Raw genomic sequence first — 54866 nt, forward strand, 5'->3', positions numbered from 1 at the left:
TCACCGCTGCCAGCGGCACGAACCAGCTGGGCGGAACTCCCACCGTGGTCAGGCTGGCCACCACCGTTTCATCCTTGACCAGCACGCCGCGTCCCGAGAACACCAGCAGAGCCGCGAACAGGACTACGGCGACCGCGTAACCAATGAACATTGATTCCTCCAGATCGTGGTTCAACTTGGATAGTTGAACCCCATCAACGATCTTTGTCAAACCACCATGGAGTCTTTGCTACGGTCTGGTGCATGACAGTGGACAGGACTGATGGACCGATGAGCCGGCTGACATTCCTGCTGGCCTGGCACGGCGGGATCACGGACGCCTGGATGCGCAGAACTCTCAGTGCCACCGGGCTGAGCCCCCGGCACGCGATGACGCTCATGTACCTGGGCTCCGGCCCGGTAAGCCAGCAGGCGCTGATCGACAAGCTCGAAGTCGACCCGAGCGTGCTGGTCGCGATCCTGAACGACCTCGAAAGCGAGGACCTGGTCCGCCGCCGCCGCGACCCCGCTGACCGGCGTCGCCACATCGTGGAAATGACGCCTGACGGCACCACCACCCTGGGCCGACTGGAGATCGCGCTGACTGAGGTCGAGAACGAGCTGTTCGCCGACCTGTCGGAACAAGAGCGCACAGTGCTGCGGGATCTACTGAACAGGATCAAGACGTCCCCCGACGGCTACACCTGCGCTGAAGGGCCGTGACGGGGCTGTAAGCGCACACCGATCTGCGCCATACGGGGCAGCCCAAGCCCTGCCCCGACAGATCACAGCACTCCGCGGCCGGGGTCTCGTAGGCCGTGTGTCGAAAGTGGATCTTGCTGTGAATGATCACGGTTCATGGGTCGGGGAGATCTCACGGACGAGCAGTGGGCGATGCTGGAACCGCTGTTGCCGAAGGGGGCCAGGGCGGGGCGGCCACCCGTCTGGCCTCGGCGGCAGCTGATAGACGGCATACGGTTCCGGGTCCGGACCGGAGTTCCATGGCGGGACATCCCCGCCGAGTACGGGCCGTGGAACCGGGTCTACGACCTGTTCCGCCGCTGGCAGCGCAACGGCGCCTGGCAGAGGATCCTCACCCGGCTCCAGTCCCTGGCCGACGCGAAAGGCGCGATCGTCTGGGACCTTAAGCGTCGACTCCACGGTCTGCCGCGCCCATCAGCACGCGGCCGGGGCCCGAAGGCAGGGTGACCTGCAGAAGAAACCACCGGGCGGCATCTTCACGGAGCCCCATGATCATGGGCTGGGACGGTCGCGCGGCGGGTTCATCACCATGCTCCACCTGGCCGTCGAGCAAGGCCAGAAGCCCATGTCGATCGTGGTCACGGCAGGACAGCGCGGGGACTCGCCGCAGTTCGAACCTGTACTGGCGAAGGTCCGCGTGCCCCGCATCGGGCCGGGCCGGCCGCGCGTCCGCCCCGACCGCGTGCGGGCCGACAAGGCGTACGCCTCCCGCAGAAACCGCGCCTACCTGCGCCGACGCGGGATCCGCTGCACCATCCCGGACAAGGCCGATCAAGCGCGCAACCGCCGGAAGCTCGGTTCCCGCGGCGGCCGGCCGCCGTACTTCGACCCGGCCGACTACCGCGAACGCCATGCGGTCGAGTGCGGGATCAACCGACTCAAGAGACATCGCGCCGTCGCAACCCGGTACGACAAGCTCGCCGTCCGCTACGAGGCGACCGTGCTCGTCGCGGCCATCAACGAGTGGCTTTGAACGGAGGTAGCCCTCCCGTCCTGGTTCACCAGTCCCGGCCGGCGCTCAGCTCCTCTGCGTCCGCTTCCGTGAACCCGTATGCCGACGCGACGAAGCAGAACTCGTCACAGATCCACTCCCGCGCCACCGTCTCGATCTCGCTCCCGGCCGCCACGAACTCCCTGTCCAGCAGATTGAACTCCTCCGTCGCAGCCTGGGTGAGTGCATACAAGCTCTCCAGGTCCGACGGCCGCTCCGCCTCGATGCGCTCGCACAGCCGCAGCAGGATCGTCTTCCCCCGGTCGACCACGTGATCAGGGAAGTACGAGTCGTCGTACATCTGCCGCAGGAACGCGTGTCCCGCTACCTGCTGGTTTGTGATCGGCATGGCACTTCCCTACCTCCGCGAAAAGCTGACGCGCCGATCATGCACAGCACCACTGACAACGACGCCCCTCATGGACGCCAAACCTCACGCGACCAGGACTTTCACAACAGGCCCTAGCCGCTGGTTGAGCCGGCGCTGCTGCTGGCTTCGGTGCGGCGACGGTCCCTGCGCAGGTCGAGGGTGGCGCAGTGGAAGGAGCCTCCCAGCGCCTGGACGTTACGGAAGGGCATCGGCATTGGAGTCATGCCGTAGGAGACGAGCAGCTCCTGGAGCTTTTCGTCCCGGGCCTCGGTGAAGACGTGCTGGTGGTCGACCACGAGCAGGTTCATGCTGACCCAGGGGCTGGTCATGTAGAGCGGGGGGCTGTCGCACGGCTCAGGGAGAGGGGCAGGGACCAGCTCCCAACCCTCCATCGGAGAGCCGGCAAGCTGGGCGGGATCCAGCCGCTCCGGGTTGTACAGGGCCAGCCCCTCCCGCAGTGGGCACAGGGTCGCGTCGAGGTGCATGGCGTGCGGGTCATGCGGTTGGACCAGGTGGACGCGGGTGTCGGGGCCGAGCTGGGTGCGCAGGTGCGCGATGCCCGAGCGGTTGGTGACGTGGCTGAGCTGGCCCACGAGGGTACGGGGCCCCAGTCGCAGGAAATCGGCGGCGTCCCAGGCTGGTCGGCCTTCCCCGATCACCCATTGGCCCGAGCGGGACGGGCCACTGGTGAGGGGGTCGACGGACAGGTCCACCGCCGACGGCAGCCAGTGCGCACCCGATTGGCGGAATTGTTGAAGGAGCGGCCAGTAGGCGAGCAGTTCGTGGCGGCGGCTACGCCACGCCATCGGTGCCTCGACGACACGGTTGCCCATGACGAGCAGCAAGTCGCGCGGCATGGCGGCGCAGTAGCCGCCCAGGCCCGACCAGGGGACGCGACGCGGCCGGTGCACCACACTGCCCAGGCTCTCCAGCGTTTCTGCCAGGGCCTGGAGCTCCTGCTCCGCGGCCTCCACGATCCAGGAGGGAAAGGAGTGGCCGGGCCGGAACTCCGCCCAGTGCTCGCGGGGCATGGTCGCCTCGATCATGCGGGGGTCCTCGGCGGGGAACATCGCCCCGTACGCCGTGCCGACCACCACCTCGCGCAACGGACTCCACTCGTCGCACGCGTCAACCACGATCATGTCGGCTCTCCCGGGCGGCCAGGGCACCGCTGCCCCACAGTGGCGCGGTCCGGGCACCCCACCGATCAGCCCGTGAGGCGCCCTGGCCATCATTAGCCGCCAGCAGCGGGCAAGACGATGCCTTCGCGGGGAGTCCACTCGAATCGGGGATGCTGTGTTCGCCCGACACCTCCCAACGCGGTCCCTTGCACACGGAAACGGGCACACGGATACAGCTCTCTGCCCGCTTGACCCGGTGGGCGTTCGGCCAGGCACTGAGGTAACTGAGCGTGGCCATGGGGTGGAGGTGCTGGGCGCGGATGGTGCACGGATCCGCCGCGCGGGGCCGGTGCGAGAAGGGCATGGTCGTCATCGTGCGATCCGGGTGAACCACACGGCGATCTCTCTGTCCGGCGAACGGTAGGGAATCACTCGAACGCAGGGGATCCCGGTGGCTGGGTCGATTTGATCTCTACGCTCACCATCGACGGGCACGCTCCGTGCCCATCTGATGACTGTTGGTGCGCAAGAAGGAGTTGGGAATGTCAGACGGCGTGTACGTCAAAGACCTGCCTTCCGGGGTTCGGATGATCGTGGGGGCCGGGACCTCGACGGCGGCGTTCATCGCCCCGGTCACGGAGGGATCCGGCAAGCCGGTGCCCTTCCACGGCTGGAGTGAGTTCACCGAGGCGTACGGCGTGGGCTCGGGGCGTGAGCTCGCCGGGGCGAATCTGGTGGAGGCGGTGTACGGGTTCTTCGCCAACGGTGGGACCAAGTGCTACGTGGTCGGCATGAGCGGTGAGGAACCCGCGGCGTACACCGCTGCCCTCGCCGTGCTGGAGCAGGTGGCGGACGTGCACAGCGTGGTCGTCCCGGACCTGTGGAGCAGCGAGGCCGACGCGCCGGCGATCGCCAAGGCCGTCGCGGGGCACTGCGCGGGGGCGGGCAACCGGGTGGCGATCCTGCACACGAGGCAGGAAGCCTCGGTCGAGGACGCGCTCAAGACCCCGGGGCTGTTCGGGCTGGACGAGACCGAGGAAACGTTCACCACGGTGTATTACCCGTGGCTGAAGGTTCCCGGCACCGGTGGCACGGCCCGGGTGGTTCCGCCGTCGGGCCACGTCGCCGGAATCTGGGCACGCACCGACATCGAACGGGGCGTGTTCAAGGCCCCCGCGAACCAGAGCATCCGAGGTGCCGACGGCCTCCGGACACTGGTGAACGACGCCGAGCACGGGAAGGCGAACGAGGCCGGCGTGAACTGCCTACGGCTCTTCCCCGGCCGCGGCCTTCTGGTGTGGGGCGCCCGGACCCTCTCCACCAGCCGTGACTGGAAGTACCTCAACGTCCGCCGCCTGGTCAGCTTCCTTTCCGACTCCATCCAGGCCAGCAGCAGCTGGAGTGCCTTCGAACCCAGCGACGAGCGGCTGTGGGCCGCCCTACGGCTTTCCGTCGCCTCGTTCCTGACGGACCAGTGGCGCCAGGGCGCGCTCCTCGGCGGCAAGGAGGACGAGGCGTTCTCCGTGATCTGCGACGGCACCAACAACACACCCGACATGATCAAGGAAGGCCAGGTCGTCATCGACATCGGCATCGCACCTATCCGCCCCGCCGAGTTCATCCACTTCCGCACCGTCCATCGCGCCACGGCGAAGTAGGTCCCGCCCCTGGTACCCCGGGACAGCCGCCGGCAGCGACGGCGATGCCTACTGGCGCGACGGCCTGGGCGGCAGTGGCCGTCCGGGCCCCGCCAATCCTCCGAGCCGGGCACAGGCAGGCTCCGGGCGAGTTATGGCGTCGCCGGGGCGGCGTTAGCGGGCACCTGCTCCTACTGCCCCACGCGGGCGTTGATCAGGTACTCGGCTTCCTCGGAGAGCCGTTGACGCCGCTCGTCTTCGTCCACCTGCCGCAGTTCGCCGCGCAGTGCGAGCTCGGTGCGCAGGATCGTGATGCTGGGAACCGGGACCCTCTGGCCCGGCTTCTCCGTGAACGGCTGAAGTTCCACCGCCAGGGTGTGTGCGTCGTCGGACGTGCCGCGCCGCAGTGAGAGGAACACGCGGGCGAGCCAGTCAGCCGGAATCTGCACCATGAAGTCAGTCATGCCGGGGCAACGATCCATGCCCTCGCTCGTGACGGCCGACGACCCGCACGGCCCACGATGGCCGCCACCCGGCCGCGCCGGCGGCAGGGCCAGCCAGATTCCTCACGTGTGAAGGCGGCTGTTGGTGCCCTCGCGGTCCCCGGCGCTGTCGTCGTTGAACCAGTAGTCTCCGGCGGCCAGATAGCGGAAGGAGTGCGTGCCGCTGCTGGGCAGCGCGACGGTGACAGCCCGCTTGCCGTCCTTTCGGGGCACCAGGGCGTGGATGCCGGGCTGCCAGTCGTTGAAGTCGCCCACCACGCTGACCGGCCCGGGCGGAGTATCGGCGGGAAGAACGAACGTGACCTCGGTCCGGCCATTGAGCAGCTTGCGTTCCAGCACGTATCGGCTCCCGCCGGTCGTAGAAGACGGCCCCGCGCCGGCAGGGACATCTCCTCGCTCCTGGGCGACGTGACAGCTGCAAGGGCGAGGAGACGGCCTGCCGCGGCCGTCGTTCGGGACGGCCGCGACCCTGGGCAGTCCCATCCCACCCCGGCCCGTACGCCGACACCATCTACAACACGGCCCAGCCGTCCTGCACCACCCGACCGGGCCAAGTCCCCCGGCGGATCGGCGCACCAATCCGCCGGGCAATGGACCGGAGGACCTCACTACCCCAGGTCGAACTCGCCGTCCCTGGCGCCAAGGACGAACGCAGTCCACTCCCCCTTGGTGTAGCGAAGCACCGACGAGGGCTCATTCGCCTTGCGCATCGCGACCGCCCCGCCCTTCAGGTAGGCGACCTCCATACCCTCACCCTCCAGGACGCTCGTGTCGGAGCCCCACTTCGCGTCCGACAGATCGAGTGCGTCCAGTTCTTCCCTGGTCAGGGGCTCACTCATCGGGGTTCCTTCGGTCACGACAGTCTGCGGGCTTTCCGGGACTGCGGTGCTGCCTACCCGTGCCAGACCAGCGTCCATGCATGGGTCACCCATACGGGTGTCTGGCCCCGTCAGCCCGCTCTCGCCAGCGCCGCCCCTACTGGCCGTCCTGCTCGTCGCTGAGGGCCTGGCAGGCGCCTTCGATGGCACACGCCCAAGATCCGCCGGCACAGGCAATCCCTCGTCGGCGGCGGGCGGGACACCGGACAAGACGTGCTCGATGAGTACGAGTGGGCGAGGCGGCCGTGCCGGTAGCCTGCCGGGGTGAGTCGGCATGTGTGGGCCGAGCGCTCGATGGGATGGGGGACGACCATGGCCCTTCGTTACGACTGTTCCACAAGGTCGGGCCGGGCCGACGGGCTGCGCGCGGCTGCTCTGGTGGTGCGCCGGGGTGAGCTGGTGGTGCTGCCGACGGACACCGTCTACGGCATCGGCGCGGACGCCTTCGACGGTGACGCAGTGGAACGGCTGCTGGAGGCCAAGGGCCGCGACCGGGCCATGCCCTCACCGGTCCTGGTCGCCTCTCCGGACGCCCTTCACGAGCTGGTCGTCGACTTCCCCGACCAGGGCTGGGCCCTGGTGGAGGCGTTCTGGCCGGGCGGGCTGACCCTTGTTTCCCGCCACCTGCCGTCGCTGACCTGGGACCTCGGGGAGACCCACGGTACGGTCGCGGTCCGGATGCCGTCGCATCCCGTGGCGCTCGAGCTGCTCGCCGAGACCGGGCCGATGGCCGTCTCCAGCGCCAACCTGACCGGGCACCCGTCCCCACAGGACTGTGACGCCGCCCAGGGCATGCTCGGCGACTCGGTCGCCGTCTACCTCGACGGCGGGCCCACCGAGGCTGCCGTCGCCTCTTCGATCGTGGATGTCACCGGCCCGGTACCGGTCCTCAAGCGCGCCGGTGCGATCTCCGCCGAGACCCTGCGCAAGGTCGTACCCGACCTGCAGGTGCCCTGACCCCTGCCCTGACCGGTGCACCCGCGCCCGTTTGACGGACCCCGAGCTGTGGCGGTCCGGGCCAGGCCATAGCCTGCGGCCATGAGCGATACCCCCTCCCTGACTCCGTCCGAAGCCTTCGAGCTGCTGCTGGCCGGCAACCAGCGGTTCACCTCCGGCACGCCTGAGCACCCGAACCAGGACGCGGCGCGCCGCACCGAGACCGCGCCTGCTCAGAGTCCATTCGCTGTGCTCTTCGGCTGCTCCGACTCCCGTCTGGCCGCCGAGATCATCTTCGACCGTGGTCTTGGCGATCTGTTCGTAGTCCGGACCGCGGGTCACGTGGCGGGGCCGGAGGTGCTGGGCAGCATCGAGTACGGGGTCAGCGTGCTGGACTGCCCCCTGGTGGTGGTGCTGGGCCACGACACGTGCGGTGCGGTCGCGGCCACCCGTGCCGCCCTGACCGAGGGTGTCGTCGCCGCTGGGTACGTACGCGATGTCATCGAACGCGTCACGCCCAGCGTCCTGGCCGCCCGTGCCGCCGGGCTCACCCAGGACGACGACATCATCGCCGAGCACATACGGCACACCGTCGACCTCCTCCTGGACCGCTCCCGAGTACTCGCCGATCAGGTCACCACCGGACGGACAGCCGTGGTCGGCCTCTCCTACCGGCTGGTCGACGGCAGTGCCCGAGTCGTCACCACCCGAGGCCTGCTGAAGGAAGCGGCCGCCTGAACCGGACGGGCGAAAATATGACCCCCACACCGCGTGGTGAACGGTGTGACAGCGAGGAGGGTGTCCGATGTAAGTGCCCGCCAGGGCGCGGCATCCCGGAACGGCGGGAGCACCCAGCCGTCTCCTTGTCCCTCGAAGCCTCAGTCACGTCGCCCGAGGGCAAGGAGACGGTGCGGGAGAGCACCGGCCGAGCGCTTGCCTACGGCTACGGCGCCCTTGAGCCGGTCGGGCGGCCATCCGCTCAACCCGTCGCACGGACCGAGCGGGTTCCAGGTCGAGGTCTGCGAAGGCGCGGGTGGCGGTGCGCAAGCGCCCCATGGTGGCGGCGCCGATGCCGTTGTCCATGACGCCGCCGACCATCAGAGCGGTGTCGTCGGCGAGCGGGACGACGTCGTACCAGTCGCCTCCGACCTCGTGGGATGCCAGGGCGGGCTGGTAGAGGGAGGCAACGTCCAGGCCGGCGACCCCGAGCTGCGTACGGCCGTCGGATGCGGCCCGGCGCAGCTGCTGGAGCGGCTTTGTGGCGGCCTCGACCACATGGCGCGCCACCCTCGTTCACAGGGCCGGGTCGGATGGGGGAGGGGCAGACGCTGTGCGGCGGATTGCGACGACGGCCGCGTCGTCGTCGAGGTGTGCGTGGACGTGGGCCAGTAGGTCGGCCTGGAGATGACGCAGGAGTTCGTCGGGGTCGTCCGTGGTCCACTGTGGGACGCGCTCGGTGAAGGGGTAGAAGCGTCCGTCGGTGTTGCGTGCCTCGATGACGCCATCGGTGTACAGGAGCATCAGGTCGCCGGCCTCGAACGGGAATGTCTGGACGTCGTAGTCGGCGGTGCCGAACGCTCCGCCGAGTCCGATCGGAAGGTGGTTCGCCTCGGCGACGAGCGGGATGAGCCGATTTCCGCGGAGGATGAGCGGCGGTGGGTGACCGCAGTTGATGAGGTGGACGACCGGATCGTGGTCGGGGATGTCGAGCAGCATGGCGGTGGCGAAGTCTTCGACGGTGTCCTGCTCTGTCTGTGGCCGCCACTGGCTGGTGTCCCAACGGAACGCGGCGTCCAGGTGGACGGCGAGGCGGGGAAGGGTGGCTTGCCGATGGGCGGCTGCTCGGAAGGCACCGAGCAGCAGGGCGCTGTTGCTGATGGCGCCCAGACCGCTGCCGCGCACATCGCCGATGAGGAGCCGGGTGCTGTGGTGGGCGGTGCGTGCGGCCGCGTACAGGTCTCCGCCCAGCTCGGCTTCCTTCTCGGCGGGGATGTACAAGCCGGCGATGTGCAGCGGGCCGGCGCGTGCGGGCAGCGGCTGCAACAGCACTCTTTGGGCTGCCTCGGCCACCGAACGCACCTGGTGCAGCTGCTGCTCGTGTCGGCCTCGCACCACACAGACGGTGACACAGAGGGCCGAGACGACGATCAGGGCGGCGATCTGGGCCTGGATATTGGCGGTGCCCAAGACCCCTCTGAGCACGCCGATCAGCACCTGGGCTGCCACCGCAAGAGCCCCCATTACCGCCGTCGTAAGGGCGCCGGCGAACGCCACCGTGATCGCGGGCGCTGCCACGAGCAGTGGACCGAGGTGGACGTGCGGCGGGGCCAGTACATCCACCACGCACACGGTGACGATCAGCCCGAGCGGGATCACCAGCAGCGCGGGCGCGTGCCCCGGCTGCCAGGAACGCCAGACGTCCAGCCATGCTCGAAGGGCCATGCCCCAAGCCTTCCATCCGCGTCCGCAAGGTGAGACGCGGCGCTCCGGGGATCGCTGTCCGTGGCTGTGCGAGACGGGACATGAACGCGAAGAGTGCCCGACTGCCGACCCCCGCGACCACGTGGTCGCGGGGGTCGGCGTGCGCGCGGGCGATCTGGTCAGGGTGTACCTGGCTGCTGCATGCGGACCTGTTCGGTGATCCACGATTGCGCGAGCTTCGTCCACGCCGCGGCTTGGCCGGCATCCCGGGCCAGACCGAGACTGTGCGGGCCGTGGGCGAAGACGTGCACGGTGTGCGGTACCTCGTGCGCGGCCAATGCCGAGGCGAGCCGGTAGGTGTGTTCCGGCGGGACGTAGATGTCTTCGGCGGTGTGCCAGAGGAAGAAGGGCGGCGATGCCTCGGTCACCAGCGCGTCGAGGCTTGTCTGGCGGCGCAGTTGCCGTGAGGCGTTCTCGCCGAGCAGGATCAGCCGCGCGGGTCGGTAGGTCTCGGTCTCCATCGATGTGATCGCGTAGCCGAGGAGGGCGAACTGGACAGACTCGAGTGGATCGCCGCCGGGGGCGAGTGCGGCCAGGCCCGCGAGATGCCCGCCGGCCGAGAAGCCGATCAGTCCGATGCGGACCGCTCCCTGTTCGCGTCTGCGGCGGATCTCGGCTTGCAGGGCGACCAGAGGTTCGGGATGGCGCACGTGGAGCGGGTAGCGGAAGACGCTCGCCGACAGGCCCAGCGTGGAGAGCCACGCGACGATCGGCTCCGCCTCGTGCGGGGCATGCGTCGTGTAGCCCCCGCCCGGCAGCACGATCAGATGTGTCGTCGCGGGGTGCACCCGTTCGGTCTGTCCGCGAGACGCCGGCGCTGTCTCCGGTGGAATGGTCATGCCCACCTCCGTGCTTGCTCTCGGGCGTCGCGAGCGGCCCTGGTCACAAGCTGTACCAAGGTCGGCGCCGCACCGGGTCTTTCGGTGTCACGCGACCGGGTGAGTCGTGCGGCCTCCGTGCCCGGCGCCCGGGGTGGAGCCATCCGACCGGCCGCGTGGTGCGTGAGGGGCGCTGCTAGAACCAGGCTCCCACCGAGGCGGCGACGGGGTCGGCACCCGGCTCGCGCAGGGCGTAGAGCGCCTTCGCGCCGACCCACAGGAGGGTCTTGCCGTAGGGGAGGTCGGGGTGGCGGTCGAGCATCGTGTGGAAGAACTCGGTCGCGGAGGAGCACGCCTTCAGCGCCGCCTCGGCGTTGTCGAGGTACCGGCGGGTCTCGGCGATGACGCGGGTGGCGTCGTCGTCGAGGTCCTTGTTCTTGTGGCCGGCGACGATGTGGCGGGGTGCGAGGGCCTCGACGGTGCTGATGGCGTCGCGCCAGGCGTCCAGGCCGCCCCCGGCCGACTCGCCGACGTACATGTGGGCGCCGTTGTAGAGCGCGTCGCCGGCGACGACGAGGCCGAGCTCGGGGACGTGCAGGACGCTGGTCTGCTCGGTGTCGGTGTGGCCGACCTCGACGAGGTGCAGGTCGTGCCCTTCGAGGGTGAGGGTGTTGCCGGGGACGGTGACGGCGGTGACCGGGGTGTCGGGGATCTGGCCGGGCCAGAGTTTGTCCCAGGCGAAGGGGCGGGCTTCGACGTTGCCGTGCATGACGGCGATGGTGCCGGCGGTGGCCACGACGGGCGCGTCGAACCGCTGGGCGAACTCGTTGTCGCCGAACCAGTGATCGCCGTGGCCGTGGGTGGCGATGACGGCGGTGATGTTCTTCCCGCTGGCGGCCACCCATGCGGCGACCTCCTCGATCTGGCCCACGGTGAACGGCGGGTCGACGAGGACGGCATCCCGCTCGCCGTGGACGAGGGTGGTCGAGATCGGCTGGCACGTGCGCCCCTCGCCGTTGGGCAGGGGTTCGGTGACGCTGATCGGCATCGGGTCGGAGACGTGTACGGCGTAGCCGAGAGATTGCGCATTCATGAGTGCTGACCCTTCTGAAGGGTTGGAGCAGTGCGGTCCGGGTGGCGGGGCTCGGGCACCCGCCGGGGTGTCGGGGGTGATCAGGCGAAGGTGATGTCGCTGAGGTCGATGGAGACGAGCACCGGTTCGGCCAGCGCCTGGCCTTCGGGTGTGCGCGGGAGGATACGGTGCTCGGTCGGGAGGGTGATCCCGGAGACCTGAGTGAAGCCCGCGAAGCAGTGGGCGCCGGGGCTGCCGGCCGTGATGCGGACGTCGTCGAGCACGCCCTGCTGGCCCTTCGGCCCCCACACGGCGCCGCCCTGGATCAGGTGCGCGGAGACCGCCGTGGGCCTCCACGATTTCATGGAGTAGATCCGTCATCACTTCTCGTCCTTCCGGCTACTGCGGATCGGTGAGGAACGCTTCGACGTCGGCGGCGAACTCGGCGTGGTGCTGGAACAGGAACCCGTGGGCCGCGTCGGGGTAGATCTTCAGTCGTGCCTGCGGGATCAGACCGGCGAGCAGGTGGGAGCAGCGGGGGAGGATCATGGGGTCGCTGTCGCCGTTGGCGACGAACACTGGTGTCTGGATGGCCGTCACCCGTCCGAGGAGCGAGATGTTGGGGATGCCCCAGGCGGTGATCGCGTCGTACTGTGCCTGGCGTGTCTGCCTGGGTGTGTCCAGCTCTTCCCGATGACCCACCATGTTGAATGCGTCGCCATCCTTGAACCGATGGCAAAGGGCGCCTGACCTGCGCTTTAGTCGAGTGTGCGTTATGTGCGCTACGCGCGTTACGGGCGATATCTTGACGCAGATCTGACGCACGTGACGCACGTCTGACGCACGCACGACGCACGATCGACTCCCGTCCTGACGGGGTGTCATGCATGAAAAGCCGCCTTCCCTGCCGGGCGCAGAGCCTGGTGGGTAAGGCGGCTTTTCGTCTGCAGGGAGGTGCGGCAGCCGTCCCTAGCCCCCGTTCACGCTCCGTAGTCGGTCAAGGGGGTCGGCCGCCTTTGGAAATAGACCCGAAGCCGTTCGTGTTGGGGGAGGTCGACGATGGGGGGTGTCGAAGCTGAGGTTGTTCAGCACGAAGGGTGGCGTGACGGAGGTCGTGCCGCGATTGGCCGATGAAGAGGCAGAGGTGCAGGCTCTCGTCGAAGGTGCGATGGAGGTCATGCTCGGGGTGCGGTTCCTGGCCAGCGAGTACAGCACTGGCCCTGTCCACGGCGGGCGCATTGATTCGCTCGGGCTGGACGAGAACGGCTCGCCCGTGATCATCGAGTACAAGAGGGCTACCGACCCTGGTGTCTTGTCGCAGGGCCTGTTCTATATGGCCTGGTTGGTCGACCACCGGCAGGAGTTCCATGCCCTGGTGCGCGAGCGCCTGGGCTCTGCGGCTGGCGCGCAGGTGATGTGGAAGGCGCCCAGGCTGATCTGTGTCGCGGGGGACTACACCCGTTACGACCTTCACGCGGTCCGGGAGCACCGCCGGTCGATCGACCTCGTGCGTTACCGCCTTTACGGGAAGGGCCTCATCGCGCTGGAGACGGTCGCTTCCGTCGCGGCGCAGCCCAAAGCGGCCCTCCGTATTCGCCGCAGGAATGCCGACGGGGCGGTTTCGCGGCCGAATTCGGCGGGGGCGATGGTGGAGCTGGCTGCAGCGGTTGACGAAGTGCTGCTGGGTCTGGGGGCCGACGTTACGAAGGTCGAGCGCAAGCAGTACGACGCGTACCAGCGCCTGCGGAACTTCGCCTGTGTGACGTCGCGGCAGGACAAGCTGCTCGTCTACCTCAAGGCAACCCCGGAGGCCATCGACCTCGTACCCGGCTTCACCAGGGACGTAAGGGGACTTGGGCATCACGGTACGGGCGATCTTGAGATGCAACTGCGCTCGGAGAGAGACGTGGAGCGGGCGGTGGAGCTGTTCCGGCTGTCCTACGCTGCAGCATAGGCCGTTGTAGTCGGGACGGCGCCGCCCCTGGGCCGTCAAGGCTGGTGGCGTCGGGGCGAGGTGCGGGGTGTCGGCGGGCTCCTTTCTGTGGGCGGGTAGGGCGTGGCGGTGGTGTAGTCCATCTTCGGCAGGATCCCCGGTTTCGGAAACCGGGGATCGTGCGCTATGTATCGCCCAGCCATCCGTTAGGACACCTGCTCGGCCAGAGCCCCTGATCGGGCTCGTTCGCATCTTCCGTGCAGACGTTCGGGCGGACGGGGGATCACGTCGCGCGACACAAGCACAAGGCTGCGCCCGATGACTTCGAAGACCCTCTAGCAATACGCTCCGAGGCTGACCGAGACTCGTTGCCCGCGCGCACCACGAAGCGTCTACTGGTCAGACGGGATCGGTGAACGAGATCGGCTTGCCGGCGGCGTGGGCATATGCGATCTCCCTGCTCGTGGACTCGCCGATATACCCGCCGGGGTTGACGACCAGAACCCGGTCAGCCAGGTCGATCTTGCGCAGGTGGAGAGCGTCCAGCGCGGTCTTCTGCTCGTTGGTGATCAACTCGTCTGCTTCGCCTGGCGCGACGACGATGACACCTGCGAAGGTCAGATCACGGTTCGCCGCACGCATCTCGTCCGCGAACCGGGTAGAGCCGCAGATGCAGACAATCTCAGGTCGGTCGGGCACGACTCAGTCCTTCGGACGAACGGGAAACCGTCAGTGTGCACGTTGACATCACAGACAGGCACACGAGTCAGTAGTTTACGCAGCGAGATGGACACCACGCGGCTGCACCGTCGCAGGCGGGAGGCGCAGCCCGTGCTGGGCATGGCGCTGCTCGACGGCGAAGTCTGAGGTGTACCCGACTCACCAGCCTTCCCTAGCAACACGGCCTAGGGGGTCCGAGTTGCTCGGCCCCCTGAGGGTTCCGGTCGTCTTTGGGATACGCCAGGGCCCGGCCGCCGCGTCTTCCTTGCCGAGATCGGTCAGGTGTGGGTCATGGCAAGAATGTGGGCAGAGGCGTCAATGAGCGCATCGTGCGGTTCTGCAAGGCGCGCTGCCGCGAGGGCAGCGTCGTACATCGGCATACCCAGAAGATTGGTGTCGGCGTACTTCTCGATGGCCTTGACCGCCACCCAGCCGGGTCCTTCAACGCCGTACAGGGTCGGGTCCGCGAAGCCTGCCTCGGTGACTTCCTCGCGAAGCTCGTCTGAGGTCTGGAAGTAGGCGACGGTGAAACCTCGCTGTCCGGCGTAGCGGCCCTGGTTGAGCGTGTCCCGGACTCCGTCCTGGACGGCGGGCTCGGTGATGCCGGTGGTGGCGATGTAGTCGAGGAGAGGCGAATATCGCGAGATCGCAGCTGCGGCGACGAGACCTCCCGGCCGGACCACGCGGGCGGCTTCGGTCAGCGCGGAGAGGCGATCGCCCTTGTCGTGGAGGTGGTAAAGGGGGCCAAGGAGCAGCACCACGTCGTAGGTGCCGGCTGCGGCCGTGAGGCGGCGGGCGTCGCCCAGCTCGGATGTCACTCCGTCTAGTGCGCCAGCCCGGCTGACGTGCTTGGGCACGGGGTCCACGACGTGCACGGTGTATCCGTCTGCGGCGAGCCAGTGGGCGTGGGTGCCGGGACCGCCGCCGACGTCGAGCACGCGGGCCGGAGCGGGCGGGAGGTGGCGGCGGAGTAACTCGCGGGTGCGTACCAGTTCCAGGGTGCCCGTGGCGGTGGCGTGCAGCCGTGTGGCCTCGTCGGAGCGGGTGTAGAAGTCGATGATCTCCGGGCGGACGGCAGGGTCGGTCGTCATCTTGGAATCCTCGTCCTGAGGGGCTGATGGTGCCCGGCAGGATAGGGGTCATGGTGGAGTGATCACTTTGAATTTCGGCAGCTCCGCGAGATGCGCTTGGGGCGCCATTGCCCGGCAGCCAGAATGAGGCCGGACGGATGCTCGTCCGGCCTGTGCGATTCAACTTGTGGGCGGTGGCGATCGATTCCGGTTGTGGCTACCTCGTGGTGGCGATGTCGTGCCGCATGACCGCCTTGAGGCGGTCTCGGAGTTCGCCGATCTCTGCTTTCAAACTCGCGAGGGCCGGTTCGTCTCGTGAGACTGCGGTCTCCACGTAGCGTCGGCTGTCCCGTAAGGCGCGGAAGATAGCGTCTGCGGCATCCGAAACCGGGGCAGGTGCAAGGACGTGGATCCGGTGCCGCACGGCCCCCAGCCCATGTGCGGTGAAGGCCGTCTGCGCGGCGGCTGGGCGTTCGTGCGCCGACGTGGTGCGAAGCACGGTGAGGAGTGCCTGCCCAGTGTTCTCGAGCGCCGAGAGGTACTCCGTGTAGAGGGCAACGCGCTGCTCCCTGGTGCGGGCTCGTTCCTCGCGTTGCCAGCGCCGTTGGTCGTTCATGGCTGATGCACCGGCGCCCAGCAGGACCCCCAGGAGAGCGAACAGTGGCGCTATCCAAGTCATGGCCCTTGGGTACCCCATGCTGAGAGCCGGAACGCATCAGTCGGGCAGTGATCGGGGCTTTCTGACCGTCGAGGGGCAGCATCCGAGGGTGGTTCAGGCGAGGCGGTGGCTGGCAACGAGATTCAGCGGATGCGGCTATGCCGTTGGGGAAGAGGGACCGGGAGCCGGGGAAGGGGAGATGAGCGCCGCGAGGTAGAAGGCGGCGGCGAGGTGGCGCCGGCCGCGATGGAGGTGAGCTGGGCGAGGAGGCCCTGGGGCGCGCCCGGGGAAAGTCGGATTGACCAAGCGGGCCTGTTCGCGTCGTCACCGCCGAAGACGGTCCATCGGTCGCCCACTGCATGCGGTTGGTGCTCGAAGGTGAGACTGCGGTCTGGGGCTCGCCACGTTGTACGGGCAGGGTGGCTCGCCGATGCCCATCCGGCCTCGTGCAGAGGAACGTGCGGCTCGGTTGTCCCTGCCGAGGGCGGGTCGTCGAGGTGGTCGGTGATCGCCCGGATGAAAGGGACGGGGGTGCCGGCGGTGATGGTGGCTCGCCAGAGCCTCTCGCCGACGGGTCCGTCGTACTCGGCGATCGTCCAGGCGATGTCGGTTCGGTGACGGGCCTCGTGGTCGAACTCGGCCCGGACGGTGAGACTCTCGTGTGAGGCGATGGTCGCCTCGTCGCTCCAGGTCCGGTACTTGGACCACTGCGGCTTGGAGTCGAGGAGGTGGTCGAGGAACTCCTCGTGCTTCCCGGGGCCGGCAACTATCGGAGGGGTCGCCAGGGGTGTGTGGGTCATCGGTGCCGTCTTGCCGCAGAGGGCCTGGCGGACGCTCTGTTCGAGTCCGGTTAGCGGGGCGGGGCCTGGCCGCACAGCCACGGTGTATTGGCTGTGGAACTGCGTGAGGGCCTCCGCTTCGTCCCGGAACGTCAGGGATACCTGCCGGAGGTGGTCTTCGCCGTGCAGGTGAACATGGCGCCGTACGCCAGTGGCGTACGTTCCCACCGCGACGGTGGTGTGGCCGTCGTTCGCATGGAGGTGTTCTTCGCGCTTCGGCTGTCTCATGAGACGGGCAGGAAGAGGCCGTCGGCGTCACCGAATCGGGTGAGCCGCTGGCCGCCCAATCTGTATCGTGCGCAGGGTTGTGACAGTGGGGACAGAGAGTCCGTGTCCGTAGATGTTGGCGGCTCGGGGAGCATCCCCACCGGCCGTGAAACTTGAGTACGGATCACCCTGCTCGCGGCGCTGTGCTCGTCCCGTCAGGCGGAGATCGCCGATGCCCTGCTCGGCCTGCTGGTCGCCCTGGTCCACAAGATCAACGCTCGCGCCGAGCGGCGGGTGGAGAAGCAGATCACCGCCGAGCTGAAGAATGGCCTCGGGGAGGAGGGCATCCCCTTCAAGCTGGCGACGGCCGCCGTCGACAAGCCAGACGAGGTCGTACGACGGGCCCTGTTCCCGGTGGCCGGGGAGAAGACGCTCCGTGAGTTGGTGGCCGAGGCGAAGGCGAACGAGAAGGTCTTCAAGGCCAAGGTCCGCACCACACTCCGATCGTCGTACAGCTCGTACTACCGGCAGATGCTGCCGCCGCTGCTGAACCACCTGGGCTTCAAGTGCAACAACACCGCCTACCGGCCGGTGATGGACGCGGTGAAGCTGAGCGAACGTGCCTACCGTGGCCGGCCCCGCCGAGCGCACCGCGTACGCCGAGCAGCTGCTCAAGGAGGTGTCCGAGGCGCTCCACCCGCACGTCGTCTCGGAGTTCGCCGCCTCCCTGGACGCCCGCGACCCCGGCCGCCCGGCCCCGTCCCTCCCGTGCATCGGCGACGTCCCTGCCGACCCTGGCCTGGTCCTGGCCCTCACCACCGCCTGGGCCGCGCTGGAGGGAGCCGCCGCGGCCGTCGTGCTGCGCGCCGCCGGGCACGAATGGGAGCTCCACACCTCCGTGCGCCCCGTGCTGGAGGCCCTGGTCTCCGGCGCCCGTCTCACCTTCGGGGACCTGGCCGAGCGCTCCGGCCTCACCGTGGAACAGGTCGCGGCGCTCGCCACCGAGCTGGTATCCAAGGGCGTGGCAGCCGTCTCCCAGCCGAGGTAGGACCCGCCATGTTCGAGGCCCCCGCCCCCGCCACCGCCGACCGGATGCTGGCCGCCCAGCGGCACGCCGCCGATCAGTTCGGCCTGCGCGCCACCGGCCGCCGGGTGTGGGGGTACCGGGGACGAACCCTCTCCAGCGCAGCGGGCCCGCACTGGCTGCGTGTGGTCTGCGCCGAGGCCGGCACCGAGGGCGGCACGCTGTGGAACGGCCCATCCACCTCCCGCGCCCTCCCCGCTGCGGTGCCGCGCCCCGACCTGTTCCGCATCCGGGACTGGACAACCGACGGCTACGCCTACCGGGCCGAGCTCTACGCCCTCGCCCCCGACCCGATGGTCTGCCCGCGCCCCGTCCTCGACGAGGACCCGGGCCTGCCCGAGACGTGGTGGAAGGAGATGGCGGCGGCCCTGGACGCCCTCGCCGACGTGCCACCGCCCGCGGACCGCGAGGCCGTACGCGAGGAGTACCTGCGCCGCGTCATCCCTCAGTTCACCGGCCACCAGGTCGACGACGTCACCTGGACCACCGCCCACGGCGACCTCCACTACGGCAACGTCACGCGCGGCCCGCACATCCTGGACTGGGAAGGATGGGGCCGCGCCCCGTACGGCTACGACGCGGCCACCCTGTACGTGTACGCGCTGCTGACCCCCGAGACGGCCGCCCGCATCCGGACTCAGCTGGCCCCGGTCCTGGACCGGCCCGAGGCACGCACCGGCCTGCTGACTGTCTGCGCCCAGGTCCTTCAGACCCAGGACCGCGTCGACTTCTACGCCGAACTGGCCGGCCCCGTGCGCGAGCATCTGGCCTGCCTGTAGCCCGCCCGCCCGTCTCTACGCGGAGCCGACGCTCCGCTGCCGCCCGGCGGCAGCGTTTGTGGGCGCGAGAAGTCGCGGGGGAAGCCGTCGCCCAGGCCCACGCCGACTTCCAGGCTGCCGAGCCCTCAGTATCTGGCCTTGATCCATTCCGCCGACAACCACGGTTCCAATGATCCCCGGGGCCGGAACGGCTCTGCCGTCTGCTAGCTGCCTTCCTTGCAGAACTGCGCGTAGGCATCCGCGCTCAACAGGCTCTTGAGCTCGTTCTCGTTGGACACCTTGATCCTGCAGAGCCAGGCGCCCGGGCCCGTGTTGAGCTGCCCCGGCTCGTCGTCGATGATCGGGTTCACCTCGATGACCTCGCCGCCGACGGGGGCGAGGATGTCGGCGGTGCCGCCCTGGGCGAACTCCACCGAGCCGATCGCATCGCTCTGTGCGACTGTCTTCAGCTCGACCGATTCGGCGTGGATGATCTCGCCGGCGGTGCTGTGGGTGTGGTCGGTGATACCGACCGTCGCGACCTCGTTCTCGAAGTCGACCCACAGGTGCTCTTTGGTGAAGCGGCGTTCCGACACAGGCAAACTCCAAAGGGTGGTGATATCCGGTATGACGATCCGGGCATGCGACCTCCGGCGCCCGCGGCTCTGCGCCCGTGCCGCCGGACGTCCACCGCAGGTCGGAGTTCTTGACCGGCATGGGCACGGTACCGATCCGCAGACCTCCAAAAGGGCCTGAACAGCGGGGAGGGCCGAGATCATCACCTTTCGGGTGACGCCCGGCGCTCCACTCGACCACCGGGCGCCCATGATCGCTTTCAGTGCCAACCACGGTCCCGCTGATCCCCGAAGCCGTCGACGCCGCACAGGCCGACTTCACCGCGTTGCGCCAGCGGTCGACGGCTGCGCCCACCGCCGCTTAGCGGAGTCGCTACTCACCGGTCCGACCCTCCCCAAGGGCCGATTCGATCTCTGGTCGTGGTCTCAGGGCGGCCAACCGGGACGCTCGGCTGACCAACTGAAACGTGCCGTATATCCGGAGTGCCGACTCCGGAACGCGCGGGATGTCGCACACTACCGCGATACGGGGAAGGGGCCTGAGCCGCTGGCGGGCCGGTATCAGCAGGCTCCGGCGGGTGGGGCGTTGCCTGGTGCTGTCGGTGCAGTGCATGGTCGCCCGGCCGCGCTCCGGCGGACGATGTCATGTGCCGGAGCGCGCTCGTGTGATGGGTCAGGCGTGGTAGATGGCGTAGAGGCGGTTGTTGTGGGTGGTGAGGGAGGGGGCTGCGAGGGGGCCGCAGGTCCAGGTTCCGCGTGCGATGGGGTTGGGGAGGAGCTTCCAGTTGTAGGCGTCTTCGGCGTGCCAGGCCAGGCGGGCGCGGCCGCTGGTGTCCCGGTAGGCCAGCCACCCGCAGTGGTCTGCCTGGTGGACGGTGGGCGCGTGGTGGGTGGACATCGTGTCAATGCCGCCGTCGTTGCCCCAGCGGTGGTCGCTGCTCCCCAGCCGGGTGCAGATCCCGCTGTTGTCCATGCGGTGGTTGATGGTGATGAAGGGGCCGCCGAGGCCCAGTGCGGGGGCGCTGTGGGCGGTGATGCCGGAGATGGGGACGTAGTCCTCATGGTTCCAGCCGTTGTCGTCGTGGTCGTAGGTGGCGTAGTAGACGACGTTGCTGGCGGTGTGTGCGTGCCACAGGGTGCCGTCGAGTGAGGCGAGGGAGGGGCCGAGGGGGGATTCCCATGTCCTGATCTTCCGGATCTGGTCCCATTTCTGGCCGTCGTACCAGGCGTGGTAGATGCGGTTGTCGCCTCCGCTGTACGTCGTGTGGAGGCGGTCCTGGTGGACGGCGAGGGTGGGCGGCCGGTCGGTGTGGGCGGAGCCGATGGGCTGCGGGGTACTCCAGGCGGTTCCGTCGTAGCGGCTCCACACGAGCTGGTTGTCGCCGGCCCGGGGGAAGAGGGTGTGCAGCTCGCCGTGGTAGACGGCGAGGGCGGGCGTGGCGACGGTCTTCCAGCCGAGGGGGATCGGCGCGTCCCATTCACCCGCGTCGTCCGGGGTGGCGCCCTGGGGGCGGCTGATGATCTCGACGGCGCCGGTGGGGTAGACGGGGCGGGCACCGGTGTAGCGGACGGTCAGCCTGTGCCAGCCGTCGTCGTTGAAGTTCCACTCCACGCCGCCCTGATGGCCGAGCATGGCCATGTCGTCGCGGGTGAGGACGAAGCTGCGGGTACAGGAGAGGTCGTCGTGGTTGCGCAGGGTGTCCATGAGGGCGATGAACACCTTGGCGACCTCGTAGGCGATGGTCACCGGCAGCGGAGTCGGGTCGATGATGATGCCGACGGGGTTGTTGAGGAGGCGGTCGATCTCCTCGACCGCCCTGTTCAGGGACTTCTGCAGGGCGTCGTACCAGCGGGAATCGCTCTGGTCGGCTTCCCAGACCTGAATGCTGGTCACCGTGAGCCCGGCCGGGCCGGCGTCCTCGTCGAGGAAGACCTTGTTGTCCGCGTTGAAGGTGCGGGTATCGCCCTTCTTGACGGCTCCGAACTCCTGGGAGGTGAAGGTCTGCCCGTCTCCGCCGCCGGCGCTGGAGGAGGCGGTGAAGTAGATCTCGTCGCGGCCGCCGCCCTGGTCGCCGACGGCCCGCTCGACGTAGAACTTCTCCATCTCCAGCCGCACCCGCCACGACGCAGGCGCCTCCTCATCCTCGCCCTCACCCGCGGCGGCGGGGTAGCGAGCGACACCGGTGACGGCGAACCCGCACGCCTGCATCCCCTCGAGGAACTCCTGCTCCTCCTGGCGTCCGGCGGCGAGGTCTTCCACCGTCAGCAGGTTCACGTTCGGTGCCTTGGCGACCTCCGCCGACAGCTGCGGCAGCACCCGCTTCAGGTCGGTGGTCGAAAAGCCCTCCGACTCGTGCAGTTCCGTGATCACCCTGGGCACGATCAGCGTCCCCGCCGGCGCCTCCTGCACCGTCTCCCGGTAGGCCAGGCCCCATTCCTTGAGCTCGGTCTCTTCCATGATCGTGCCGAGCGCGTCGACCAGGAGCCGTTCCAGGCTGGTGAGGGTGTGGCGGTTGCGCTTGCGGTCCGCGCCGTGCAGCGCCACGCCCAGCAAAAGGTTGGTGTACCCGTCCCCCGGAGATAGCGCCCGCACCGCCCGGGTACTCGAACTCTGCCCGGTCAGCAGCCCCTTCAGCCGCTCCACCCGCTCCTCGACCGACGTCGTACTCGCCACCGCCGCACTTCCCTTCCACGCACCCCGAACACCCGCACCGGCCGGACACCGACGCGGCCACCACCCTGCCGTTCTGGGGCCCTGCCCTCGACCCCGGTGATCTTGATTCACCCGTGCGGCGGTCGCTTGATCGTTTCTGTGGCTGCCGACAGGCGGGCAGGAGCCGTGTCGGCTGTGGAACCGCGGATCGCAGACGGATGCGCGGCTCCCAAGCTCGGAGTTCACCCCCTCCCCGAGATCGCCGAACATCCTGGGGGCAGCCCTCTCAGCATCGGCCCGGAGACCGTCTCGCGTGCCGGCGTCACCGTCCTGACCCCGTACGGGGTTGGCCACGGTGTGCCGGCAGGCGCGGCGGTCGGAGAGCAGGGTCAGATCTCGAAGGTGGCGTGGGCGGGCTGATGCGCACGTGACCCACCGGCGCGGGCATCACGCTCGGCGACACGGGGCAGCGACCAGATAGCCATAGCCAAGGCCGGCATGCAGCCAACGCCTGGGCAACGGGTCGCTGGCCGGTCAACGTCGAATGCTGCATTCCGTTGCTGATCCATTACAGTGCGTTGCTATGTCTGCAGAGAACAACAAAGCCGCGGCCAAGGACTTCATCGACGAGTACTACCGATCCCTCAGTAACCGTGGGTTCCTGGAGCACATCTACAGGGACGCATCCACGATGATGTGGGACGGTGAGCAGTTCGACGGCCGCAAGGCCATCGTCGAGAAGCTGACGAGCCTGCCGTTCGACAAGGCCACACACAAGATCGCCACCCTCGACGTACAGCAGCCGCCTCCCGGGTCCGACGCGCTCGTCACCGCGGTGACGGGCGAGTTGCGCATCGACGGGCACCCTCCCACGCAGTTCAGCCAGACGTTCCATCTGGACAAGGGTGACAACGGGCGGATCTTCGTCTCCAGCAACGTCTTCCAGATCATCTGCGCATGAGCCGTGGTCGGGCGGACGGCTCCACAACCGCCTGACCGCAGGCGTCGCCTGCTTCCTGCCCGGTGTCCGGGCAGGAAGCCTGACCGATCCCGCCCGGACGCCACCCCCGACCGCGCCCGCTGTTCGACCTGTGGCGCCGGGCACTCCGGCCGCTGGGCGGCACATCCCCAGCCGGCGCCGCACTTTCCGACCCCCGCCAGACCGCGGCCCGCCCTTGGATTCCGGCTGACACCCTTCGGTAGGGCGATGCAGTTCCAGGCCAGCCGTAGTGCGACTGGGCGAGCCAGCTGTCACCTGGGCGCCGTATCTGTCACTGCCAGGCCATCCAGACCATCCAGATGGGCCGCTCCGGATGTCGCTTCGCCCGTCGCTCGCTCGATCGGGTTGAACGGGGACTGTCGATCCCCCTTCGAGCTCTTGATCGCTTAACGTGCGATGCGCAAAGTGACGACTTGTTGACGCTACGTCAAAGAAGGGCTTCTCCATGGGGTACCTGCGCAAGAACAGCTTCCTGATCTTCGAGGACAAGAACGCACCGACGGAGGCGAAGGGGCCGGACCTACAGAAGATCGCCGAGATCGAGGCCGTGCACCAGGAGGCCAAGAAGGCGCGCGTCGACGCCCGGGTCTGGAAGGAACTGGGCCTCGACGTGCCCAGGACTCTCGCCGAGGAGCTAGCCGCGGTGGGTGTGAACGTGACCGGCCTCGACCAGGAGGAACTGGCCAGGATCGCCAGGCAGCGGGACATCTTCGACTGGGAGGTCACCGCGGAGGACGCGGAGGCGGCCAAGGAGGTCGCCAGGAAGGAGGAGGCCGGTGGCGACGGGCAGCGTCTGCGGCAGATCGTCCAGATCGTCCAGGACTTCGGCGCAGATGAGAAGGCCCTCAACGAGTACCTGCGGACCACATTCCGCCAGAGCAGCGAGAAGCCCTGGCGTGACTTCGGCCGGTCGGTTTTCACGATCGCGAACTCCAAGCCCGCCCTCCCGGACACCCGGTACGTCCCGATCCGCAACCCCGACGCCACCGTGCGCTTCAAGGGCGGGGGCTACCTGGGCACGCACCAGACGGCGGACCCCGTCAGGTGGGACTCCGAAAGGCGCGAGTTCGTCGCCCGGACCGAGTCGGAACTCATGAAGGCGGAGGGTGTGACGCTGTGGGTGAAGGTCGTCGACGGCTGGGAGAAGAACGGGAACTGGGGCGGTCACCTCCAGGTCACCTGCGCCACCGGGAAGGGCAACTGGATCGAGTCCAGGGACGGCTGGGTCGGCCACCTCCCCAGCAAGGGCGATCCCGTCTCCTTCTACGACATGGGCAACTACTACGAGATCTGGCAGAAGACTCGCGAGACGGGCCGGCCGCTGGTCGTCGAGGGTAGCCAGCTGCGGTTCTCCGATGACAAGTCCAACCCGGGCAAGTTCAACATCGAGAACTCCGCCTGGGACTGACCCGCCCCAAGGCCGAACCGCACGGCGTGGCCCCTGCCAACCGCAGGGGCCACGACCCGCACCGAGCAGTCGGTTCGCTCCCCGCGGCAGTGACAACGACCAAGGCCAGGCGAGGCAGGTGACAACCATCTCGCCCAACTGGTGACAGATAGCGCGCCCAAGCCGAGTCGAACGCGCAGGCCGCAAAGCGCACCTGGTGACAACTACCTCGCCCAGTCACACGTAGGTCTGGTGGCAGAGCGCGGCCACGGCGGGGCTGGTGACTGGCTTTGTTCGCGAGAACCGACAGCAGATGTTCACCACTTCGGGAGGCGCCCGGGTACGTGACTGTTCGAATCCGCTGATGCGTGAGAGTCGCGCCCGTGCCGCGTCGCCGCACAGGCCGCGACGACCGACCTGCCCCTTCAAAGTTGCGCCAGGCATGGTGTGCCGGATGGAGCCTGGTGTGACGTCACCGCTCTGTCGGAACCCATGGAACGCAGCCCCTTCCAGAGGACATTCTTCTGGATTTGCGCCCCTGCTGCTCGGCGTATTGTGATCATGGTCGGTGTCCTGCACAGCAAAGCGAGGAGCACCCCATGGCAGACAGCACCGAGAACATCGACACGACCTACCCCGTCCCGAGTTTCCGGTTCACCGTCGACCTCGACGGCGACGGCACGGTGGACATGCGCTGCAGCAGCGTGAGCGGCCTGGACCAGCAGCAGCACGAGTCCTTCGAGTACCGCGACGGCATGGGTGGCTTGTTCAGGGGCCTCACCCGGGTCCAGTCGCCGGCCATCACTTTCTCCCAGGTCGTGCTCCCGGGCAACTCCTCCTTCTACGAGTGGATCTGCAACTACGACTCCGCAGACGACGAGAAGAAGGACGTCACGATCAACCTGACCGATGAAACGGGCAAGGTCTACGTGTCCTGGCTCGTCTCCGGAGCCTTCCCGACCCAGATCACCGGCCCGAGCCTGGATGCGTCCTCCAACGAGGTGGCCATCAAGCAGCTCTCGATGAACGGCGACAAGGTCGCGGTCACCGCCCACAGCGTCTGAGTAAGCACGCGAGAAGGCCTCCGTTCCCCCGAGCGCAGGCCCTCTTGCACGCCGAACACCAGGCCAGACGCCGTATCGCCGTGAGTGTTAAGCAGCAGGAGCTGTCGACGGCGTGCCGACGTCACTGAGGATGTTCGATTCCAGTCCAACGCTGAACTGCCTCCCGAAGTGGTGAACATCTGCTGTCGGTTCTCGTGAACAAAGCCAGGTGACGCCGTGCGCGGCGCGCACCACCCTCGTCCACCCCACCCTGGTCGCCGAAGTCAGCGCCGACCGGGCCATCGACCACGGCGGCGTCTACCGACACCCGCTCCGGTTCCAGCGGCTGCGCCTGGACGTGGGGCTCGAAGACGTACCCGGGTTCGGCGAGGGTCCGGCGGCGGCCGCCGGCTGACCGGCCTGGGGTCGGGTGCAGTGGCGTTTCGCCGGTGAACCGGCGTGCTCGGGCGGGTGAACTGGGCCAGGGTGGCCTGTTGCTGATGGTGCGGTGGCCGGTAGAACCGGTCCATGATGATCATGAAGCGGTCCGCTGTCGCGGTCGCCGCCCTCGCCCTGACCCTGACTCTGCCCACGGCCGCGTACGCGGCCGCACAACCCGCCGCCCCGGCTCCGGCTGCGGCCGTCGTGCCGCAGGTGTTGCCGATCGGGGTCGCGGTGTCCGCGCTGCCGTTGGCGGTGGAGGACCGGACCGGATACCAGCGGACCTCCTTCCGTCACTGGAATGCCGGCGCGATTCCGGCCGACGGTTGCAACACCCGCCAGGAGGTCCTCCTGGCCGAGGCGATCGTGTACCCGGAGATCGGACCGGGCTGCACCCTGACCGGCGGGACCTGGTGGTCGTACTACGACGAGCGGGAAGTGACACCGGCCGGTGCACTGGACATCGACCACATGGTCCCGCTCGCCGAGGCTTGGGACAGCAAGTAGGCGGAGTTGGGCTCGGCGCATCATTCTGCTTCCGTGTGCTGACGGCTTGGGGCAGGTGGGGGATGGGGGTTGTCGCTCGTCGAGGTGACGGTGGGTGAGTTCTGACCTGGGGCGGGGCATTCAACGCCACGATGTTGCATCTGATGCAACCCTCGGAGGTGGCGTTGAGCGGGGCGAGTTTGCCGGGGGCGATCCGGCTCGTGCGGGCGGCGAATGTGGCCGCGTTGGATCCGGAGGCGGTGATGTTCACCGCGATGCTGCGGCTCCTCGCCGCGAGCGCCGACCGGCGTGAACGCGCTGCCGCCATCTTGACCATCGGGGCCTGGGGTGAGGACACCACCGGCTGGCTCGCCGATCCCGACCCTGCCGTCCGTGCGTGCGCCGCTATGCCCCGGGATTTGCCAGCAGCTCCACGACGACGTGGACGATTCTCCGCGCCCTGCTCGACCCTGCAGCACATCAGTAGCGACGCTAGCTCGGAACCCACCGAGCGGACAGGAATACCGCACGGTTCGAATGACGCTCCCCGCCAGCTGGCGCTTCCGCCTGGACGGCAGCGCGTCGCGAGGCGTACGCGAACGACCAGGGTCAGCCGGCCTCCCTGGTCGCGGTGACCGCCCGCTCGAACCGGAGCAAGGCGGACCAGGACCCGGCGGAGTGGCTGCCGCCGGCGCCGGATGCGCTGTGCCGGTACGGCGCCGAGTGGACCGCGACCAAGCTCCGCTGGGGCCTCGCGGTCGACGAGGCCGAGCGGGACCGGCTGCTGGACATCGCTGCCGGTTGTGGCGGCACCGACGTGGAGTTCACGCCCGCCCCGTAGGCGCTCTCAGCCCACCGGCCCCGCCACCCGCGGGGGTGGGGCCGGTGGGGTGGTCGAAGAGGACCAGGAGCCATTCATCGCCCCAGGTCTCCACGGTCAGGCCTGGCCGCGCGGAGCGCTGCGGCCATGGCGAGGCCGAAGGCGTGCCGGGTCGCATGGCCGTTTCATAGGTGGTCGCTCGTGAAACACCCGATCGTTCGGCGGCCCCCACCTGCGGCGATCATGTTTCATGAGTTGTTGCAAACAGCTGGACTTCTGAAACACCCACATGAAACATGTCTGGGCTTGTGAGCGACGTCAAGCGCGTGGAATCGCACGACTGCCCAATGTCCACCTGCGCGGCCCCTGCGGGCTCCCCATGCCGGACCGGCAAGGGCAAGGTGGCCATCCAGTACCACACCGCCCGCTTCCGCCTCGTGCCCCAACTCGCTAAGGCCCTCAGCGTGCCGACCCCCGCCGTGCGCAAGCCCGGCTCGGTGTGGACCGAGCTGCCCCGGCCTGCTCGCGCCGGCACCCAGACGGTCGGGCACGTCCGCCTCGGGTACGCACGGGCCTCGACCGCCCGGCAGTCCCTGGACGCGAAGCTCGACTCCTTCGCCGAGTCCGGGGTGCCCCGCGTCTTCTCGGAGAAGATCTCCACCCGCGCCACGCGGCGCCCGTAGCTGGAGGCGGCGGTGAGGCTCGCCGGGGAGATCCGCTCCTCCGGTGTCGCCGTGACCCTCGTCGTGCACGAGCACAACGGCTCGACCGGCATCATCGTCTCTTCGTCCAGGTAGATAGGGGTCCCGTCCGAGATCGAGCGATGTACCAGCAGCCTGGCCGCATTCTCACCGGACAGCACCGGACTCTCCAGATGGCTCTTCACCACCTTCGAGTCGACCGAGAACAGCAACATATTCATCCCCCTTGTGAGACAACGCGGGAGACGAGAGATAGCAGCGGGCCGAGGGCTCCAGGACCAAGTTCATCAGCCCGAGCGACACCTCATGAGACAGATCTGAACTGCCCCAAGAAAAGGTGGACGGTCAGGCGGCCTGTGGCGATGTCGTCGTGGATGCGCTGGGCATCGGCGCTGACCTGCCGGATCTCTTCAGGGGTGCACCACGGCATGGGGTAGTCGGCCCAGGTCCACTCGGTGTCGATCTCCTCCTGGAGCGCCGGGGCGATGTCCACGGTGAAGCCGGATCGGGCCAGTTCGTTGGCGGCCCGGTCGGCGTAGTAGGGCTCCTCCCGGTCTATTCGGGCGAGGACCATCGTGTCCGGACCGGTGCTTCGGAAGCCGAGGTCGTGAAGGTGGGAGCGGGCGGCGTCGCTCGTGGGGCCGGAGTTTGTGGCGAGAACGCCAGGGTGGTGGTCGGGGTGAAGGGTGAAGCTGACGTGGGCGTCGGCGGGGGCGTACGGCATGCGGGGACCTTCTGTGTGGATCGGGAAGCGGTAGGAGGCCGGCGAGTGCGAGAGAGCTTCATCGGGCGGGTCGTGCAGGGTGGCGGGCGGCTGGGCTGGCCCGTGCGGCCGGCTGCCGGAGCGCTGGGGTCTGGACGGTCGTGGGAGCAGCGGGGGGTGCTCCTGAAGCTGTGTCTCCGACGGCCTGGTGCCAGCGGGCCCGGACGGAGGACAGCGCGGCGAGGGCCCGGCGGCTGCCGGTGGCCAGCTGATGGACCGTGGTGGCTTCGTCCGCAGTGAGGGTTTCGATCCGGGCGGCGACATCCTCGGCTTGGCGCAGGAGGGCGCGCTGGAGGATCTTCTGCGCCCAGTGCTCGGGTGCCCCTGCGGGGTGGGAGACCGCGTCGAGGACATCGGTGGGACCGAACCCGTCGTGAAGGAGACCGCGCTGCTGTGCCTCCCACAGCACGGTGATCGGGTCCACGGGTGCGCCACGGCGGGCCAGGCCGGTGAGACAGGCGAAGAGGGAGGCATGCATCGGAGTGGTGAAGTCGGTCTCGTGCAGCCACCGCATTCGTAGCAGGTCCTCGGGGTGGGCAGTGGCCGCGGCCAGCAACATTCGCTCCTCGTCCGCCGCCTCTACCGATGCCTGGACCGCTGTTGTGGGGGCAGCTGGGGTCCGGGGTATTGAGCCGGGGTGGGAGGGGAAGGCGGTTGCCAACTCGTCGAGGTAGACGGCGAGCTGGTCGGCCCGGGTGAGAACCGTCCGGGCCGGATCGGGCCCCGGGGCGCGGGCGGCCTGGGCGAGGAGAGCGGCATGCCGACGCAGAACGCGGCGGGCGTGCCCGGAACGGACCATCTGCGCGTAAGCAGGGGCGTGGGCGTCGGTGGGGCAGACGCCGATGAGGGTGTGCAGGTAGGAGGCCGTCAGGGCTCGGGCCTGGGGCTGGGCCGCGTTGAGGAGCTGGTTCGGCCACACCGGGCTGGTGCGGTGGACCTCGGGCGCGGGCGGGGACACCGTGCGCATCGCCGCGAACAGGGCGCTGTGCGCGGTGTTGGCGAAGTGCTCAGGCTCGAGTGGCCCGATGGTCTTGAGCCACTCGGGAACCAGGAGCAGGGCCCCGAGCAGGGCCTGTTCAGCGTAGTGGACCACCGGCGGCGGCGCCGGGTACTGCAGGACATCCTCGTCGGCTTCGGTACGGGTGGCGTCGGACATCATGCCGCCAGGACGAAGTCGTCGTGGGTGAGTACGCGTTCGACGTGCGGTGCGATCAAGTGGGCGGCAAACAAAGGGGGAACGGCGTTTCCGATCTGGGAGAAGCGTTGGCCTTTGTTGCCCTGCCAGGGGTAGGCAGGCGGGAAGGACTGCAGGATCCCGGCCTCCTCGGCGGTGATACGGATCGCCGGCGGCGCCGTCTCCGCGGGGCCCGTGGTGGTCCAGACGCATTCGTTGGCGCGATTGCCGAAGAACAGGGTGGCGGCCGGTTCAGACACGGACCGGATCGCCGCGTTCGCCTGGCTGTTGCTGCGCAGAACCCAGTCCCGTCCGCCCTCGCGCCGCGGCGTCTGTGGAGATTCCTCCGTGCAGCTGCACGGAGGTCCAGCCTTGAGGTTCTGGTCGTGGAGCGGGGGGTTTTTCCACGCGCCGCGGTCGCGGGCGTCGGAGAGGGTCTTGCGGGAGCCGGAGGGGAAGGGCTCCGGTCCGCCTCCGGGTCCGCCGCCGGCGCACACGGTGGGTACGGGCCCGTCGGTGCGTCCCCAGCCCAGGGCTTCTGCCATGGACACCCACGTCCGGCGGCCGGGCCCGAAGAACGTCTCCGGCTCGCTGAACTTGGCGTGCGTCGGCTCGGGCGGGGCCGCAGTACGGGTGCGGGAGGCGATCAGGATCGCCCGCCGCCTTGTCTGCGGCACGCCGTAGTCGGCGGCGTTGAGGATGCCGCTCCAGGTCGAGAACCCCCAGGAGCGGAGCACGGCGGCGTACTGCTTCCAGAGGGGCGCGACGTCGGGGACCTCCTCCATCAGGACCCATTCCGGCTCGCCGGCCTGATGCAGGGCGTGGAGGTAGCGCATCGGCTCGGCGGCCAGCAGCGACCGCTGGTCCTGGCAGGCGGTGAGCAGCTGTTCGCGGGTGTCCCGGCCGGCGGCCAGGTCCGCCACGGCCTGGTGGACGAGCGGCTGGTCGATCAGGCCGAGGCGTTTGCCGGCCATGCTCCACGCCTGGCAGGGCGGGCTCGCTATCAGCCCGCGGGTCCGGCCCACGAAGGGCCGGACGGGGTAGAGCGCGACGTCGGTGCGGATGGTGGTCTGCGCGGCTGCCGCGCGGGTCTTGCAGGCCCATTCGTCCCACTCCAGGCCGACGTCGCGTACGCCCAGGACGTGCAGGGCGTGCCCCCAGCCGCCCGGGCCGGCGAAGAGGTCCACGATGAGGTCGTTCATACGGCCAGCCCGAAGTCGTCGCGGACCGGCTCGGGCTGTTCGCCACGGCAGGCCCACGGCGAGCAGCCGTCCACGACCCCGGTTTCAAGGTCCTCGGCATCAGGTGCGCCGGTTTCCTGCCGGAGGGCAGCCCATTCCGCTGCGGTGACATGGTCGATCGGCGCCTCGGACAGCGGCACCCGGGAGCGGTGCAGATAAGCCTGTCCGAGCAGTGGGTTTCCTGTCGCGTTCGCGCGGGCGTTGCCCTGCCTGATGGCTGCGTCGAATTCGACCACATCGGCCCACTCGCTCGGGGATGCATCCCTGATGCTCCGCCATTGTGCATTTCCGTGAAAAGGGCATCCGAGGCAGCTCGACTTGGGTGTGTCGGCTAGTCCGAGCCGCTCCAGGTAGCGGATGCAGTCGGCCCGTGACCAGCCGATGTCGATCAGTGGGTGTGCGTTGTGCATGTACTGGACGCCGGAGTCCTTGGCCCGGTGGAATTCATCCGTACTGATGCCGACCCACTGCTCGACGAATACGCCCTTCGGAACCCTGGACGGATAGGGGTATCCGAGAATTTCGCGTATCTTTTTCTTAATCGGCTTGATTTTATATTCCCCGGTGCATTGCCGCCGGGTCATCCCCTGCTTTCCGTCCTGATTTAGGATGTAGAGAGGCATGGAAGCGAATCGGTGATTCGGGTCCAGGGCGTCGTTTCGGATGTTCCCTGACGACACCCGGACGATGGGTATCCCGGCCGGGGCGGCGATTTCCCGTTCGAGGCGGTCGAGGTGCTCGTACACCTTCTTCGGCTCCCAGCCCGTGTCGGCGAAGACCGCGATGTCGATCTTGGGGAGGGTGCCGTCCGCGGACAGGCAGAGCAGGGCTGAGCTTTGAACGCCGGCGCCGAGCGAGAGCGCGCGCAAGGCCGGACGGATAGCGGTGTCCGGGGCGGCCGGGGCTGGCTGGTGGGGGGCGGTGGAGGTCGTGGCGTTGATGACGGGTCCTTGCTGGTGGTGCCGCCCCCGGGGCAGAGGGGCGTCGTTCATGGGTGGGTGAGTAGGCGGACGGGCCTGGTCAGCGGCTTCGCGCCGGGCCCGTCGTGGGCGCCGCGGGCATCGCGGGAGCGGGGGCCGACGAGGGCGCGGCAGGCGGAAGAGCGAGGAGGGCGGCGACAGCAGCCGCTCCGCGAACGGTGAGCCGGATGCGGTGTTGGGCCGGGCCGCCGTGGAAGGCGGGCGCTGCTGTGGCGGGTGCGCGCACGATGAGGCCCTTGCTTTCGAGGGAGCGCAGGGTGCCGATTCGGACGCTGCCGTCGCGGCTGTGGACGTACTCCCTGCCCTGGCTCCGGGCCATCACGACATGGCCGCGGGCGACAGCGTGGAGGGTGCTGAGCTCGGCGGTGGCCAGGCCGTCGGTTGCCGTTGTCGCGGAGGGCCGGCGCCGGTGTGTCTCCCGGGCGATGCCGGTGGCGGATTCGACGGCTGCTTCCGGAGCGAGCGCGGTCAGTTCCTGGGCCAGCTGGATTTGCTCGGCGGCGGTGTCGGGCAAGCCGGTGAGCTCGGGGTCCGCGAGAGCCGCGGCCGTGACCGCGGCCTGTGCTTCGGCCAGATGACGGGCCGCTTCGCCGCTGAGATAGGCGACCTGCTTGATCCGGACCATGGCATCGATCAAGTCGGCGCTCGCGTACAACTGCTGGTCGTGGACGGCCTGGACGGCAGTGAGGGCTGCGTGTGCCAGCTGGGCCGCCGAGTCGGCGTGCACGCCGAGGGCGGACCCAGAGGTGGCCGTTGGACGGAACAGGTGGACGGCGTCGTTGTGGCGGGTGACGTCGCCGGCGAGGGCGAGCAGGCGTTCCACGGGGGTGGGCGGTTCGGGCACGTCGAACAGGAGGTCGTCGGTCATGGGAAGGAGGGGCTTTCGGGTGTGGGCGAGGGGAGGCGCTGCTGTGCGGCACGAGGCACGTGGTTCAGAGCCGGGCCCGGGCGGGTGCCGCGGCAGCCGGGGCCGGGCCGGGGAGGGCCGCCATCGGTGCCGGGGGTGCACCCGGCGAGGCGAAGGCCTGGGCCAGTTGGTGCAGTTCGCTGGACAGGTGCTGGGCGAGCGCCTGGCTGGTGACAAGCCTGGCGGCCACCGACTCCGGCAGCTGCTGCCAGCGGGCCTTGTGGCGGGCCTGCTCGATGAGCGCGGCAGCGGCCTCCAGCTGGGTGGCGACCTGGTCGAGCACGAGGTTCTGGTCGTCGTCGTACCCGGTGGCCTGGAGCAGCTCGTCCAGCGCGCCGGGAAGCGGCGGGCGTTCGAGCGGAAGTCCGTACAGCTGAGCGTGGAGGGAGTTGGCGAAGCCGAGCACGGATCCGCCGCGGGAGCGGTTCCCGTAGCGGGCGGCTGCGCTGCGCAGCAGGCCGAAGTTGACGGTCACGACGTGCGGCGGGGGCGGCGGGTTGGTGGAGATTTGCGCGGCGAGGGCGCGGGCGATGTCGGCCGGGGTGGGCGTGCCGGTCTGTTCGTTCGGGGTCGTGGGATCTCCTACAGGGGTGGGGGCAAGCGAGCGGGGACTTCGGTTGCGGTCGGCCGAGAGCGTCAGCGGCTGCGCTGCGGGCTGGCTTGGGAGGGCAGAGCGGCGAGGGCGTGCACGATGTGCGGGCCGAGAGCCGAGCCGTGCATGGGGGTGATCCGGGCCGAATACCGGGAGAGGTAGGGAACGTCGGCCAGGGTGCGCTCCACCGGATCGGTGCTGGCCAGGTGGGCGAGGAACTGTCGTACGAGGGCGTCGGGCACGTCACCCTCGAACGAGGCGAACCAGTGGGTGTCGAACCCGTCGTACACCGAGGACTCCACGAGCCAGGGCTGCTCGGTGTCCGGGCGGTGGTGCAGGGTGCAGTGGCCGTCGGCGGAGGTGATCGATGTCCCGTCCGTCGTCCAGCCGTTGACCGAGGCGATCTCGGTTACGGAGCGGGACGCCAGCGGAATCTGTTCGCGGTGGCGGGCGTCGCCGAGGAGCTGGGGCAGGGCCTGGGTGACGGCGGCGAGCGCTTCCAGGGGTGTTTGCCGACCGGCGGTGATCTTCCAGTACGGCTCGTGATGTCTGATCGTCCACCAGGGCTCGTCGAAGCCGCTCGGGGTGAAGTCCACGAACGTGGAGCCGTCGGGGCTGTCCACGGTGACTCGCCCGCTGGCGGGGCGATGGTTGTGCGTCCACCCGAACAGGTGGATCAACGGTCCGAGGACGTCGGAGAGGCGGTCGCCCCTGCAGGCGAGGTGACGCGGGGAGACCAGGACGCGGTCCTGCTCGTCGGGGTGCTTCACGGCATCACCTCGTGCGTGGGGCGCCGGAACCGGCGGCGTTCGCCGGGGAGGCGTGCGCGGGGGCAGGGGTCTGGCTGGTCCGGCGCTGTGTCGGGGTGTTGCGGCGTTCGATGGCCCCGGCGATGTAGGGGCAGGAGATCGAGGCTAGTTCGAGCTGGTGGGCAGCGTTGTGAAGGTGCTCGTTCATGCGGGGTCGGGCCTGGTCGCAGAGGGCCGTCCACACGGTGTCGTCGTCCGGGTCGGGGGTGCCCTGGGCCTTTCCGGGGTGGGCGTTCTCACCGAGTGCGAAGCCGAGTTCCGCGGCGGCGTCGGTGATGGAGGCGAGCGCCGCGGCCAGCGTGGTGAGGGACTGCCGCGATCCGGTGGTGCTGGTGAACGCGGTGCTGGTGCTCATGGCGGGTAGCTCGTCCATCAGCGTTTCGGCGAGGCTGAACGTGGAGCGCAGAAGCGGGCCGAGCTGCAGCTGTGCGACCAGGCCGGGTTCGAGCCGGGTGTCCCGGACGAGGGCGTGGTGCTGTTCGAGGGACTGGGCCGCAGCCCGGAGGGTTTCGGCGTAGTCGAGGGGTGTGGGGCGGGCCAAGGAGGACCTTCCTGTGGGGCGAAAGGGGGGGTTAGCGGCGCCTGGCCGCGGCAGACGAGGCCGGGGCGGAGGCCGCCGGCGTCGCCGGTCGGACGGCCACGGGGGACCTTGGCAGGCTGCGGAGCGGCTGGGGATTGGCGGCGAGGAGGGCATGAACGCCTGCGGGTGTGACGTGCAGGCGGTAGTGGCCCGGCTGCTTCGGGAGCGGCGTGAGGGTGAGCAGGTCCCGGGAGGTGAGTGCGTCGATCGTGGCAATCCGTACGGACACGTACGCGGCGAGGGGGGCCACGACATCCCGCAGGCCCGTGCCCGTTTCGCGAAGGACACCGTCTCCCTGGGCGAGGGAGGCGAGCGCCTGCCGCTGGGGTTCGCTGACCTTGACGGCGTCCTTGGCGAGGCCGAGGTCTTGCCGGGCGGCGCGGTCCTGGGCGTGGAGGAAGCCCTCGTGCCGTAGCAGGGCGCTGCCGACGCGGTGGACAGCCGACGGGGTCCCGCTCAGGTGAGTGGCAGCCTGTTCCAGGAGGAGGTTCGCTGCCGCGGTGTCGTCGTGGGCGAGGGCGGAGATCGTTTCCGCCGTGAGCAGGGCGGCGAGCGAGGTCGCCTTGGCGAGCTTGCGCAGGAGGGCGATGGCCTGCCGGCCGTCGACGGTGGTCCTCGCGTGGCTCAGCGCGGTCTTGGCGAGCAGCTGGCCGGCGACGAGCGAGGTCTGCTGCAGCACGCCCGCGGCCCGGACCGTCTCCGCCAAGCGCTCCGGACCCGTTCCGGGTTGCCGCTGGAGGCCATCGAGCCGGTACGCGATGTCGAGCAGGCGCTGAGTGAAGGTGAACAGCTCATCATCAAGGGGGAGTTCGTCAGGCAGAGGGTGCCTCCTGGTGGCGGTGGGTGACGGTGCGCGGGCGCCGTCAGGCGGCCTTCTTGAAGTCGGCCTGCGTGGGCGCGACCTTGGCGATGGCCCCGGCGGTGATGGAGTCGGAGGCGGCCTTGGAAGCGGCGGCCAGTTCTCCGGCGCCCGGTTCGAGGTACCAGGGGCGAAGGTCGAGCATGGCGGCGCGCAGGCCGGTCGCGAAGAGAAGGGCGGTTCCCTTGGGCAGGGCGCGGATTCGGTCCGCGGGCAGGATCCGCTCCTGCCGCACGCTGATCGAGGTGGACTTGCCCGAGTCCGAGATGGAGGTGGACTTGGTCTCCACGTCGTGGTCGCCGATCAGCCTGCTGAGCTTGTCCGCGAAATCCGGGTCGTCGATACCGGACCCGATGACCTTGATGGTGGCCGCGGACCACATGGCGTCCATGCCCGCATCGCCCCAGACCTTCTGGCCCTGCCGGTAGGACTGCAAGATCGTCATCGGGATGATTCCGCGCGAGCCCAGGTGCGAGTACAGGTCGGGGAGGTCGCTGATCTTGCACACGTTTGCGGCCTCGTCGAGGACCGCGAGCATGGGCGGGTCGAGACGTCCGCCGGTCCGTTCGGCTCGAGCGGTTGCGGCCCGCATCACCGAGTCGGCGCACGCTGCGATGAGCGCGGAGGCGCCGCCGCCGCCGTCCTTGGAGAGCAGGAACAGCGTGTCGGTGGAGGCCACGAACTCCGCCGGGCGGAAGTCCGCTACGTCCTTCTGCGGGGTCACCCAGGCGGCGATGTCCGCGCTGAGCAGGGCGGACGCGTACTGTCTCGCGGTCTCATAGATACCGTCTCGGGTTTCCGGCGGGCCCTCGACCGTTCCCTTCAACTGGGCTGCGACGGAGGTGAATCCGTGGTCGCGCAGGATGTCGAGCGGTCGCCGGTCGGCGGGGAACGCCAGCCACTGCATCACGTCCGTGATCGGGCGGTTGTCCAAGGCCGCGGCCAGGAACAACTGCGACAGTATGTTGCTGCCGGCCTTGGACCAGAAGTCGCCCTGCTGAGAGGCGTCCACGGACGCGGCGAGGAAGTGGCCGGCGAGCCGGTTCGCACCCTCCAGGGATTTCGCGTCCGCAAGGGGGTTCCACCACATCGTGCGCGGTGCGTGGGCGATCTGCTGGGGGTCCATCGACCACACCCGCCCCACCCGGCTGCGGGCGTCGAAGCAGGTCGTATAGGCGTCACCGGCCGCCTTGTTACTGGTCAGGAGTACGGCGCCGGGCGCGGCCAGGATGGAGGGGATCGCCAGCGAGGTGGTCTTCCCGGAGCGCGGTGCCATGATCGCCACCGCGACGTCCTCGTACCCCATCCGGATCTCGGTCCGGGTGCCCTGCAGGTTGCCCAGGAGGATTCCGGTGTCCGAGGCCGCGATGCGGTCGGCGTCCTTCAGGCTGGGGCGCAGGCTGCGGGCCTTTGCGGTGATCGCCTTGGCCAGGAGGGGCTCGATGTCTCTGGCCTTGGCGGTGCCCTGGACCCGGCGCTTGTTCTTCCCGACGAAGGCGCCTCTGTGGCGGCTCCACCACACGCCGCCGACGGCGGCAAGGGCGATCAGGGCGAGTACGGGAAGGATTCGGGCACCGAGGAGCAGGGACGTTTCTCCCAGGCCGGGCCAGAGCTGGTCGGGACGGATGAGGGCGTCGGCGGGCCGGTAGCCGGCCCAGGGGTGCCCGGTGAGCAGGGCGGTGAGGTTCCCGCCGAGCCAGGCGAGATGGGAGAGGGGGATGGCGACGGCGAAGACCCCGAGGAGGACCTTGAAGGCTATGTCGTAGCCGTCGGAGGAGGAGCTGGACTGGGACAAGGGCGCGCTGTTCCGTGGAGGGGGCGGGGGACGAAATGGGGGGTCAGCGGGTGCGGCGGGGCAGCGACCCGCCGGGCGGCTGTGGCGGCAGCGGCGTGCCGGTGCGGTGGGCGGCGAGACGGTCGACCCGGTCCCACAGGGCGGACTCGGCCTGATGGGCGGGAACGCGTTCGCGGGCGATACGGACGCTGTACCGCAGGAAGGGTGCCATTGCCTTCTCGTCACGCAGCAGCGGCTCGGTGGAGACCAGGCCGGCGAGGACGGCGGCGGACAGGTGGGGCGGGGTGTGGTCGGAGAAGTACGCCCGCCAGGCCGGACGGTCGGTGGGCTCGGACGCCCAGGGGCCGTCGTGGGCCGTGACCTCGATGTGCAGCGCGCCGAGCGGGTGCCGGGAGACGGTGACGAATCCGTCCGGGGAGGAGATCTGGTGGTCCAGGACGGAGTGCTTCCACCCGGCGTGCTCCAGGACCTGCATCGGATCGGCGGGGCTGTCGGCCGGACGCAGGGTGAGGGCGTCGGTGGCCGCGGCGACGATCTCGGCCGGGGTGCGGGCGCCGAAGCGCATGGTCCACGCCTTCTCGGTGCTGCTCCCGGTGTGGTGCAGGGTCCACCAGTGCTCGTCCGGGTCCGGTGACAGCAGCAGTTCGGCCTGGCGGTCGCGGCGGGTGAGCCGTACGACCGGGCTGAGGGGGATGTGGGCCGGCTGCCAGCCGAAAGCCTGCTGCAGCGGGGCGGTCACCCACCGCGGATCCCCGCCGCCGGCCAGGTAGCGCGGAGCGACCTGGGCCAGCACCGGCGGCTTCTCGGCCCCGCTCACCGCTGTGCGCCGTCCGTGACGGAGAGGGCGATGTGGTTCGCGGTAACCGTACGGCGTGCGACGGCGAGTTCGAGGGTGTCGGCGCGGGTGGCGAACAGGCCGACCCGCGCGGAGTCGAGGTCGCCCTCGGGCGGCAGGAGGACCTCGTCGCCTTCCTCGAACAGCCAGGCCGGGCCGTGCACCCACCCGGCGGTCTCAGCGAAGCCGTTGGCGATGGCCCGCTGGGCCAGGGTTCCGGAGGCGGGAGCGTAGAGGACCTTGATGGCGACGGCCTGCTGCCGGGTGGGGGTGAGGTCGGGCTCCCAGCCGACGGCGAGGTCGGCGGCGATCCGCGGCAGCGACAGGCCGGTGGCCCGCCAGACCGCCCAGCCGATCCAGTCCCCGCCGATCCGGCCGTTGACCTCGATCACGCGCGGCCCGGTGGAGGTAAGTCGCAGCTCCACGTGCTGGATGCCGTTTACGGTGCCGGTGGCCTTCACACTTGCGGCGGCGATGGGCGCGACGGTGGACAGCAGCGGGTCGCCAGCGGTGAGGGTGCGGCCGGTCTCCTCGAACAGCGGCTCGGCCCCGAGCTCCTTGCGGGTCACCGCCACCGCGGTGGTCACGCCCTGGAACGTGACGCACTCGACGCTGACTTCCTCGCCGGACAGGTACTCCTCGACCAGGACGACGGTGTTGTCTCCGCCGTGGACCTGGACGCCGCGGGTGGCGAAGGCGTACGCGTCGGCGAGGTCTTCCTGGGCCTCGGCCTTGATGACGCCGATGCTGCCACCGACCGAGGCGGGCTTGACGACGACCGGATAGCCGATGGTGCTCGCCGCGCCCAGGGCCTCCTCCAGGGACGTGGCGGCCAGGGACTGGGCGGACGGTACGCCGTGGAGGGCGAACGCGGCGCGGCTGGCGGCCTTGTCCCGGCAGGTCCGCACCGACTCCACGCTGGTGGTGGCCAGCCCGAGGTGCTCGGCCAGCCGGGCCACTGCGGTCAGGTGGGCCTCGGCCCAGGTCACCACGCCCGCGATCGGCCGGCGTGCGGCGAGCGCCTGTCCGGCGGCGAGGAGAGCGGCCTCGTCATCGAAGTCGCCGACGATCTCGTGGTCGACGACGTGGGGTGATTCCCAGGTAAGGGAGCCTGTGGTGATGGCGGCGACGTCGTAGGCGTCGGCCACCTGGCGCAGGCAGTAACCGCGGTAGATGTCGTCACCCGGGGCGACGACCAGGACAAGCGGACGGTGGGACAAGCGAACTCCAAGGCGCAAGGGAAGAGAGGGTTGCTTCAACGGCGGGTCGTGTGACCGGCGGTGGCTGGCGGAGCAGGCGGCGGGGTGGCGGCGACCCGGGGGCCGGCGGCGCGCACGGAGGCGGTGTGAATCTCCAGGACGGCGCGGCCGTGGACCGACCAGCTGTACAGGGCGTTCCATGCCTCCGCGTTGCGCGCGTCGACTGCGGCGTGCCGAGCTTCAGCGCTCGCATGGGGATGGGCCGTGAGGAGCTTTCGGTACTCCGTCCTTGTGGCTTCGATCCGGTCGAGCGCGTCGCGCAGTTGGCCCAGCTGCCAGGCCCATCGCTGCTGAACGGAGGAGACGGGGACCCGGCCGAGATGGGCTTCGGCGGCGTCGAGGAGGACGCTGGCCTCCTCGCGGAGGGGGCTGAACGCTGTCCACACTGCACGGTCCCGCTCGGCCTTGCGGCCGTCGTAGGCTTCCGGGTCGAATGGCCAGCCGTCGAGGTCGGTGTGCTCGTCGGAGTAGAGGTCCCAGGTGTCGAGCGCCGTATCCGCCGTGCGCAGGAAAGAGGCAAGACGGCCGGCTATCTCCTGGTGGCCGGGTACGGCGGCGCTGCCGGAGGGGACGGGTTGGGGCACAGGCGGGTCTCTTCGAGGTTCACGGGCGGGATGCGCGGGAGGGTGCCGGGCTTGCCGGGGCGGCGGCCGGTGCCGGCAGGCTGGTGGTGAGGCGGGTGCGGCGCTGGGTGCGGGCCCGGGCCCGGGCGGCGTCGATGCGGGAGAAGTGGGCTTCGACCGCCTGCTCCGGGGTGAGAGGGCTGTCCTCCTGCCGGGCGGCGTAGTGGTCGAGGTCGTGCATGCCGCGCAGGACGGGGGCAGTGGAGACGAGCTGTTCGGCCAGGCCGGCTATGAGGTGGTCCGGGACCGGGCCGCTGATCCAGATCTGCCAGATCGGGGGGCCGCTGTGCTCGGGCTTGGCCTCGACGCGCCACGCGAGGTGGTCGGGTGAGTCGTTGAAGATGGGGCGCAGTTCGGCCCGGATCGGCAGCCTCGGGTCGGGCGAGAGGGCGTCGCCGGTTCCGTCCGGGCGGAGGTCTACGCTCCAGCCCGCCTTCTGCATGTGCTCCCACGGTCCGGTGTCGTCTCGGCGCGGGCCGCCGAGGAGGCGGTCGGTGAATCCGGCGATGATCTCCGCCGGGACCATCCGGCCGAAGGAGGCGTTCCACGTCCAGTCGACGGAGTGGATCCGCCACCAGGAGCCGGAGGCGAACGGGTCGATCACCATGTGGTGCCGGGCCCCGTCGGGACCGGTAAGCGCGATCCGGGGGTCGCCGGGGGCGGAGGTGAGGGTCCATCCGACGGCGAGCAGGGCGTGGGTGACGTGGCGGGGGTCACCGGGCCCCGCGAGGTGGCGGGGGGCCGTCTCGAAAGGGATCTTCGTGTGGTGGTCGTTGGCGTACGAGGCACGCTGGGCGGGGCTTACTGCCACGGGGCCGTCTCAGCGGGGCTCGTACGGACGGGCGCGGTGCGCAGGGGGTCAAGGGTGAGGTCGAGCAGGCGCAGGTCCTGCAGAACGGATGCGGCCTCGATGTATTCGCCCAGGGTCGCCTCGACGGTGTCGGTGCGAGGGACGGTGGTCTCCTGGGCGAGGTAGCGGGCGATGCCGCGCAGGGCTTCGCCGAGGCGGACCGCGGTGCCGGTGTCCGCGTCAACGAGCGCCGCGATCAAGGAGAGCGCCTCGGTCACGTGCGGGCCGGTCCGCAGGTAGGCGGTCAGGAGGTGCAGGGTGTGTGCGGAGGCACGGATGTCCTCGGCGGTCAGCCGGGTGGTGTGTCCGTCAGTCATCGAAAGCTCCAGGGAAATGAGGGCGGTTCAGCGGCGCTGGGGTGCCGGGCCGTGACCGCGAAGACGTCGTGAGGCGTGGTGAACGGCGGGCCCAGTGCGTGGGAGGGGGCGAGGCGGGAGCCGGGCGATTCATCGAGTCCTCGCGTAGCCGGACGCCTTGGCGCCGGTGCGGGCGCGGGAGGAGACCCAGTTGCGGCTCCAGGCTGCGGCGCGGGCGGCGGAGATGCGGGCCTGCTGCCAGGCGCCGAGCTGGTCGGGCATGACGGACACGGAGGTGACACGGATCCGGTTGCTGAGCGGGACGTGCCCGAGCGGGCGCATCACCGGCTCCGGGTCGGCCAGGGCCGTGGTCAGGGACTGCACCAGGTGCAGCGGCGTGCTCGCGGTGGCCTGCGCGTTCCACACGGGTCCGTGCTCGTTGCGGGCGCCGACCCACCAGTGGTTCTGGCCGCCGTCACCGCCGGGTTGGACGTACTGCACGACGGCGTGCCGGTCGGGGCTCTGGGCGACGTAGTAGTCGTCCTGCTGCACGCTCCACGACTTCTCGGTGAGCGGCGCCCACACGTTCGGGGCGTGCGCCGAGCGCGGCTTGGTCAGAGCATCGGTCAGGCCCGCCACGATCTCCACCGGGGTCTGCGGGGTCAGGGTGACCTGCCAGGCCGGCTGATGCCCGTGCGCGGCACCGTGGACCTGCCATCCGCCCGGCGGCTGATAGGCCACGCGCACCATCTGGTCGGGCGAGTCGAAGGTGAGCATCGTGCCGGAACTGCGGGCGATGTCCTTCCACCCCGACGCGCGCAGGAACTCGCCGACGTGGCGCAGGTCTCCGCCGCCGGCCAGGTAGCGGGGCTCGACCAGGTAGTGCTGCTGCGCCTGCTGGGCCTGGCCCCAGCCGGTCCACTGCTGTCTCTTGCTCACCGGTGCCTCCCCCGCGCCACCAGGGCGGTGGCCTGCGTGGAGGCCGGTGAGGACGTGGTCAGGGAGCGGCGCGAGGCGATCTCCTCGAACACTTCCTGGTGTTCGTCCAGGTCGAGGGCGAGGTCGTGCAGGGTGTTGGCGGTACGCCCCAGCGCCAGCCACATCTCCGCGGGGAACGTGCCGGTCTGGGCGTGGTGCTTGGTGACGTAGGTGCCGGTGCCGACCAGGGCTGTCAGCCTGCCGAGGATGCCGTTCTCGGCGTCCAGGACCTGCTGGAGGATTTGTGCGGCCTGCTGGGGCCCGGCCTGGGACAGGTGTGCGGAGAGCTGGTCCAGCTGGCGGGTGATGCTGTCGGTGAGCGTGGCGGCGGGTGGGGTCATGGGCGGTCCAGGGGGCTGTGCCGTACCCCCGATGGTGGTCAGAGGGTGTGGCGGTGGATGGAGGTGGACGGAGGTGCGGTGCGCGGCGGAGGCGCGAGGCGAGGCCGGTCGGGACCTGCGGCCTTGACGACGGCGGCGCGCAGGTAGCGGCGCAGCAGGAAACGGGCGAGCCGCGGGCGGCTGGCGGCGTTGAGCGGTGGGACGCGTGGCCGGTTGGCGGTGATGTCGGCGGTTGGCTGGGCGCGGGTGGGACGGTGCCGGAGGGTATGGGTCACCGGGCGCGGGCGGTGGTCCGGGCGCCGGGCGGCGGAGTGGGCAGCGCGGCCTCCGCGGCGGGGCGGGCGACGGCACGCAGCACGGTCGCGAAGCCGAGACGTGCGAGGCGGGCGCCGGCCGCCTGGACGGCGTGGGCCTGGGCGCGGGTGTCGTCCCCGGAGAGCACGTACGCGCTTGCTGCGGTGTTCCACGCGAATCCTTCGGAGACCAGGGCTTCGGCTGCGGGCCGGGCGATGGTGACGGCCGCGAGGGAACCGTCCTCGAGCCAGGTCATCACCACCTGCTGCGGCTGAGCACCGGGGGCCGGGAGGGGCTGCGGGGGGTTCATCGCGTTATGCCGGACCTGGGCGAGCGCGATGTCGTAGCGGGGCAGCAGGTCGGCGGTGACGGCGCGGGCGGCGCGCTCGGGGTCGGCAGGCACGGCGATCCCGTCGGGTTCGCGGACCCCGGCGAACGCCTCCGGGGCGGCGCCGGACGGAGCCATGGCGGCCACGAGGAACTCCTCCTCGTGCCGGGGATGGAGGGTGACGTACAGGCGGGTGCCGTCGTCGCGGATGAGGTGGGCATCTGCACCCAGGACGTACTCGGCGAGGGCGGCGGCCACTTCGTTGAGGTCCCAGACCTCCTCGGCATGCATGAACTGCTCTTCGTGCTGCCGGTGTTGGTGGTGGTGCACTTTCCAGGTTCCGGGCAGTTCCTCGGAGAGGATGGTGGCGAACAACTCCACGTCGCGGCCGTCGTCGTCGGGCAGGGTGCGGGGGGCGGGCATGGGCTCCTCGAACTTGGGGCAGGGGTCATCGGGTCCGTCCGGAGGCGGTATGCGCGGGTGAGGCCGGCGGGGCGGCAGCGGGGAGGGCTGTACCCGGCCGGGCCGAGGTGGCCGTGGTGCGGTCGGCGAGTTCTGCGCGGGTGTGCAGCAGGTCGGCGGTGATGGGACCGAGCCGGTGCTCGGCCAGGTAGCGCATCCGGGCCGCGACGTGCCGGTCCGCAGGTCCGCCGAGGCCGTCGTACACGGCTGCAAGGGAGTGGAGGAGCTGGTCCAGGGAGGCGAGGATGCCGTCGTGTGCGGCGGTCACCTCCTCCAGCCGGTCGGACACTTCTGCCGGGCTGGCCGAGTCGCGGATGGCGGCGGCGAGGTTGGCAATCGACCGGCCGTCCGTCACGTAGCGGTCTTGTGTCGTCGCCGTCGCGCACTCGGCGTCGGCTTCGACTTGGTACCCCGCGGCTTGGAGCCGGGCGACGGCGAGCTGGGCCACTGCGGCCTGGTCCGCCGGCAGAACGGGCGGCGACATCCGGTGCCAGGTCGCGCCGTGAACTTCACGGAGGAAGAAGGTGCGTTCCAGGATGCCGTGGGCCAGCCCGTCACCGCCGCGGGCGATGATCCGGCCGGTGTCGATGTCCCGGGCAACCGTGACGGGCGATGCCTTGCGCGGGGTGGCCGGCTTGTTCACCGGGCCGCCACCCGCGCTGCGGCGGGCGCCTGTACCGGCCGGGCCGGAGCGAGAGCGGCCGGAGGCACGGGAGGCTGGAGTCGGGAGGCGATTTCACCCAGTTGCTCCTGCAGCCCGTACAGGCGGCGGGCTGCCCAGAACAAGTCCCGTGCGGCGGCGTCGGTTTGGTCGCCGGGCAGCGAGGCGGCTTGTCGGCCGACCTCTTCCACGAGCTGTCGCACCGCGGCGATCGGGCCGGACTGCTCGGCGGCGAGCTGCCGCAGGATTCCCGCGAGCGGGCCGGTCGCGGTCGGCACCCGCGGGGAGACGGCGTGCTCCAGGCCGGGCGCCGGGTCCTGGCGTGCGGGTTCCTGCCGGTGGCTGGAGTGCAGGAGGAGGTCGTCCTCGATGTTCCGTGCCTCGGCGACCAGGGTCTGCAGGAGGCGTCGGGGCTGGGCACTCCAGGTGCCGTCGAGGCGGATGAGGTTGGCGATCACGTCCAGGCGGCCGGGCTGGGCCTGGACGGCGATCCACTGGCATGCCCGGTCGTCTCCGGGCGGCGCGATACCGGCGATACGGGCGATCCGGTATCCGATCTCGGACCACTCGGCGTGGTTCAGCTCCCGGTCCAGCGGATGCATGTGCGCGGTGACGTGGAATATTGCGCGCCGATCGCCGTCGAGCCCGGAGGCCAGCGGGTACTCCAGGGACGGGTCGGCGAGATGGTCGGCCCACGTCGCCGAACTCCAGGTCTCATCCTCGTCGGTGTAGTGGTCCAGCCGGGTCGAGTGGGCCACCACAGTGCCACCGGGCTCGGTGGTCAGGCCCTCGGCCACGCTGATCTCCCGGCCGAGTGCCTCGGCGAGGGCCTCATCGGCCGTGACGGCACGGGAGTGGATTGCAATGATCATGATCTCGCTCGGGATTGCATTTCGAGGGGATGGCAGAAGGCCCGCGCGTTCGGGGTGGCGGTATGGCCGTGGTCAGCGCCCGGGGCGGGCGTCGGCGACGTGGACGAGCTGGTTGAGGGCGGTCAGGGAGTACCAGCTGCAATCCACGACCTCCTCGCCGTCCCCGAGGCGCTTGACCAGGTACTCCCGCAGCGCCTTCTGGTGCATCAGGCACTCCGGGCACCGCTTGGACAGGTGCACCAGGTAGCGGGGGTGGGCCGTGACGTAGGAGCGGTCGCCGCCGTTGGGGTCGAGCAGCCGCCACCCGTCCTCGTTGGTCGGGGTGTGCCAGGAGGGGGCCACGACCTTCATCGCGTCGCCCCACAGCTCCCCGCCGGCGGCACCCTTGAGGATCACGACGTGCTCGCCGGGACGGAAGTGCCGGTGGGTGATGTCCCGCTCCGGGGTGAGCGGGTCGGGCGGCAAATACACGGGGCTGGTCTCGGGCACGGCGGTCCTTCCACGAAGACGCTGGGCGGCGGTGGAAGACAAAGGGTCCGGAGAATCCCCGGTTTCCGAAACCGGGACTTCGCCGCTATATTGCGCGCCGCGCGGCTACCGGAACGGGTTCTCCGTGGGCCGGTCGCGGTCGTCGGCGGCCTCCAGCAGCTCGGGAAGATCGCTCCCTTCGGCCTCGCGCTGGTCGACCCACCACCCGGCCCTCGTCAGCAGCCGGACCTGCTCCTCCAGCTGGGCCCAGTCGGCTTCGTCCCAGGTCCCTTCGGTGACCAGCGCGGTGTACGCGCGGGTCACCAGCTGGTGGCGGGTCCGCTCGCCCCATCCCAGGATCTTTTCCGGCCCCTCCAGGGGCGGCATGTCGAACTGGGTTGCCCAGTTGGCGGCGGTGGCCTGTTCGTCTGCCCGCTTGGCGGCAAGCCACTCGGCCGTACTGGCGGCATCAGCCTGGTGATCGGCTCGCCAGCAATCGGTGCACTGCCGGGCGGCGAGCCATCGGGCGTATCCAGCGCGCTGGTCCGCCGAACGATCGGACAGATCACGGGTGCTGGTGTGTCCACAGCTGTGGACGATCTCAAAGGACGTGGGGACCCCCGGGGAATTCCGTTTGATGGGCGTTATGTTCGAGGTCGGGCTGCTGGTCTGGGGCTTCAAATCGAGTGCCTTTCGTTGGCGGTTGGGGTGGTGGCCTGCGTCGCTGCGGAGGGTCGTGCATCAGGTGCACGATTCATGCGGCGGACGGAGGTGGTCTGGAGTGCTTGGTGGTGGTCTCGGGGACGCTTCCGCGTTCTGCGTCGTCTCAGCGTGTCCTGCGGATGGCGTCTGTGGCCGCCGCGGCGATGGCGGCGGGAGCGCTGGAGGGCTGGGGCAGGTGCAGCAAGGTGGTCCCCGGCAAGTGGTGGGACCCCGCGGTGAGGGTGAGCTGGAGTACGGCGCAGCCGGCGGTCGTGAGCTGGTTGACGCGGGTGACGGCTTGAGCGGTTTCGTCGCTGCCGTACCGGGCGTCGGTGACGATCACGAGGAGGCGGCCGGTGCCGGGGCGGCTGAGTTCGAGGCCGTGGTCGAGTGCGTCGATGGCGTCGCCGAGGTTGTGGTGGCCGCCGTTGGCATCGAACGTCGTCACGCGCTCTGGTGCCCGGTGGGTGGGTCGGGTCAATGCGGTCAGGTGCCTGTCATAGGCGATGGTGGCGGTAAGGGAGTCGGGGTCGGTCAGGGCGGCTGCGCGTGCCACGATCCAGGCAGCGGACGCGACGGGCGCGCAGGCGGCACGCATGGAGCCGGAGACGTCGACGGCGATACCCACACGCAGCGGTGGGGTGGGGGAGTTCCGGCGGCGGGTGTGGGTGAACGGTTCCGCGGTGGGGACCGACCCGGCCGCGCGCTGAGCGTCACGGGCGAGGGCCGCGCGCATGTTGAGGCGGCCGGGCGGAGTGGGGCTGGTGGTCCGCTCCTCGGTCCGCTCGCGGTAGGCGGCGGCACGCAGGGCACGGCTCAGGCGCGCGGCGGCACTCTGCTCGGCGGCGGTGGGCCGGCGGGTGCCGGTGACCGGGTTGCCGTAGGGCGCAGGTGTGCCGTCGGGAGCGATGGTGGTGCCACGGGCGTTGAAGACCGACTTGGCGGTGGCGGCGGCTTGGCGTCGCTGACCGGCCCGCTGGGCGCGGTCTTGAGCGTGCGCCTTGGACTGCGCGGCCATGGCGTTGTTCGCTGCTGCCTGTGCTGCGAGGTCGGCGGCGTCGGTGGCGGCCGTGCTGTCCATGACGACCCCCACGGCGCCGGACAGCAGATCGGTGAGGTTCTCCGGCACGGGCAGGGCGGGAGCGGCGACGTCCAGAGCGTCACACCACTCCTGGGCGTGCCCGAGCATGGTCGGGACGTCGTGGTCGGCGCACTGGTGGGCTGCGGTCCAGATGCGGGTGAGCGTGGCCAGCAGGTCTGCGCCCAGCACCTTTTCGCACAGATCGGCGACGGCCCGGGTCTCGCCGGCGTCCAGGATGCCGACGTCACGGCGGCCGAGGATCAGGGCCGCCACGGATGCGGCGTGCTCGATGCCCTGGAGGGTGGGGTGGGCTATGTCGGGCATGACCAGGGTGCGGGCACTGGTGCGCAGGTACGTGCGGTCCGTGGGCCGCCTGGTCAGGTGTGCGCCTTCGACGCGGCTCTCCTCCAGCAGGAACGCGGCCTCGACGACACGGGGGTCCGCTCCGGCAGGCGGTGTCCAGACGGAGTGGGCCGCGTGCGCGGCCTCGTGGACGAACACTCCCCAGGCGGCGGGATACCGCTCCTCGTCGCCCACGATCCGCGGATGGATCTCGTGGGGCTGGAGCGGGCCGAACAGGCCGGCGTCGAACTCGACCTCGCCCAACGTGGGGTAGAACGCGGCCGGTGCGCCGCTGCGCGTGCCGGGGCGGCAGGTAACGAGGAGGTCCTGGCGGCCGGAGAGGGCGACCAGCCGGTCGCCGAGTTCGGCTCCCACGCGCAGCCACGCGTCCGGGGAGGAACGGGGTTGCGCGGGCGGGGCGCCGTCGTCGTCCCATCGTGCGAGGTCGGCGTCGTGGTCCGGCGTGGTGGCGGGGGACTGGACGTGGTGGTGGGCGCTCATCGCGAGCGGCCCCGGTGCGCGGAGACGGTGCTGCCCGGAGGCTTTCGGACGGCTGAGGCGGGGAGCTGCTTGCCGAGGGTGAGGGGCGCGATCTTGGTGACGCCGACAGCCTTGATGACGGCGTCGGCGACGGCGTCGCGATCTTCCAGAGGAGCGATGCCGACCAGGTTCGCGAGCGCGGCTTGGGTGCCGAGGACGGCCTCGGTCTTCTGGTAGCTGAGCAGTTCCCGCAACTGGGGGGCCCAGCCCAGCTCACCGAGTTCGACCTGGCGGGCGAGGTGTCGGGCGACCCGGACTACCCGGGCATCGATCTTCAAGGCCAGGGCGAGGTCATAGTCCGTGCCGATCTGGATCTGCACGCTGAACCGGGACGACAGCGCCTCCGTCAGAACGGCGCCGTGGACGCCGGGGTTGTGGCCCGCCACCACGTAGAAGCCCGGCTCGGCCTTGATGGTCTCGCCCTTGTGGGCCTTGACCTGGATCTGCCTGCGCCCGTCCATCGCGGGATACAGCGCCGCCAGGACCTTCGGCGAGATCAAGGTGGCATCGTCGATCAGCAGGGCACGGCCCTCGGTCATCGCGGTGACCAACGGACCGTACTGGAAGACGTAGCCTCCGCCGTCGGCCTGCGTGTACTCGCCGATCAGGTCGCCGACCGTGGTGTCGCCGTCCCCGGCGACGGTGAGCAGATCCGGGAACGCCGCCTCGACCAGACTCGTCTTGCCGGTGCCCGGAGGGCCGTAGAGCAGCACCGGCACGTCGGCGTCACGCAAGCGATTCAACGCCTCGACGTCGGGCAGATCGGCCAGCTCCCGGGGGTGGTAGAGCTGGCCCCCCGCGCGGCGGATCGGGCCGGTCTGCCTGGGCGCGGCTGCCGCGGGAGCGGCCGTGCGGGCCGTGGCCGCCTGGGCGCGGGGAGCGTGGGTGCCCGGTGGGCTGATCACAGCGGCCTGCGCGGCTGCGGCGGTCTTCGCGTTCGCGCGGAACTCCGGTTGCCCGGTGCCGCTTTGGTCGGCCTCGCCGCGTCGCACCAGGGTGAGGGCGGCGTTGCGGACGGCGCCGTGGGAGTGGCCCAGCTGCCGGGCCATGTCCCCGATGGTGAGCGTGTCCGCCGGCCGGTCGGCCAGCAGTCGGGCCACCTTGGCCCGTAGTTCGCCGCCCTTGGTCCGCGCTGGACTCGTAGGCGGTACGGGTGTGCTCAAAACGGGCTCCCTTCAACAGGTGCGGGTGCGGGCGGGGCTGGCGATGTGCTGGAGAGGTTGGCCGCTCTCGGAGCGGATCACGGAATGTGCTGACATCGGCGACCGGGCCAACCGGGGCGTACGTCGGCGCTCACCGGCCGATCGGGGGCTCGGTACAGGTGCAGGGGATGGCCGGCGACGGGTAGCTCGCTGGCTGCCGAGCAGGCCCGGGTGTCCGCTCCGTACCGGGCTCCGCCGCTCGGCAGGCGCAGTCGGGCGTCTCTTCGAAGCCGTCCTGGAGCAGGATCCGCCGGGCGGCGGCGTTGTAGCCGGTGGTGGTGATCTCGCCGGTGATGGTGTGCCGGATCGTCAGGAACGGCTCTGCTGGTGTTTCGGGCAAGGCGGATCTCCTTTCGGTGGTAGCGGGAAAGCGGTGGGGTGTCGGTGCGGCGTGAGGTCAGGCCGGGGTGGGGCCCTTCGCGGTCACCGTGTTCGTCTGGCAGCCGAGGAGTGGGTGCCGAGGGCGGGTACGGGCACGGACGCAACCTGGGGAGCATTGACGCGGTGCTGCGGAGGTCGTGCGGAGGCGGCCCGGGCGATGCGAGCCAGTCGCTCGGCCGCGGAGTTCCCCCGAGTCGGGGCGCTCGGAGAGGCGGTTTCGGCTGGATCGAGGGAGAGGTCCGCTTGCACGGTGAACCCACGTCGGCGGAGGTCATGGACGGTCTGCCGGGCGCGGCGCCGCAGGTCGTGATCGGGCTGGGTCAGCCGGAACAGATCCGATTGGCCCGGCACGGGTTCGAACTGCTCGCGCTCCAGGTACCAGGCCGCGAGGTGGGAAGTGATGGCTGTGCTGGGACGGGCGACCACACCGTGCTCGGCGTGCAGCCCGAAATGGAACTGCGGTTGCATGGGGCGTCCTGATGGTCGGGGCAGGTCATCGGCTGCGGGGCGCTCGCCCGACCCGGTCACCGGGGAGGGCGGGCGCGGCTGCGCCGGCCGTGGGAAGCGCGGGCCGGACCGTGGAAGCAGGGCCGACGGGGCGAGTGGCGTGTGCCTGGCGCAGTAGGGCCGGCGCGCCGGTCCGCCACCGGCGGAGGATCTCGGCTGTGCTGGGCTGCAGGGCTGGGGGCGAGGACGGCGCCGCTGGCCATGAGGGTTCCGCCACGTCCGGGTGAAGGAGCTGGTGGAGCCGATCTAGGGAGGCGGAGTCCTCGGCGCCCGCCACAGGGCGCACGCGGGAGAGGAGCGCAGCGGCGTGGGGGCGCAGTCGGCGCCACTCCACGGAGCCTTCTTCGAGGTACTGCTGCTGGGTGTGTCCGAGCGTGGCCGGGTCCAGGCGGGTGCCGTCGCTGTTGCGGCCGGAGTGCTGGATCGCCGTCCATGCCGTGTGGAGTTCCTCGAGCCTTCCGTGTGCCGCTTCGATGGCGGCCAGCAGTCGTTCGTGGACAGCCTGTTCGTACGCCGGCAGGAACGTGCCGGTGACCAGGCCGGCGGCATGGGCCGCGTCGGAGGGCAGCACGATCGAGGTGGGGGCGTGCGGGTCGGCGTAGTTGTCGTCGAAGGTGGCGCTGGCGAAGGAGCCGAGCAGGTACTGGTCGGTGCTGCCGGGCCTTTCGGCCAGGAGGAGTTCGATGCCTGCGCCGTTGGTGAGCTGGGCGGCGTACGGGATGCGGATGTGCTCCACGCAGTCGATGAGTTCGCCTGCGTCCCACAGCAGGGGGACGAGGTCTTCCTGCCACACCGGGTGCGAGTAGACCTCGACCTTCACCGTCCACTGCCCGGGCAGGCAGTCGGCGAGCGCGGCGGCATAGTCGCCGAGGTAGGTGCGGGGGCCGCCGAAGAGGTGGACGCGGTGCCGGCGTGTGGTATCTGCGAGGGCGCGCAGGATGGGTGCGGCGGTGTCCACGTCGCGCAGGGCGTACGTGCCGTCGGGGCGCCGCTCGAATCCGGGCGTGAGCTGAAGTGCGGTGTTGGCCCAGGGGTACTGCTCGCCCACGGGGACGGCGACCAGGCCGTCGGCCGGGCTGACGGCGAGGATGATCTGTGCCTGGCCCCTGGAACGGGGCGTCGTACGGTCGTCCATGCTCACGTCCGGCTGGTGAGGGCGTTGCGCAGGCCGTGCCCGAACGCGTGGGCATGGCGGCGGGCGGCCAGCTCCAGCTCCTCGTACTGCTCGCCGCGGGTCATCTGACCGTCGTGCTTGCGGTACCGGTAGACGGGCAGCGGGAGCAGCACGCCGGGGGCCAGCGCGGTGACGCCGACGGCCGCCATGTAGTCCTCGCCCTGGACGAGGCCGCCCATGCCGCCGGCCGCGCGGACCAGGCGGGTGCGGGCCAGGATGGTCGTCGGCCCGACGGGGATGGTGTCCTGCGGCCGGGGCCAGTACGTCACCACGTCGCCGGCGGCGTGGTAGCCGGGCGGGGCCGGGCATTCCCACAGACGGCGGGAGCCGTCGGGCAGCCAGTCCTCGCTGTATCCGGCGACCCACCCGAGCTCGTCGGTGAAGGTCTCCAGGCGTACGCCCAGGCTCCAGTTGGGGAAGATGTCATCGTCGTCGGCCCAGTTCACGAATTCGGTGCGGACCTCGGTCAGGCCGAGGTTGCGGGCGCAGGCGGCGCCGACCGGCCGGGGCAGGGCGAGGATCCGGACCCGGGGGTCGGCGGTGATTGGGGCAGGTACCAGGGCGGGGTCGGCGCCGTCGAGGACGAGGACTGCCTCCCAGGGCACGGTCTGCTGGGTGAGGCTGGCGTGCATCTCCTGCAGGTAGGGCAGGCGTTCGGGGCGGAGCTGGGTGGCGATGACGACGGTGATCTGCGCGGCGGACAGGAATTTCTCCGGAGTGCGTTCCATGTGCGGGGCGTTCAGCGGGTGATCCGCGGTCGGGCGGGTGCGGGTGCTGGGGCGAGCGGCTTGGTGATCTTCAGTGGGGTGGCGGGGGCCTGGATGGGCGCGGGCCGGTTCGAGTCCCACACCGAGGGGGTGCCGGAGATCCGGGAGAGGGGGTCGGTGTCCCAGGGCACGATGGGTCCGGCGTCGTACCAGGTCAGGGCGATGACCTCGATGCCGTGGTCGTGCAGGATGTAGCCCCATTCCAGGCCCATGGCATCAGCGTTGGCGTCGGTGACCGGGATCGGCTTTGCGGGGGTGCCGTCCACGTTGAACACGTTGTCGAAGGGCGCACTGGGGCCGAGGTCGCCGTGGGGGTCGAGCCGCTCCAGGACGTTGTCGGGGGCCCCGTCCAGGAGGTCCATGCCGAGCTGCTTCCAGTCGTGGGGTCCATCGATGAGGTGCCGGCGCAGGGCGTCGAGGTCGCCGGCGAAGCGGTAGCAGGCGGCGCCGAGCAGGAGGGGGAGCTGGTGGTCGGGGTAGCCGTCGTAATGGCAGTAGATGCCCTCGTAGCCGGTACCGGTGGGGCGGGCGATGAAGCTGCGGGTGCTGATGGAGGTTTCCTTCGTGCAGGTGGTCAGCGGGCGCGGGCGGCAGGCGCTGCGGGCAGTGCGGGTACCGGCCGGGCCACGGCCGGTGGGCGGGGCGGGAGCGTGACGGTGGGCGTGGCGTGGCGCAGGTTCACGCCGATCCCGTGCGCGACGAGCCGGAGGGCGACGGCCTGGATGCGTACGGCGCGGTCGGCCTCGCCGTAGGAGGCGGGGAGGAGGAACGCGGCCTGGTGGGGCAGGTACTGGAAGCCGTAGACGTACAGGGTTTCCCTGGCTTCCTCCGGGACGTCCTTGTACGGCGCTCCGAGCGCTCCGTCCTCGTACCAGGTCAGGGTGAGGGTCTGGTCGACTTGCGGAGGGGCTTCGTGGTGCGGGGGCTCGGGCTGGTCGACGAGGCTGCGGCCTACCGCGTCGCGGGCTGCTTCGTAGCGGGGCAGCAGCCGCCGCGCGATGTGGGCGGCGGCCCGGACGGGATCGTTGGGGACCGCGATCCCGTTGGGTTCCTCGACGCCCACGAAGTGGTGCGGCTCGATGTCGGGGCCGAGCGGGGCGACGACGAACTGGCCGGGCCGCAGCGGCCGGTCGGTGACGTAGAGGTGCTGGCCGTCCGGGCCGTGGAGTACGGCCTCGTGGCCCAGGACGTACTGGCTGACGATGTACTCGACGTGGCCGCGGTCCCAGAGACGTTCGATGGTGGCGAACTGGTCTGGGTAGGTGGGATGCTGCTGGTATTCGCTTGTCCACTGCCCGGGGAGACGGGCGGCGAGCGCGGAGGCGAACAGGGACAGGTCGGCGCGTGCTGTGGGCATGGGTTCCCGGGTTGGTTGAACGTTTCTTCGGTCAATGCATACGGGCGTCTGTGTCGAAGAGCTGCAGCTCGGCGGGGTGCAGCTGGTGCTGGACCACGAAGCTCCGGCCGGCCACCTTCCACAGGCCGCGGCCACGGCTGAGGTGGGACAGGGCTGCGGCTTCGACGCTGGTCAGTCCGAGGAGTCCGGCGGCGGCGTGCAGCTGGTCGGTCTCCTGGCGGTAGATCACGCGGGTGCTGCAGTCGGCGAGCAACCCCTCGGCCAGCGCGCGGCTTTGGCTGCCGGCGTCGCCCGCGGTCAGCAGGTCGGACAGCCGGTGGATGACCATGGCGTTGGCGATGCCCAGGCCGCGGGAGAGCTTCCACTGGGCCTGCATGCGCATCAGGAGGGCCGGATGCCTCATCAGTCTCCACGCCTCGTCGTAGATCACCCACCGTCGGCCGCCGTACGGGTCGGTGAGTGCGGCTTCCATCCATGCCGAGGCGCACGTCATGGCCAGGACCAGTGCGGTGTCGTCGCTGCCGCCGAGGCGGGAGAGGTCGATGGACAGCATCGGGCTGTACGGGTTGAAGGCGCTGGTGGAGGGCGCGTCGAACATCCCGGCTAGGTCTCCGAAGACCAGGCGGCGCATGGCGTGGGCGAGGTCGCGGGCGGCCTCCCCGAGCCGTCCGGCCAGCAGCCCGCCGGCGAGGTCGAGGCCGGGCCCGTCGGCCAGGGCGTGGGCGATGTCGCCGAGCAGCGGGGGCCGGCCACTGGCCGCTGCCCGGGCGGAGGCGGCGTCGAGCGCCACGTCGAGCACGGTGTGCTCCATGGGCAGAAGGTCCCGGCCCAGGACGGTGCGGGCCAGGGAGCCGAGCAGCAGCAGACGGCGCTTGCGGACCTCGCCCTCCCACTCCGCCTCCGGCACGGATGCCGGCCTCGGC

The 54866-nt window shown here is 70.0% G+C and carries 63 protein-coding genes and 2 pseudogenes (2 of these 65 running past the window's edge); 16 read left to right on the plus strand and 49 right to left on the minus strand.

Translation table 11 applies throughout. The features are described from left to right. Nucleotides 1-175, minus strand: the 5' end (the start) of a protein-coding gene (locus tag ACFYXK_RS12580) for a DoxX family protein (RefSeq protein ID WP_389411120.1). Its footprint begins 200 nt before the window's first position; only the first 175 of its 375 coding nucleotides appear in the window; its start codon is at nt 173-175; the stop codon falls past the left edge of the window. A 68-nt stretch (nt 176-243) separates the two neighbouring features. Between ACFYXK_RS12580 and ACFYXK_RS12585 the strand changes: the two genes are divergently transcribed. Further along, complete coding sequence (locus ACFYXK_RS12585) at nt 244-702, plus strand: MarR family winged helix-turn-helix transcriptional regulator (protein WP_389411121.1); 459 nt, start codon at nt 244-246, stop codon at nt 700-702. Between the two features lie 135 nt (nt 703-837). Further along, nucleotides 838-1714 (plus strand): IS5 family transposase gene (locus ACFYXK_RS12590; RefSeq protein WP_389411122.1). Its coding sequence is split into 2 segments (ribosomal slippage): nt 838-1127 and nt 1126-1714, totalling 879 coding nucleotides; the frame shifts between segments, so codons are not numbered across the junction. Nucleotides 1715-1739: 25 nt separating this feature from the next. Here the strand turns inward: ACFYXK_RS12590 and ACFYXK_RS12595 are convergent. Both ACFYXK_RS12595 and ACFYXK_RS12600 read right to left on the minus strand, forming a co-directional pair. After that, nucleotides 1740-2081: a DUF5713 family protein gene (locus tag ACFYXK_RS12595; protein ID WP_389411123.1), complete on the minus strand. Its 342-nt coding sequence runs from the start codon at nt 2079-2081 to the stop codon at nt 1740-1742. 113 nt (nt 2082-2194) lie between these two features. Further along, nucleotides 2195-3244, minus strand: a complete 1050-nt coding sequence (locus ACFYXK_RS12600) for an amidinotransferase (protein WP_389411124.1) — start codon at nt 3242-3244, stop codon at nt 2195-2197. Between the two features lie 521 nt (nt 3245-3765). Here ACFYXK_RS12600 and ACFYXK_RS12605 point away from each other — a divergent pair. After that, a complete protein-coding gene (locus ACFYXK_RS12605; protein ID WP_389411125.1) occupies nt 3766-4881 on the plus strand; it encodes a phage tail sheath family protein in 1116 nt (371 codons plus the stop codon). A gap of 170 nt (nt 4882-5051) precedes the next feature. Here the strand turns inward: ACFYXK_RS12605 and ACFYXK_RS12610 are convergent, their stop codons facing one another. From ACFYXK_RS12610 to ACFYXK_RS12620, 3 genes are all read right to left on the minus strand, one after another. Then, entirely contained in the window at nt 5052-5324 is a 273-nt protein-coding gene (locus ACFYXK_RS12610; protein WP_389411126.1) for a hypothetical protein, read from the minus strand. A gap of 102 nt (nt 5325-5426) precedes the next feature. Then, complete coding sequence (locus ACFYXK_RS12615; protein ID WP_389411127.1) at nt 5427-5702, minus strand: isoamylase early set domain-containing protein; 276 nt, start codon at nt 5700-5702, stop codon at nt 5427-5429. Nucleotides 5703-5971: 269 nt separating this feature from the next. Then, on the minus strand, nt 5972-6202 hold the full coding sequence (locus ACFYXK_RS12620; RefSeq protein WP_389411128.1) for a DUF397 domain-containing protein: 231 nt from the start codon (nt 6200-6202) through the stop codon (nt 5972-5974). A 351-nt stretch (nt 6203-6553) separates the two neighbouring features. Here ACFYXK_RS12620 and ACFYXK_RS12625 point away from each other — a divergent pair, with 351 nt between their 5' ends. Together ACFYXK_RS12625 and ACFYXK_RS12630 are read left to right on the plus strand one after the other, a co-directional pair. After that, nucleotides 6554-7198 carry an L-threonylcarbamoyladenylate synthase gene (locus tag ACFYXK_RS12625; protein ID WP_389411333.1) on the plus strand — a complete coding sequence of 215 codons (645 nt, stop codon included), beginning with the start codon at nt 6554-6556 and terminating at the stop codon, nt 7196-7198. 81 nt (nt 7199-7279) lie between these two features. After that, on the plus strand, nt 7280-7915 hold the full coding sequence (locus ACFYXK_RS12630) for a carbonic anhydrase (protein WP_389411129.1): 636 nt from the start codon (nt 7280-7282) through the stop codon (nt 7913-7915). 228 nt (nt 7916-8143) lie between these two features. Here ACFYXK_RS12630 and ACFYXK_RS12635 read toward each other — a convergent pair. The 6 genes and pseudogenes from ACFYXK_RS12635 to ACFYXK_RS12660 all read right to left on the minus strand — a co-directional run. Further along, nucleotides 8144-8377 (minus strand): annotated as a pseudogene (locus ACFYXK_RS12635) (SpoIIE family protein phosphatase); the annotation flags it as partial. A gap of 93 nt (nt 8378-8470) precedes the next feature. Next, nucleotides 8471-9619 (minus strand): PP2C family protein-serine/threonine phosphatase, encoded by a 1149-nt coding sequence (locus ACFYXK_RS12640; protein WP_389411130.1) that lies wholly within the window; start codon nt 9617-9619, stop codon nt 8471-8473. Between the two features lie 158 nt (nt 9620-9777). Further along, on the minus strand, nt 9778-10497 hold the full coding sequence (locus ACFYXK_RS12645; protein ID WP_389411334.1) for an alpha/beta hydrolase: 720 nt from the start codon (nt 10495-10497) through the stop codon (nt 9778-9780). A 175-nt stretch (nt 10498-10672) separates the two neighbouring features. Next, nucleotides 10673-11569: an MBL fold metallo-hydrolase gene (locus ACFYXK_RS12650; protein WP_389411131.1), complete on the minus strand. Its 897-nt coding sequence runs from the start codon at nt 11567-11569 to the stop codon at nt 10673-10675. 80 nt (nt 11570-11649) lie between these two features. After that, nucleotides 11650-11913, minus strand: a complete 264-nt coding sequence (locus tag ACFYXK_RS12655; RefSeq protein WP_389411132.1) for a hypothetical protein — start codon at nt 11911-11913, stop codon at nt 11650-11652. A gap of 34 nt (nt 11914-11947) precedes the next feature. After that, nucleotides 11948-12253, minus strand: coding sequence for an alpha/beta fold hydrolase (locus ACFYXK_RS12660; RefSeq protein ID WP_389411133.1), 306 nt, complete (start codon nt 12251-12253; stop codon nt 11948-11950). Nucleotides 12254-12614: 361 nt separating this feature from the next. Here ACFYXK_RS12660 and ACFYXK_RS12665 point away from each other — a divergent pair, with 361 nt between their 5' ends. Continuing rightward, a complete protein-coding gene (locus ACFYXK_RS12665) occupies nt 12615-13502 on the plus strand; it encodes a DUF5655 domain-containing protein (protein ID WP_389411134.1) in 888 nt (295 codons plus the stop codon). A 378-nt stretch (nt 13503-13880) separates the two neighbouring features. On the opposite strand, the gene ACFYXK_RS12670 is transcribed toward ACFYXK_RS12665, so the two are convergent. The 4 genes from ACFYXK_RS12670 to ACFYXK_RS12685 form a co-directional block, all read right to left on the minus strand. Further along, the gene (locus ACFYXK_RS12670) at nt 13881-14180 is read right to left on the minus strand and encodes a hypothetical protein (RefSeq protein WP_389411135.1); all 300 of its coding nucleotides are present in this window, start codon (nt 14178-14180) and stop codon (nt 13881-13883) included. Between the two features lie 299 nt (nt 14181-14479). Continuing rightward, nucleotides 14480-15292 carry a class I SAM-dependent methyltransferase gene (locus ACFYXK_RS12675; RefSeq protein WP_389411136.1) on the minus strand — a complete coding sequence of 271 codons (813 nt, stop codon included), beginning with the start codon at nt 15290-15292 and terminating at the stop codon, nt 14480-14482. Between the two features lie 196 nt (nt 15293-15488). Then, the gene (locus tag ACFYXK_RS12680) at nt 15489-15887 is read right to left on the minus strand and encodes a hypothetical protein (protein ID WP_389411137.1); all 399 of its coding nucleotides are present in this window, start codon (nt 15885-15887) and stop codon (nt 15489-15491) included. Nucleotides 15888-16072: 185 nt separating this feature from the next. Beyond that, nucleotides 16073-16996, minus strand: a complete 924-nt coding sequence (locus ACFYXK_RS12685; RefSeq protein WP_389411138.1) for a DUF317 domain-containing protein — start codon at nt 16994-16996, stop codon at nt 16073-16075. A 598-nt stretch (nt 16997-17594) separates the two neighbouring features. On the opposite strand from ACFYXK_RS12685, the gene ACFYXK_RS12690 reads away from it, so the two are divergent. Continuing rightward, complete coding sequence (locus tag ACFYXK_RS12690; protein ID WP_389411139.1) at nt 17595-18023, plus strand: hypothetical protein; 429 nt, start codon at nt 17595-17597, stop codon at nt 18021-18023. Nucleotides 18024-18031: 8 nt separating this feature from the next. After that, nucleotides 18032-18838: a phosphotransferase gene (locus ACFYXK_RS12695; RefSeq protein WP_389411140.1), complete on the plus strand. Its 807-nt coding sequence runs from the start codon at nt 18032-18034 to the stop codon at nt 18836-18838. A 203-nt stretch (nt 18839-19041) separates the two neighbouring features. On the opposite strand, the gene ACFYXK_RS12700 is transcribed toward ACFYXK_RS12695, so the two are convergent. Beyond that, a complete protein-coding gene (locus tag ACFYXK_RS12700; protein ID WP_389411141.1) occupies nt 19042-19413 on the minus strand; it encodes a glycine cleavage system protein H in 372 nt (123 codons plus the stop codon). Between the two features lie 652 nt (nt 19414-20065). Then, nucleotides 20066-22066, minus strand: coding sequence for a hypothetical protein (locus ACFYXK_RS12705; protein WP_389411142.1), 2001 nt, complete (start codon nt 22064-22066; stop codon nt 20066-20068). A 562-nt stretch (nt 22067-22628) separates the two neighbouring features. Here ACFYXK_RS12705 and ACFYXK_RS12710 point away from each other — a divergent pair. From ACFYXK_RS12710 to ACFYXK_RS12740, 7 genes and pseudogenes are all read left to right on the plus strand, one after another. After that, nucleotides 22629-23006: a nuclear transport factor 2 family protein gene (locus ACFYXK_RS12710; RefSeq protein ID WP_389411143.1), complete on the plus strand. Its 378-nt coding sequence runs from the start codon at nt 22629-22631 to the stop codon at nt 23004-23006. Nucleotides 23007-23490: 484 nt separating this feature from the next. Then, nucleotides 23491-24453, plus strand: coding sequence for a hypothetical protein (locus ACFYXK_RS12715; protein WP_389411144.1), 963 nt, complete (start codon nt 23491-23493; stop codon nt 24451-24453). Between the two features lie 578 nt (nt 24454-25031). Further along, nucleotides 25032-25496: a phage tail protein gene (locus tag ACFYXK_RS12720; RefSeq protein WP_389411145.1), complete on the plus strand. Its 465-nt coding sequence runs from the start codon at nt 25032-25034 to the stop codon at nt 25494-25496. A 208-nt stretch (nt 25497-25704) separates the two neighbouring features. Then, the gene (locus ACFYXK_RS12725; protein ID WP_389411146.1) at nt 25705-25890 is read left to right on the plus strand and encodes a hypothetical protein; all 186 of its coding nucleotides are present in this window, start codon (nt 25705-25707) and stop codon (nt 25888-25890) included. Nucleotides 25891-26003: 113 nt separating this feature from the next. Continuing rightward, nucleotides 26004-26423: a hypothetical protein gene (locus ACFYXK_RS12730; protein WP_389411147.1), complete on the plus strand. Its 420-nt coding sequence runs from the start codon at nt 26004-26006 to the stop codon at nt 26421-26423. 532 nt (nt 26424-26955) lie between these two features. Next, nucleotides 26956-27243 (plus strand): annotated as a pseudogene (locus ACFYXK_RS12735) (HNH endonuclease); the annotation flags it as partial. A 326-nt stretch (nt 27244-27569) separates the two neighbouring features. Continuing rightward, nucleotides 27570-27905 carry a hypothetical protein gene (locus ACFYXK_RS12740; protein WP_389411148.1) on the plus strand — a complete coding sequence of 112 codons (336 nt, stop codon included), beginning with the start codon at nt 27570-27572 and terminating at the stop codon, nt 27903-27905. A gap of 322 nt (nt 27906-28227) precedes the next feature. On the opposite strand, the gene ACFYXK_RS12745 is transcribed toward ACFYXK_RS12740, so the two are convergent. The 26 genes from ACFYXK_RS12745 to ACFYXK_RS12870 all read right to left on the minus strand — a co-directional run bounded on the left by ACFYXK_RS12745 (nt 28228) and on the right by ACFYXK_RS12870 (nt 50070). Then, a complete protein-coding gene (locus ACFYXK_RS12745) occupies nt 28228-28647 on the minus strand; it encodes a hypothetical protein (RefSeq protein ID WP_389411149.1) in 420 nt (139 codons plus the stop codon). A 58-nt stretch (nt 28648-28705) separates the two neighbouring features. Further along, entirely contained in the window at nt 28706-29845 is a 1140-nt protein-coding gene (locus ACFYXK_RS12750; protein WP_389411150.1) for a DnaB-like helicase N-terminal domain-containing protein, read from the minus strand. Further along, nucleotides 29842-31062 carry a DNA cytosine methyltransferase gene (locus ACFYXK_RS12755; RefSeq protein ID WP_389411151.1) on the minus strand — a complete coding sequence of 407 codons (1221 nt, stop codon included), beginning with the start codon at nt 31060-31062 and terminating at the stop codon, nt 29842-29844. The genes ACFYXK_RS12750 and ACFYXK_RS12755 overlap by 4 nt, the downstream gene beginning before the upstream one ends. Beyond that, on the minus strand, nt 31059-31928 hold the full coding sequence (locus ACFYXK_RS12760) for a hypothetical protein (protein WP_389411335.1): 870 nt from the start codon (nt 31926-31928) through the stop codon (nt 31059-31061). The genes ACFYXK_RS12755 and ACFYXK_RS12760 overlap by 4 nt, the downstream gene beginning before the upstream one ends. Before the next feature lie 193 nt (nt 31929-32121). Continuing rightward, entirely contained in the window at nt 32122-32949 is an 828-nt protein-coding gene (locus ACFYXK_RS12765; RefSeq protein WP_389411152.1) for a hypothetical protein, read from the minus strand. 64 nt (nt 32950-33013) lie between these two features. Beyond that, nucleotides 33014-33463: a hypothetical protein gene (locus ACFYXK_RS12770; protein WP_389411153.1), complete on the minus strand. Its 450-nt coding sequence runs from the start codon at nt 33461-33463 to the stop codon at nt 33014-33016. A 161-nt stretch (nt 33464-33624) separates the two neighbouring features. Beyond that, nucleotides 33625-34350, minus strand: coding sequence for a DUF317 domain-containing protein (locus tag ACFYXK_RS12775; protein ID WP_389411154.1), 726 nt, complete (start codon nt 34348-34350; stop codon nt 33625-33627). Nucleotides 34351-34354: 4 nt separating this feature from the next. Continuing rightward, nucleotides 34355-34930 (minus strand): hypothetical protein, encoded by a 576-nt coding sequence (locus ACFYXK_RS12780; protein ID WP_389411155.1) that lies wholly within the window; start codon nt 34928-34930, stop codon nt 34355-34357. Nucleotides 34931-34961: 31 nt separating this feature from the next. Further along, nucleotides 34962-35675, minus strand: a complete 714-nt coding sequence (locus ACFYXK_RS12785) for a hypothetical protein (RefSeq protein WP_389411156.1) — start codon at nt 35673-35675, stop codon at nt 34962-34964. 157 nt (nt 35676-35832) lie between these two features. Next, the gene (locus ACFYXK_RS12790; protein ID WP_389411157.1) at nt 35833-37623 is read right to left on the minus strand and encodes a type IV secretory system conjugative DNA transfer family protein; all 1791 of its coding nucleotides are present in this window, start codon (nt 37621-37623) and stop codon (nt 35833-35835) included. 43 nt (nt 37624-37666) lie between these two features. Beyond that, entirely contained in the window at nt 37667-38440 is a 774-nt protein-coding gene (locus ACFYXK_RS12795; protein ID WP_389411158.1) for a DUF317 domain-containing protein, read from the minus strand. Then, on the minus strand, nt 38437-39678 hold the full coding sequence (locus ACFYXK_RS12800; RefSeq protein WP_389411159.1) for an acetyl-CoA carboxylase biotin carboxylase subunit family protein: 1242 nt from the start codon (nt 39676-39678) through the stop codon (nt 38437-38439). The genes ACFYXK_RS12795 and ACFYXK_RS12800 overlap by 4 nt, the downstream gene beginning before the upstream one ends. Before the next feature lie 35 nt (nt 39679-39713). Then, complete coding sequence (locus ACFYXK_RS12805; RefSeq protein ID WP_389411160.1) at nt 39714-40301, minus strand: hypothetical protein; 588 nt, start codon at nt 40299-40301, stop codon at nt 39714-39716. 19 nt (nt 40302-40320) lie between these two features. After that, nucleotides 40321-41151 (minus strand): DUF317 domain-containing protein, encoded by an 831-nt coding sequence (locus tag ACFYXK_RS12810; protein ID WP_389411161.1) that lies wholly within the window; start codon nt 41149-41151, stop codon nt 40321-40323. Continuing rightward, complete coding sequence (locus tag ACFYXK_RS12815) at nt 41142-41507, minus strand: hypothetical protein (protein WP_389411162.1); 366 nt, start codon at nt 41505-41507, stop codon at nt 41142-41144. Before ACFYXK_RS12815 ends, ACFYXK_RS12810 begins: the two co-directional genes overlap by 10 nt. 129 nt (nt 41508-41636) lie before the next feature. After that, on the minus strand, nt 41637-42425 hold the full coding sequence (locus tag ACFYXK_RS12820) for a DUF317 domain-containing protein (RefSeq protein ID WP_389411163.1): 789 nt from the start codon (nt 42423-42425) through the stop codon (nt 41637-41639). Beyond that, a complete protein-coding gene (locus tag ACFYXK_RS12825) occupies nt 42422-42805 on the minus strand; it encodes a hypothetical protein (RefSeq protein WP_389411164.1) in 384 nt (127 codons plus the stop codon). Before ACFYXK_RS12825 ends, ACFYXK_RS12820 begins: the two co-directional genes overlap by 4 nt. A 38-nt stretch (nt 42806-42843) precedes the next feature. Next, entirely contained in the window at nt 42844-43080 is a 237-nt protein-coding gene (locus tag ACFYXK_RS12830; RefSeq protein WP_389411165.1) for a hypothetical protein, read from the minus strand. Next, the gene (locus ACFYXK_RS12835) at nt 43077-43850 is read right to left on the minus strand and encodes a hypothetical protein (RefSeq protein ID WP_389411166.1); all 774 of its coding nucleotides are present in this window, start codon (nt 43848-43850) and stop codon (nt 43077-43079) included. Before ACFYXK_RS12835 ends, ACFYXK_RS12830 begins: the two co-directional genes overlap by 4 nt. Before the next feature lie 25 nt (nt 43851-43875). Next, complete coding sequence (locus ACFYXK_RS12840) at nt 43876-44532, minus strand: hypothetical protein (protein WP_389411167.1); 657 nt, start codon at nt 44530-44532, stop codon at nt 43876-43878. Further along, a complete protein-coding gene (locus ACFYXK_RS12845) occupies nt 44529-45422 on the minus strand; it encodes a relaxase/mobilization nuclease (protein ID WP_389411168.1) in 894 nt (297 codons plus the stop codon). Before ACFYXK_RS12845 ends, ACFYXK_RS12840 begins: the two co-directional genes overlap by 4 nt. A gap of 72 nt (nt 45423-45494) precedes the next feature. Continuing rightward, nucleotides 45495-45911, minus strand: coding sequence for a hypothetical protein (locus tag ACFYXK_RS12850; protein ID WP_389411169.1), 417 nt, complete (start codon nt 45909-45911; stop codon nt 45495-45497). A 105-nt stretch (nt 45912-46016) separates the two neighbouring features. Beyond that, a complete protein-coding gene (locus tag ACFYXK_RS12855) occupies nt 46017-46277 on the minus strand; it encodes a hypothetical protein (RefSeq protein ID WP_350325246.1) in 261 nt (86 codons plus the stop codon). A 439-nt stretch (nt 46278-46716) separates the two neighbouring features. After that, a complete protein-coding gene (locus ACFYXK_RS12860; protein ID WP_389411170.1) occupies nt 46717-48516 on the minus strand; it encodes a hypothetical protein in 1800 nt (599 codons plus the stop codon). Next, complete coding sequence (locus ACFYXK_RS12865) at nt 48513-49655, minus strand: AAA family ATPase (RefSeq protein ID WP_389411336.1); 1143 nt, start codon at nt 49653-49655, stop codon at nt 48513-48515. The genes ACFYXK_RS12860 and ACFYXK_RS12865 overlap by 4 nt, the downstream gene beginning before the upstream one ends. Nucleotides 49656-49848: 193 nt before the next feature. Next, nucleotides 49849-50070, minus strand: a complete 222-nt coding sequence (locus tag ACFYXK_RS12870; protein ID WP_389411337.1) for a hypothetical protein — start codon at nt 50068-50070, stop codon at nt 49849-49851. Between the two features lie 311 nt (nt 50071-50381). Between ACFYXK_RS12870 and ACFYXK_RS12875 the strand changes: the two genes are divergently transcribed. Beyond that, nucleotides 50382-50618 (plus strand): hypothetical protein, encoded by a 237-nt coding sequence (locus tag ACFYXK_RS12875; protein WP_389411171.1) that lies wholly within the window; start codon nt 50382-50384, stop codon nt 50616-50618. A 13-nt stretch (nt 50619-50631) separates the two neighbouring features. Here the strand turns inward: ACFYXK_RS12875 and ACFYXK_RS12880 are convergent, their stop codons facing one another. The 5 genes from ACFYXK_RS12880 to ACFYXK_RS12900 all read right to left on the minus strand — a co-directional run. Continuing rightward, a complete protein-coding gene (locus ACFYXK_RS12880) occupies nt 50632-51786 on the minus strand; it encodes a hypothetical protein (RefSeq protein ID WP_389411172.1) in 1155 nt (384 codons plus the stop codon). Then, complete coding sequence (locus ACFYXK_RS12885) at nt 51783-52547, minus strand: glycosyltransferase family 2 protein (RefSeq protein ID WP_389411173.1); 765 nt, start codon at nt 52545-52547, stop codon at nt 51783-51785. The genes ACFYXK_RS12880 and ACFYXK_RS12885 overlap by 4 nt, the downstream gene beginning before the upstream one ends. An 11-nt stretch (nt 52548-52558) precedes the next feature. Further along, nucleotides 52559-52948 carry a hypothetical protein gene (locus ACFYXK_RS12890; RefSeq protein WP_389411174.1) on the minus strand — a complete coding sequence of 130 codons (390 nt, stop codon included), beginning with the start codon at nt 52946-52948 and terminating at the stop codon, nt 52559-52561. Nucleotides 52949-53160: 212 nt separating this feature from the next. After that, the gene (locus tag ACFYXK_RS12895; protein WP_389411175.1) at nt 53161-53943 is read right to left on the minus strand and encodes a hypothetical protein; all 783 of its coding nucleotides are present in this window, start codon (nt 53941-53943) and stop codon (nt 53161-53163) included. A 31-nt stretch (nt 53944-53974) separates the two neighbouring features. Next, nucleotides 53975-54866: the 3' portion of an ATP-binding protein gene (locus ACFYXK_RS12900; protein WP_389411176.1), read on the minus strand. The gene runs 599 nt beyond the window's last position; the window shows 892 of its 1491 coding nt (coding positions 600-1491); its start codon lies beyond the right edge, outside the window — the gene reads right to left on this strand; the stop codon is at nt 53975-53977.

The organism is Streptomyces sp. NPDC002209 (genome assembly GCF_042890265.1).
In the GTDB taxonomy this organism is placed as follows: domain Bacteria; phylum Actinomycetota; class Actinomycetes; order Streptomycetales; family Streptomycetaceae; genus Streptomyces.

Coding starts and splice junctions, on each gene's coding strand:
- ACFYXK_RS12680 (WP_389411137.1), bottom strand. CDS start 15,887: ATGAACGACCAACGGCGCTGGCAACGCGAGGAACGAGCCCGCACCAGG.
- ACFYXK_RS12730 (WP_389411147.1), top strand. CDS start 26,004: ATGATGATCATGAAGCGGTCCGCTGTCGCGGTCGCCGCCCTCGCCCTG.
- ACFYXK_RS12610 (WP_389411126.1), bottom strand. CDS start 5,324: ATGACTGACTTCATGGTGCAGATTCCGGCTGACTGGCTCGCCCGCGTG.
- ACFYXK_RS12660 (WP_389411133.1), bottom strand. CDS start 12,253: ATGGTGGGTCATCGGGAAGAGCTGGACACACCCAGGCAGACACGCCAG.
- ACFYXK_RS12815 (WP_389411162.1), bottom strand. CDS start 41,507: ATGACTGACGGACACACCACCCGGCTGACCGCCGAGGACATCCGTGCC.
- ACFYXK_RS12630 (WP_389411129.1), top strand. CDS start 7,280: ATGAGCGATACCCCCTCCCTGACTCCGTCCGAAGCCTTCGAGCTGCTG.
- ACFYXK_RS12855 (WP_350325246.1), bottom strand. CDS start 46,277: ATGCCGCCCCTGGAGGGGCCGGAAAAGATCCTGGGATGGGGCGAGCGG.
- ACFYXK_RS12825 (WP_389411164.1), bottom strand. CDS start 42,805: ATGACCCCACCCGCCGCCACGCTCACCGACAGCATCACCCGCCAGCTG.
- ACFYXK_RS12860 (WP_389411170.1), bottom strand. CDS start 48,516: ATGAGCGCCCACCACCACGTCCAGTCCCCCGCCACCACGCCGGACCAC.
- ACFYXK_RS12595 (WP_389411123.1), bottom strand. CDS start 2,081: ATGCCGATCACAAACCAGCAGGTAGCGGGACACGCGTTCCTGCGGCAG.
- ACFYXK_RS12620 (WP_389411128.1), bottom strand. CDS start 6,202: ATGAGTGAGCCCCTGACCAGGGAAGAACTGGACGCACTCGATCTGTCG.
- ACFYXK_RS12845 (WP_389411168.1), bottom strand. CDS start 45,422: ATGATCATTGCAATCCACTCCCGTGCCGTCACGGCCGATGAGGCCCTC.
- ACFYXK_RS12745 (WP_389411149.1), bottom strand. CDS start 28,647: ATGCCGTACGCCCCCGCCGACGCCCACGTCAGCTTCACCCTTCACCCC.
- ACFYXK_RS12645 (WP_389411334.1), bottom strand. CDS start 10,497: ATGACCATTCCACCGGAGACAGCGCCGGCGTCTCGCGGACAGACCGAA.
- ACFYXK_RS12600 (WP_389411124.1), bottom strand. CDS start 3,244: ATGATCGTGGTTGACGCGTGCGACGAGTGGAGTCCGTTGCGCGAGGTG.
- ACFYXK_RS12675 (WP_389411136.1), bottom strand. CDS start 15,292: ATGACGACCGACCCTGCCGTCCGCCCGGAGATCATCGACTTCTACACC.
- ACFYXK_RS12685 (WP_389411138.1), bottom strand. CDS start 16,996: ATGAGACAGCCGAAGCGCGAAGAACACCTCCATGCGAACGACGGCCAC.
- ACFYXK_RS12720 (WP_389411145.1), top strand. CDS start 25,032: ATGGCAGACAGCACCGAGAACATCGACACGACCTACCCCGTCCCGAGT.
- ACFYXK_RS12605 (WP_389411125.1), top strand. CDS start 3,766: ATGTCAGACGGCGTGTACGTCAAAGACCTGCCTTCCGGGGTTCGGATG.
- ACFYXK_RS12890 (WP_389411174.1), bottom strand. CDS start 52,948: ATGGACCTCCTGGACGGGGCCCCCGACAACGTCCTGGAGCGGCTCGAC.
- ACFYXK_RS12655 (WP_389411132.1), bottom strand. CDS start 11,913: ATGAAATCGTGGAGGCCCACGGCGGTCTCCGCGCACCTGATCCAGGGC.
- ACFYXK_RS12755 (WP_389411151.1), bottom strand. CDS start 31,062: ATGAACGACCTCATCGTGGACCTCTTCGCCGGCCCGGGCGGCTGGGGG.
- ACFYXK_RS12625 (WP_389411333.1), top strand. CDS start 6,554: ATGGCCCTTCGTTACGACTGTTCCACAAGGTCGGGCCGGGCCGACGGG.
- ACFYXK_RS12765 (WP_389411152.1), bottom strand. CDS start 32,949: ATGACCGACGACCTCCTGTTCGACGTGCCCGAACCGCCCACCCCCGTG.
- ACFYXK_RS12695 (WP_389411140.1), top strand. CDS start 18,032: ATGTTCGAGGCCCCCGCCCCCGCCACCGCCGACCGGATGCTGGCCGCC.
- ACFYXK_RS12885 (WP_389411173.1), bottom strand. CDS start 52,547: ATGGAACGCACTCCGGAGAAATTCCTGTCCGCCGCGCAGATCACCGTC.
- ACFYXK_RS12715 (WP_389411144.1), top strand. CDS start 23,491: ATGGGGTACCTGCGCAAGAACAGCTTCCTGATCTTCGAGGACAAGAAC.
- ACFYXK_RS12750 (WP_389411150.1), bottom strand. CDS start 29,845: ATGATGTCCGACGCCACCCGTACCGAAGCCGACGAGGATGTCCTGCAG.
- ACFYXK_RS12895 (WP_389411175.1), bottom strand. CDS start 53,943: ATGCCCACAGCACGCGCCGACCTGTCCCTGTTCGCCTCCGCGCTCGCC.
- ACFYXK_RS12710 (WP_389411143.1), top strand. CDS start 22,629: ATGTCTGCAGAGAACAACAAAGCCGCGGCCAAGGACTTCATCGACGAG.
- ACFYXK_RS12640 (WP_389411130.1), bottom strand. CDS start 9,619: ATGGCCCTTCGAGCATGGCTGGACGTCTGGCGTTCCTGGCAGCCGGGG.
- ACFYXK_RS12585 (WP_389411121.1), top strand. CDS start 244: ATGACAGTGGACAGGACTGATGGACCGATGAGCCGGCTGACATTCCTG.
- ACFYXK_RS12740 (WP_389411148.1), top strand. CDS start 27,570: ATGTCCACCTGCGCGGCCCCTGCGGGCTCCCCATGCCGGACCGGCAAG.
- ACFYXK_RS12650 (WP_389411131.1), bottom strand. CDS start 11,569: ATGAATGCGCAATCTCTCGGCTACGCCGTACACGTCTCCGACCCGATG.
- ACFYXK_RS12835 (WP_389411166.1), bottom strand. CDS start 43,850: ATGCCCGCCCCCCGCACCCTGCCCGACGACGACGGCCGCGACGTGGAG.